This is a genomic window from Salegentibacter chungangensis (genome assembly GCF_042678405.1).
GTDB classification, from domain to species: domain Bacteria; phylum Bacteroidota; class Bacteroidia; order Flavobacteriales; family Flavobacteriaceae; genus Salegentibacter_A; species Salegentibacter_A chungangensis.
In genome coordinates this window covers 113,544-169,661 of record NZ_JBHTLI010000003.1, presented here as the reverse complement: position 1 = coordinate 169,661, position 56,118 = coordinate 113,544, and the positions used below count along the sequence as shown (strand labels likewise).

Annotated in this window: 56 protein-coding genes and 2 tRNA genes (2 of these 58 running past the window's edge); 21 read left to right on the top strand and 37 right to left on the bottom strand. The window is 41.5% G+C overall.

The genetic code is table 11. The features are described 5' to 3' along the window. Both mdh and secDF read left to right on the top strand, forming a co-directional pair. On the top strand, positions 1 to 432 hold the end of the coding sequence (gene mdh / locus ACFQ3Q_RS13305) for a malate dehydrogenase (protein ID WP_380746642.1). Its footprint begins 495 nt before the window's first position; only the last 432 of its 927 coding nucleotides appear in the window; its start codon lies off the left edge, out of view; the stop codon is at positions 430 to 432. 169 nt (positions 433 to 601) lie between these two features. After that, positions 602 to 3,595: a protein translocase subunit SecDF gene (gene secDF, locus ACFQ3Q_RS13300; protein ID WP_380746640.1), complete on the top strand. Its 2,994-nt coding sequence runs from the start codon at positions 602 to 604 to the stop codon at positions 3,593 to 3,595. Between the two features lie 276 nt (positions 3,596 to 3,871). Here secDF and ACFQ3Q_RS13295 read toward each other — a convergent pair whose 3' ends face one another. From ACFQ3Q_RS13295 to folE, 5 genes are read right to left on the bottom strand one after another with little or no spacing between them, the layout of a single operon-like run. Further along, positions 3,872 to 4,363 carry a DUF192 domain-containing protein gene (locus tag ACFQ3Q_RS13295; protein ID WP_380746638.1) on the bottom strand — a complete coding sequence of 164 codons (492 nt, stop codon included), beginning with the start codon at positions 4,361 to 4,363 and terminating at the stop codon, positions 3,872 to 3,874. Then, entirely contained in the window at positions 4,360 to 5,181 is an 822-nt protein-coding gene (gene lgt, locus ACFQ3Q_RS13290; protein ID WP_380746636.1) for a prolipoprotein diacylglyceryl transferase, read from the bottom strand. Before lgt ends, ACFQ3Q_RS13295 begins: the two co-directional genes overlap by 4 nt. 56 nt (positions 5,182 to 5,237) lie before the next feature. Beyond that, on the bottom strand, positions 5,238 to 5,480 hold the full coding sequence (gene yidD, locus ACFQ3Q_RS13285) for a membrane protein insertion efficiency factor YidD (RefSeq protein WP_380746917.1): 243 nt from the start codon (positions 5,478 to 5,480) through the stop codon (positions 5,238 to 5,240). A 28-nt stretch (positions 5,481 to 5,508) separates the two neighbouring features. Then, on the bottom strand, positions 5,509 to 6,993 hold the full coding sequence (cysS, locus tag ACFQ3Q_RS13280) for a cysteine--tRNA ligase (RefSeq protein WP_380746634.1): 1,485 nt from the start codon (positions 6,991 to 6,993) through the stop codon (positions 5,509 to 5,511). A 39-nt stretch (positions 6,994 to 7,032) separates the two neighbouring features. Next, the gene (gene folE, locus ACFQ3Q_RS13275; RefSeq protein WP_380746632.1) at positions 7,033 to 7,710 is read right to left on the bottom strand and encodes a GTP cyclohydrolase I FolE; all 678 of its coding nucleotides are present in this window, start codon (positions 7,708 to 7,710) and stop codon (positions 7,033 to 7,035) included. A 142-nt stretch (positions 7,711 to 7,852) separates the two neighbouring features. Between folE and ACFQ3Q_RS13270 the strand changes: the two genes are divergently transcribed. After that, positions 7,853 to 9,688: a T9SS type B sorting domain-containing protein gene (locus ACFQ3Q_RS13270; protein ID WP_380746630.1), complete on the top strand. Its 1,836-nt coding sequence runs from the start codon at positions 7,853 to 7,855 to the stop codon at positions 9,686 to 9,688. A 46-nt stretch (positions 9,689 to 9,734) separates the two neighbouring features. On the opposite strand, the gene ACFQ3Q_RS13265 is transcribed toward ACFQ3Q_RS13270, so the two are convergent. Continuing rightward, the gene (locus ACFQ3Q_RS13265; protein ID WP_380746628.1) at positions 9,735 to 11,225 is read right to left on the bottom strand and encodes an OmpP1/FadL family transporter; all 1,491 of its coding nucleotides are present in this window, start codon (positions 11,223 to 11,225) and stop codon (positions 9,735 to 9,737) included. A gap of 94 nt (positions 11,226 to 11,319) precedes the next feature. Continuing rightward, complete coding sequence (locus ACFQ3Q_RS13260) at positions 11,320 to 12,447, bottom strand: hypothetical protein (protein ID WP_380746626.1); 1,128 nt, start codon at positions 12,445 to 12,447, stop codon at positions 11,320 to 11,322. Positions 12,448 to 12,560: 113 nt separating this feature from the next. Here ACFQ3Q_RS13260 and proS point away from each other — a divergent pair, with 113 nt between their 5' ends. The 4 genes from proS to rpsT all read left to right on the top strand — a co-directional run bounded on the left by proS (position 12,561) and on the right by rpsT (position 14,610). Then, positions 12,561 to 14,039, top strand: coding sequence for a proline--tRNA ligase (gene proS, locus ACFQ3Q_RS13255; protein ID WP_380746624.1), 1,479 nt, complete (start codon positions 12,561 to 12,563; stop codon positions 14,037 to 14,039). 78 nt (positions 14,040 to 14,117) lie between these two features. Next, positions 14,118 to 14,189 (top strand) — tRNA-Glu (locus ACFQ3Q_RS13250). 69 nt (positions 14,190 to 14,258) lie between these two features. Further along, positions 14,259 to 14,330, top strand: a tRNA-Glu gene (locus ACFQ3Q_RS13245). A gap of 31 nt (positions 14,331 to 14,361) precedes the next feature. Continuing rightward, positions 14,362 to 14,610, top strand: coding sequence for a 30S ribosomal protein S20 (gene rpsT, locus ACFQ3Q_RS13240; protein WP_380746622.1), 249 nt, complete (start codon positions 14,362 to 14,364; stop codon positions 14,608 to 14,610). A 106-nt stretch (positions 14,611 to 14,716) separates the two neighbouring features. On the opposite strand, the gene ACFQ3Q_RS13235 is transcribed toward rpsT, so the two are convergent. Both ACFQ3Q_RS13235 and pepE read right to left on the bottom strand, forming a co-directional pair. Continuing rightward, positions 14,717 to 15,637 (bottom strand): glutaminase, encoded by a 921-nt coding sequence (locus ACFQ3Q_RS13235; protein WP_380746620.1) that lies wholly within the window; start codon positions 15,635 to 15,637, stop codon positions 14,717 to 14,719. 2 nt (positions 15,638 to 15,639) lie between these two features. Further along, positions 15,640 to 16,344: a dipeptidase PepE gene (gene pepE, locus ACFQ3Q_RS13230; protein ID WP_380746618.1), complete on the bottom strand. Its 705-nt coding sequence runs from the start codon at positions 16,342 to 16,344 to the stop codon at positions 15,640 to 15,642. Positions 16,345 to 16,443: 99 nt separating this feature from the next. Between pepE and ACFQ3Q_RS13225 the strand changes: the two genes are divergently transcribed. The 7 genes from ACFQ3Q_RS13225 (at position 16,444) to ACFQ3Q_RS13195 (ending at position 22,650) form a co-directional block, all read left to right on the top strand. Continuing rightward, positions 16,444 to 17,250: a hypothetical protein gene (locus ACFQ3Q_RS13225; RefSeq protein ID WP_380746616.1), complete on the top strand. Its 807-nt coding sequence runs from the start codon at positions 16,444 to 16,446 to the stop codon at positions 17,248 to 17,250. A 24-nt stretch (positions 17,251 to 17,274) separates the two neighbouring features. Further along, entirely contained in the window at positions 17,275 to 18,066 is a 792-nt protein-coding gene (locus ACFQ3Q_RS13220) for a hypothetical protein (RefSeq protein ID WP_380746614.1), read from the top strand. A gap of 14 nt (positions 18,067 to 18,080) precedes the next feature. Then, positions 18,081 to 18,824 carry a carboxypeptidase-like regulatory domain-containing protein gene (locus tag ACFQ3Q_RS13215; RefSeq protein ID WP_380746612.1) on the top strand — a complete coding sequence of 248 codons (744 nt, stop codon included), beginning with the start codon at positions 18,081 to 18,083 and terminating at the stop codon, positions 18,822 to 18,824. 29 nt (positions 18,825 to 18,853) lie between these two features. Next, a complete protein-coding gene (locus ACFQ3Q_RS13210; RefSeq protein WP_380746610.1) occupies positions 18,854 to 19,354 on the top strand; it encodes a DUF6702 family protein in 501 nt (166 codons plus the stop codon). A 65-nt stretch (positions 19,355 to 19,419) separates the two neighbouring features. Further along, positions 19,420 to 21,720, top strand: a complete 2,301-nt coding sequence (locus ACFQ3Q_RS13205) for a M1 family metallopeptidase (RefSeq protein WP_380746608.1) — start codon at positions 19,420 to 19,422, stop codon at positions 21,718 to 21,720. Between the two features lie 82 nt (positions 21,721 to 21,802). Next, a complete protein-coding gene (locus ACFQ3Q_RS13200) occupies positions 21,803 to 22,084 on the top strand; it encodes a Sec-independent protein translocase subunit TatA/TatB (RefSeq protein ID WP_380746915.1) in 282 nt (93 codons plus the stop codon). Positions 22,085 to 22,092: 8 nt separating this feature from the next. Next, positions 22,093 to 22,650, top strand: a complete 558-nt coding sequence (locus ACFQ3Q_RS13195) for a phosphatase PAP2 family protein (RefSeq protein ID WP_380746606.1) — start codon at positions 22,093 to 22,095, stop codon at positions 22,648 to 22,650. Positions 22,651 to 22,653: 3 nt separating this feature from the next. Here ACFQ3Q_RS13195 and ACFQ3Q_RS13190 read toward each other — a convergent pair whose 3' ends face one another. Next, entirely contained in the window at positions 22,654 to 23,295 is a 642-nt protein-coding gene (locus tag ACFQ3Q_RS13190; RefSeq protein WP_380746605.1) for an O-methyltransferase, read from the bottom strand. Positions 23,296 to 23,392: 97 nt separating this feature from the next. On the opposite strand from ACFQ3Q_RS13190, the gene kynU reads away from it, so the two are divergent. Then, positions 23,393 to 24,682, top strand: a complete 1,290-nt coding sequence (gene kynU, locus ACFQ3Q_RS13185) for a kynureninase (RefSeq protein WP_380746603.1) — start codon at positions 23,393 to 23,395, stop codon at positions 24,680 to 24,682. Between the two features lie 16 nt (positions 24,683 to 24,698). Further along, positions 24,699 to 25,628, top strand: a complete 930-nt coding sequence (locus ACFQ3Q_RS13180) for a serine hydrolase (protein ID WP_380746602.1) — start codon at positions 24,699 to 24,701, stop codon at positions 25,626 to 25,628. A 48-nt stretch (positions 25,629 to 25,676) separates the two neighbouring features. On the opposite strand, the gene ACFQ3Q_RS13175 is transcribed toward ACFQ3Q_RS13180, so the two are convergent. The 8 genes from ACFQ3Q_RS13175 to ACFQ3Q_RS13140 form a co-directional block, all read right to left on the bottom strand. Next, on the bottom strand, positions 25,677 to 26,357 hold the full coding sequence (locus ACFQ3Q_RS13175; RefSeq protein WP_380746600.1) for a hypothetical protein: 681 nt from the start codon (positions 26,355 to 26,357) through the stop codon (positions 25,677 to 25,679). Positions 26,358 to 26,392: 35 nt separating this feature from the next. Next, positions 26,393 to 27,151, bottom strand: coding sequence for an SDR family oxidoreductase (locus ACFQ3Q_RS13170; protein WP_380746598.1), 759 nt, complete (start codon positions 27,149 to 27,151; stop codon positions 26,393 to 26,395). Between the two features lie 85 nt (positions 27,152 to 27,236). Next, positions 27,237 to 27,392 (bottom strand): lmo0937 family membrane protein, encoded by a 156-nt coding sequence (locus tag ACFQ3Q_RS13165; protein ID WP_380746596.1) that lies wholly within the window; start codon positions 27,390 to 27,392, stop codon positions 27,237 to 27,239. 78 nt (positions 27,393 to 27,470) lie between these two features. After that, entirely contained in the window at positions 27,471 to 27,629 is a 159-nt protein-coding gene (locus ACFQ3Q_RS13160; protein WP_380746594.1) for a lmo0937 family membrane protein, read from the bottom strand. Between the two features lie 87 nt (positions 27,630 to 27,716). Further along, positions 27,717 to 29,264: a cryptochrome/photolyase family protein gene (locus tag ACFQ3Q_RS13155; RefSeq protein WP_380746592.1), complete on the bottom strand. Its 1,548-nt coding sequence runs from the start codon at positions 29,262 to 29,264 to the stop codon at positions 27,717 to 27,719. Continuing rightward, a complete protein-coding gene (locus ACFQ3Q_RS13150; protein ID WP_380746590.1) occupies positions 29,261 to 29,923 on the bottom strand; it encodes a flavin reductase family protein in 663 nt (220 codons plus the stop codon). Before ACFQ3Q_RS13150 ends, ACFQ3Q_RS13155 begins: the two co-directional genes overlap by 4 nt. Positions 29,924 to 29,998: 75 nt before the next feature. Next, a complete protein-coding gene (locus ACFQ3Q_RS13145; RefSeq protein WP_380746588.1) occupies positions 29,999 to 30,244 on the bottom strand; it encodes a hypothetical protein in 246 nt (81 codons plus the stop codon). Positions 30,245 to 30,348: 104 nt separating this feature from the next. Then, positions 30,349 to 31,455 carry an alkene reductase gene (locus tag ACFQ3Q_RS13140; protein ID WP_380746586.1) on the bottom strand — a complete coding sequence of 369 codons (1,107 nt, stop codon included), beginning with the start codon at positions 31,453 to 31,455 and terminating at the stop codon, positions 30,349 to 30,351. Positions 31,456 to 31,680: 225 nt separating this feature from the next. Here ACFQ3Q_RS13140 and ACFQ3Q_RS13135 point away from each other — a divergent pair, with 225 nt between their 5' ends. Next, a complete protein-coding gene (locus tag ACFQ3Q_RS13135) occupies positions 31,681 to 33,033 on the top strand; it encodes an FAD-dependent oxidoreductase (protein WP_380746584.1) in 1,353 nt (450 codons plus the stop codon). A gap of 50 nt (positions 33,034 to 33,083) precedes the next feature. Here ACFQ3Q_RS13135 and msrA read toward each other — a convergent pair whose 3' ends face one another. The 4 genes from msrA to ACFQ3Q_RS13115 all read right to left on the bottom strand — a co-directional run bounded on the left by msrA (position 33,084) and on the right by ACFQ3Q_RS13115 (position 36,376). Next, complete coding sequence (gene msrA / locus ACFQ3Q_RS13130; protein ID WP_380746582.1) at positions 33,084 to 33,746, bottom strand: peptide-methionine (S)-S-oxide reductase MsrA; 663 nt, start codon at positions 33,744 to 33,746, stop codon at positions 33,084 to 33,086. Position 33,747: 1 nt separating this feature from the next. Next, positions 33,748 to 34,335, bottom strand: a complete 588-nt coding sequence (locus ACFQ3Q_RS13125) for a hypothetical protein (RefSeq protein ID WP_380746580.1) — start codon at positions 34,333 to 34,335, stop codon at positions 33,748 to 33,750. Positions 34,336 to 34,499: 164 nt separating this feature from the next. Beyond that, the gene (locus ACFQ3Q_RS13120; RefSeq protein ID WP_380746578.1) at positions 34,500 to 35,279 is read right to left on the bottom strand and encodes a zinc ribbon domain-containing protein; all 780 of its coding nucleotides are present in this window, start codon (positions 35,277 to 35,279) and stop codon (positions 34,500 to 34,502) included. A gap of 2 nt (positions 35,280 to 35,281) precedes the next feature. Then, on the bottom strand, positions 35,282 to 36,376 hold the full coding sequence (locus ACFQ3Q_RS13115) for a Nif3-like dinuclear metal center hexameric protein (protein ID WP_380746576.1): 1,095 nt from the start codon (positions 36,374 to 36,376) through the stop codon (positions 35,282 to 35,284). Positions 36,377 to 36,481: 105 nt separating this feature from the next. Between ACFQ3Q_RS13115 and lpxK the strand changes: the two genes are divergently transcribed. Beyond that, complete coding sequence (lpxK, locus tag ACFQ3Q_RS13110) at positions 36,482 to 37,492, top strand: tetraacyldisaccharide 4'-kinase (protein WP_380746574.1); 1,011 nt, start codon at positions 36,482 to 36,484, stop codon at positions 37,490 to 37,492. A 99-nt stretch (positions 37,493 to 37,591) separates the two neighbouring features. On the opposite strand, the gene ACFQ3Q_RS13105 is transcribed toward lpxK, so the two are convergent. From ACFQ3Q_RS13105 to ACFQ3Q_RS13080, 6 genes are all read right to left on the bottom strand, one after another. Further along, positions 37,592 to 39,826, bottom strand: coding sequence for a hybrid sensor histidine kinase/response regulator (locus ACFQ3Q_RS13105; protein WP_380746572.1), 2,235 nt, complete (start codon positions 39,824 to 39,826; stop codon positions 37,592 to 37,594). Positions 39,827 to 39,858: 32 nt separating this feature from the next. Beyond that, the gene (gene gap / locus ACFQ3Q_RS13100; RefSeq protein ID WP_380746570.1) at positions 39,859 to 40,866 is read right to left on the bottom strand and encodes a type I glyceraldehyde-3-phosphate dehydrogenase; all 1,008 of its coding nucleotides are present in this window, start codon (positions 40,864 to 40,866) and stop codon (positions 39,859 to 39,861) included. Positions 40,867 to 40,877: 11 nt separating this feature from the next. After that, entirely contained in the window at positions 40,878 to 41,756 is an 879-nt protein-coding gene (lipA, locus tag ACFQ3Q_RS13095) for a lipoyl synthase (RefSeq protein WP_380746568.1), read from the bottom strand. 79 nt (positions 41,757 to 41,835) lie between these two features. Next, positions 41,836 to 42,405 carry an RNA polymerase sigma factor gene (locus ACFQ3Q_RS13090; protein ID WP_380746566.1) on the bottom strand — a complete coding sequence of 190 codons (570 nt, stop codon included), beginning with the start codon at positions 42,403 to 42,405 and terminating at the stop codon, positions 41,836 to 41,838. Beyond that, positions 42,396 to 43,499, bottom strand: a complete 1,104-nt coding sequence (locus ACFQ3Q_RS13085; RefSeq protein WP_380746564.1) for a glycosyltransferase — start codon at positions 43,497 to 43,499, stop codon at positions 42,396 to 42,398. Before ACFQ3Q_RS13085 ends, ACFQ3Q_RS13090 begins: the two co-directional genes overlap by 10 nt. Before the next feature lie 6 nt (positions 43,500 to 43,505). Next, positions 43,506 to 43,712, bottom strand: a complete 207-nt coding sequence (locus tag ACFQ3Q_RS13080; protein WP_380746562.1) for a membrane or secreted protein — start codon at positions 43,710 to 43,712, stop codon at positions 43,506 to 43,508. Positions 43,713 to 43,879: 167 nt separating this feature from the next. Between ACFQ3Q_RS13080 and ACFQ3Q_RS13075 the strand changes: the two genes are divergently transcribed. Next, complete coding sequence (locus ACFQ3Q_RS13075; RefSeq protein WP_380746560.1) at positions 43,880 to 44,500, top strand: fasciclin domain-containing protein; 621 nt, start codon at positions 43,880 to 43,882, stop codon at positions 44,498 to 44,500. 48 nt (positions 44,501 to 44,548) lie between these two features. On the opposite strand, the gene murB is transcribed toward ACFQ3Q_RS13075, so the two are convergent. Both murB and ACFQ3Q_RS13065 read right to left on the bottom strand, forming a co-directional pair. Continuing rightward, positions 44,549 to 45,562, bottom strand: a complete 1,014-nt coding sequence (gene murB / locus ACFQ3Q_RS13070) for a UDP-N-acetylmuramate dehydrogenase (protein WP_380746558.1) — start codon at positions 45,560 to 45,562, stop codon at positions 44,549 to 44,551. A 1-nt stretch (position 45,563) separates the two neighbouring features. Next, positions 45,564 to 46,757, bottom strand: a complete 1,194-nt coding sequence (locus ACFQ3Q_RS13065) for a pyridoxal phosphate-dependent aminotransferase (protein ID WP_380746556.1) — start codon at positions 46,755 to 46,757, stop codon at positions 45,564 to 45,566. Positions 46,758 to 46,866: 109 nt separating this feature from the next. Here ACFQ3Q_RS13065 and ACFQ3Q_RS13060 point away from each other — a divergent pair, with 109 nt between their 5' ends. Then, positions 46,867 to 48,198 carry an aspartyl protease family protein gene (locus ACFQ3Q_RS13060; RefSeq protein WP_380746554.1) on the top strand — a complete coding sequence of 444 codons (1,332 nt, stop codon included), beginning with the start codon at positions 46,867 to 46,869 and terminating at the stop codon, positions 48,196 to 48,198. A 45-nt stretch (positions 48,199 to 48,243) separates the two neighbouring features. Here ACFQ3Q_RS13060 and ACFQ3Q_RS13055 read toward each other — a convergent pair whose 3' ends face one another. Next, positions 48,244 to 48,630 carry a DUF1573 domain-containing protein gene (locus ACFQ3Q_RS13055; protein WP_380746552.1) on the bottom strand — a complete coding sequence of 129 codons (387 nt, stop codon included), beginning with the start codon at positions 48,628 to 48,630 and terminating at the stop codon, positions 48,244 to 48,246. A gap of 133 nt (positions 48,631 to 48,763) precedes the next feature. Here ACFQ3Q_RS13055 and ACFQ3Q_RS13050 point away from each other — a divergent pair, with 133 nt between their 5' ends. Next, complete coding sequence (locus tag ACFQ3Q_RS13050) at positions 48,764 to 51,394, top strand: valine--tRNA ligase (RefSeq protein ID WP_380746550.1); 2,631 nt, start codon at positions 48,764 to 48,766, stop codon at positions 51,392 to 51,394. Positions 51,395 to 51,424: 30 nt separating this feature from the next. Here the strand turns inward: ACFQ3Q_RS13050 and ACFQ3Q_RS13045 are convergent, their stop codons facing one another. The 6 genes from ACFQ3Q_RS13045 to rsfS form a co-directional block, all read right to left on the bottom strand. Next, positions 51,425 to 51,700, bottom strand: a complete 276-nt coding sequence (locus ACFQ3Q_RS13045) for an acyl-CoA-binding protein (RefSeq protein WP_380746548.1) — start codon at positions 51,698 to 51,700, stop codon at positions 51,425 to 51,427. Between the two features lie 10 nt (positions 51,701 to 51,710). Beyond that, entirely contained in the window at positions 51,711 to 52,367 is a 657-nt protein-coding gene (locus ACFQ3Q_RS13040) for a phosphatidylserine decarboxylase family protein (RefSeq protein ID WP_380746546.1), read from the bottom strand. Continuing rightward, complete coding sequence (locus tag ACFQ3Q_RS13035; RefSeq protein ID WP_380746544.1) at positions 52,357 to 53,160, bottom strand: phosphatidate cytidylyltransferase; 804 nt, start codon at positions 53,158 to 53,160, stop codon at positions 52,357 to 52,359. The genes ACFQ3Q_RS13040 and ACFQ3Q_RS13035 overlap by 11 nt, the downstream gene beginning before the upstream one ends. 3 nt (positions 53,161 to 53,163) lie before the next feature. Then, positions 53,164 to 53,775: an LUD domain-containing protein gene (locus ACFQ3Q_RS13030; protein ID WP_380746542.1), complete on the bottom strand. Its 612-nt coding sequence runs from the start codon at positions 53,773 to 53,775 to the stop codon at positions 53,164 to 53,166. A 99-nt stretch (positions 53,776 to 53,874) separates the two neighbouring features. After that, entirely contained in the window at positions 53,875 to 55,920 is a 2,046-nt protein-coding gene (ftsH, locus tag ACFQ3Q_RS13025) for an ATP-dependent zinc metalloprotease FtsH (protein ID WP_380746540.1), read from the bottom strand. Between the two features lie 24 nt (positions 55,921 to 55,944). Next, positions 55,945 to 56,118: the 3' portion of a ribosome silencing factor gene (gene rsfS / locus ACFQ3Q_RS13020; RefSeq protein ID WP_380746538.1), read on the bottom strand. The gene runs 198 nt beyond the window's last position; the window shows 174 of its 372 coding nt (coding positions 199–372); its start codon lies off the right edge, out of view; it ends in the stop codon at positions 55,945 to 55,947.

Here is a 56,118-nt window from a genome sequence, read left to right as displayed (position 1 = left end):
GATGTAGACGGAATGGTAATTGGAGGTCACAGTGATACCGGAATGGTGCCGCTAACAAGACTTGCTACAAGAAACTCGGTTCCTGTATCTGCTTTTATCTCAGAAGATCGTTTAAATCAGGTCTCAGAAGACACCAAGGTTGGTGGAGCCACACTTACAAAATTATTGGGGACCAGTGCCTGGTATGCACCGGGAGCAGCGGTTTCAGGGTTGGTTCAGGCCATTGCCTGTGACCAGAAGAAGATGTTCCCCTGTTCCGCAATGCTGGACGGCGAATATGGTCTTGAAGACCTTTGTATAGGGGTTCCTGCCATCTTAGGAAAGGACGGTCTTGAGAAGATCGTTGAGCTGGAGCTTGATGAAGCAGAGCAAAACAAGATGAAAGAAAGTGCCGCAGGAGTTAAAAAAACCAATGGTTTGCTGGAACTGTAAGCAGCTTTCAGATTTATCATAAATCATAACAAAGAGACCGCGATTTTAGCGGTCTTTTTTTGTGTTTAAAAGTTAAATTATTCAAAAAAAAAATATTGGCATTTCATTTTTGAAACCCTATATTTGTCCGTTTTTAAAATCGACCTAGTTAATTATAATTTAAGGAATAATGCAGAATAAAGGACTGATTAAGGTTTTTGCAATTTTATTTGGATTGGTTTGTATTTACCAATTGTCTTTTACTTTTATTGCAAATGAAGTAGAAAGTGATGCTGAAGAATTTGCATCTCAGCAAATTAGCGAAAATGTAGAAAACTATTCAGACAAAAGAGATGTTCAGGAGCAGCGCTATCTGGACTCTATTGGTAATGAGGAGATTATTGCAGGGATCACCTACAACGATGCCAAGGATAAGGAACTGAACAAAGGTCTTGACCTTAAGGGAGGGATCAACGTGATCCTTCAGATATCTGTTAAGGATATTTTAAAGGGACTTGCCAATAATAGTTCCGATCCTGCTTTCAATAAGGCGCTTAATCAGGCCGATGAAGCTGCAAAAGACAGTCAGGAAGATTATATCGACCTTTTCTTTGAAAAATTCAATGCTATTCCGGATGCGAAACTGGCTTCGCCTGATGTTTTTGCAAACAAAACCTTAAGTGATGACGTTAATTTTGAAATGTCTAACGAAGAGGTAGAGTCGGTTATCAGAAAACGAGTTGACGAATCTATTACTTCCGCTTTTGAAGTACTGCGTAAGCGTATAGACAAATTCGGAGTTACTCAGCCAAACATTCAGCGTCTTGGTCAATCCGGAAGAATTCTTGTTGAGCTTCCCGGAGCAAAAGATATAAGCAGGGTTCAGAATCTATTACAGAGTACAGCGCAGCTGGAATTCTGGTATGTATATAAAGGAAATGAATTCGGAAGCTTCCTTGGGCAGGCTAACAATGTATTGAAGGATATCGTTGGGAAGAAAGAGGAGGCTAAACAAGCCGACACTACTGCGACCGGAGACGACGAAATAGACGAGCTTTTAGCTGAGGCTGAAGACAGCACCGATGTTGCAACAGGAAACAATCCTTTATTCGATCTTATTCAGGGTCCTGGTTACCAGGGAGGCCCGATACTTGCCACATTCTCTGTAGTCGATACAGCCCAGGCAATGGAGTACCTTAATAAGCCGCAGGTGCGTTCTCTTCTTTCAGGAGATATGCGTTATGCGAAGTTTGTGTGGGGTGTTCCTGATGAAGAAACTCAAACTGTAGGCCTTTATGCGCTTAAAGGAAACAGAAGTATGGAGCCGCCACTTAGCGGAAGCGTGATCACTGATGCGCAACAAACTTACGACCAGCTTGGCCGTGTAGCCGTGTCTATGCAAATGGATGGTGCCGGTGCCAAAAAATGGGAAGAAATGACCGGGAGAGCTTTTAATGAGCAGGGTCAGATCGCCATTGTACTTGATAATATTGTTTATTCTGCACCGGGTGTTACTACCGGTCCTATTTCAGGAGGTAGAAGTGAGATCTCAGGAGATTTTACCGTTACCGAAGGTCAGGATTTAGCAAACGTACTAAGAGCAGGTAAACTTCCTGCTTCAGCTGAAATCATTCAGAGTGAAATTATAGGGCCGTCATTGGGTCAGGAGGCTATTGACAGTGGTATTATGTCTTTCCTTATCGCGCTTGCAGTGGTATTGATCTGGATGGTGTTTTACTACGGAAAAGCAGGATTCTTTGCTGATATTGCTCTTGTAGTGAATATACTTTTCATCTTCGGGATCCTTGCAGGACTTGGAGCTGTATTAACGCTTCCTGGTATTGCAGGTATCGTGCTGACCATTGGTATATCGGTGGATGCGAACGTGCTTATCTTCGAGCGTATCCGTGAGGAGCTTGCCAAAGGAAAAGTTCAGAAAGATGCGATTAAGGACGGTTTCAATAATGCTTTGTCCTCAATTCTGGATGCCAATATTACTACAGGTCTTACAGGATTTATCCTGTTGATCTTGGGAACAGGGCCTATTAAAGGTTTCGCGACTACCTTATTGATAGGTATTGCAACCTCTCTGTTCACTGCGATCTTTATCACAAGATTGTTCATTGACGGATATGGTAAGAACGGAAAATCTCTTGCTTTTGCTACTTCAGCAACTAAAGGGCTTTTCAGAAACGTAAATATCGACTTCCTGAAGAAAAGAAAAATGGCCTATGTGCTTTCAGGTATTTTTATCGTGATAAGCATTGGTTCTCTTTTTGTGCAGGGTCTTAACCAGGGTGTTGACTTTGTTGGGGGAAGAACTTATACAGTTCGTTTCGATCAGGATGTTAATCCTACAGAAGTAGAGAAGGATCTTGTGGTTGCTTTCGAAAGTGCTGAAGCTAAGACCTTCGGTCCCGATAACCAGTTAAAGATAACTACCAAGTACCGTGTAGATGATGAAGGTACTGAAGTAGATAATGAAATTCAGGAAAAACTATTCTCAACCCTTAAGCCTTACCTGCCAGCAGATCTTGGTTATGATGAGTTTACCGCCGGAGGAGATGAAAAGGAAGTTGGAATTATGCAGTCTATGAAAGTTGGTCCAACTATTGCCGATGATATTAAGAATGCATCGTTCTGGGCGGTGTTAGGATCACTTATAGTGGTATTCCTTTATATCCTGCTTAGATTTAGAAAATGGCAGTTTAGCTTGGGTGCAGTAGCCGCAGTATTCCACGATGTGTTATTGACCCTTGGAGTATTCTCATTACTGTACAAGATTATGCCTTTCTCTATGGAGATCAACCAGGCCTTTATTGCTGCGATACTTACCGTTATCGGTTACTCGCTTAACGATACCGTGGTTGTGTTTGACAGGATTAGAGAATTCGTGAACGAACATGCTACCTGGCCTCTTGGGAAAACCGTTAACTCGGCCATCAATAGTACCATCAGCCGTACATTGAATACCTCTTTAACCACCTTGATCGTACTTCTTGCTATCTTTATCTTCGGAGGAGAGAGCATAAGAGGCTTTATGTTCGCCTTGATCGTTGGTGTTATTGTAGGTACTTATTCTTCTATCTTTATAGCAACACCAGTAATGTTTGATAGCGTTACCGATAAGGCTAAGATCGAAAAGAAGAAGAAAGCTGAAGAGACTGAAGAAGCTACAGCTTAATCAGCTACAGAATAATATAAAGAAAAGGCTCCCGGAAACGAGAGCCTTTTTTATTGTCTAAAATCTCATATGAATAATAAGCCTGGCCTTTCCTGTTTTTCCGGGCATTTGATTAAGCCTTTCTGAATTTTCTTTCAGGGAAGCACCGCTGCGTGCCGGAAGAAAGCTGGAAGATGATTGTTCTTTTCCCTGACACCATTTCAGCTGAAGTTTGAGTATAAAAAAACCGAAGCTTAAGGACAGCTTCGGTTAAATTTTGGGTGGATTATAAGCTGTTTATTCGTTGCTTTTTTCAAAGTAGATCTTATCTCCCTTTTCTATTTGCCATTCCTGTACAAGCCCTGCGTTTAATTCCAGTACGAATTGAGCAGGTCCTTCAGAAGGCAAAGACTCTTCACTTAATGGTTCGGTGTTTTCCTGAAAGCTAATGGCTGTACTGTCTGATGCGAAATAAAGTATATCTAAAGGGATATAAGTGTTTTTCATATAGAAATACCTGGGAGCTGCATCAGGAAATATAAAAAGCATTCCCTGGTCGTTTTCCATACTGCGACGGTACATAAGGCCGGTGGCCCTTTCATAATTATTGTCTGCAATTTCTATGTCCAGATACTGTATGGTATCTCCTTCAGGTTTTACGATAAAAAGCTCTCCCTCTTTTTTAAATTCAATTTCAGGAGTGTCTATGTTCTTTTCTTCAGTATCCTCCTTGCAGGAGCCTGAAAGCAGCACCAGGGCCGCAAGCAGGCATAAGTTCTTCCGTATCATACCGCGCGTTGTTTAGCAGGACGGTACATAAAGTAAAATCCGGCGATTATAAACGGAATACTTAACCATTGGCCGGTATTCAGCAGCCAGGTAGCTCTTTCTTCCACCTGAGCTTCTTTAATGAACTCTATGAAAAAGCGGACTGTCCATAGCAGTACCAGGAATAACCCGAAAAGATATCCCACTTTCAGACGTTTTTTAGTTTTCCAGTAGAGATACCACAGCAGGATGAATATTAAAAGATAACAGAAGGATTCGTATAGCTGAGCCGGGTGACGCGGGAAATTTTCGCCCAGGTTGGCAAAAATCACCCCGTAATCACTATTGGTAGGTTTACCGATAATTTCAGAGTTAAAGAAGTTCCCGATCCTTATAAAGATTCCTCCGCTGGCAACAGGAATCACGACCCGGTCAAGGATCCATAAAACGGGTTTGTCAAGAACGCGTTTTCGGTACAGATACATCGCTATAATGATCCCAATAGCGGCACCGTGACTGGCAAGTCCTCTGAAGCCTGTGAATTCAAACTCGGGCTCAAACCTTACCGGAAGGAAGATCTCGAGCAGGTGGTCCTGGAAGTATGCCCAGTCATAAAATATCACGTGGCCAAGCCTGGCTCCAATAAGCGTGGCAAGTACAGTGTAAATAAATAAGGAGTCTAATTTTTCTATGGCTATACCTTCGCGTGTGTATATGCTTTTCATGATATACCAGCCCAGTCCAAAGGCTACCAGAAACATTAAGCTGTAATAATGCAGTGTGAAAAATCCCAGTTCAAAACCTTCTGAAGGGCTCCAGGTGATCGCGTTAAAAAACATGTAGTCTTATTAAGATTAATACGGGTAAATATACATATTTGACCGTTTCCGCCCCATTATTTGGCTTCCGATTTTGGAGGTACGGGGTCATATCCTGAACCACCCCAGGGATTACAGCTAAGTATTCTTTTAAGGCTAAGCCAGCCTCCTTTCAGGATTCCGAATCTTTTAAGGGCGGTAAGGCTGTACTGCGAACAGGTTGGGCTATATCGGCAGCTTCCCGGCGTTAGCGGAGAAATGAAATGCCGGTAGAATTTCACCAAAAGGATAAACGGATATGCAAGAATTTTGTTAAGCATCTGTTTATCCATTCTGGTGTATTGTTTGTTACTTGACAGAAAAGGTGGTTCCTTCCTTGCCATCCTTCAGCTGAATTCCTAATTCTAACAATTGATCCCTTATCTGATCGCTTGTGGCAAAATCTTTATTGTTTCTGGCTTCAGCACGAAGTTTTATAAGTAGCTCTACAGTTCCTGAAAGTTTATCTGCCTGGTCATCATTTTCTTCGTCCGAGTCGAGAAGGCCCAGAACATCGAACATAAAAGCCTGCATGTTTTCTTTCAGGCTAATCTTATCTTCAGCCGAAATTGAAGCAGTTTCTTCTTTGATGTTATTGATGAGCTTAACCGCATCAAAAAGCTTTGCGATCAGGATAGGGCTGTTGAAGTCGTCGTTCATCGCATCGTAGCAGGATTGTTTCCAGTCTGCAAGCGAGAACGATGATTTTTCAGCCACAGGCAGATCATCTATAGAATGATAGGCGTCCATTAATCTGTTGAAACCTTTTTCACTTGCTTTCAGCGCTTCATCGCTAAAATCAAGGATACTTCTGTAATGCGCCTGAAGCATAAAGAATCGGGTCACATTTGGTGAAAATGGTTTGTCCAGGACATCGTTATTTCCGGAGAATATCTCGTTAGGGAGAATATTGTTTCCGGTACTTTTGGCCATTTTCTTTCCGTTAAGGGTAAGCATATTGGCGTGCATCCAGTAATGAACAGGATTTTTTCCTGTCGCAGCCTGTCCCTGGGCGATCTCACATTCGTGATGAGGGAATTTGAGGTCCATTCCGCCACCGTGAATATCGAATTCCTCCCCAAGGTATTTGGTGCTCATTACGGTACATTCCAGGTGCCATCCCGGGAATCCGTCACTCCAGGGTGAAGGCCAGCGCATAATATGCTGTGGCTCGGCCTTTTTCCAAAGGGCGAAATCCTGAGGGTTCTTTTTATCGCTTTGCGCGGTAAGCTCCCTGGTGTTAGCGATCATTTCTTCTATGTCACGACCGCTGAGCATTCCGTAATGATTGCTCTCGTTATATTTAAGTACATCAAAATAAACCGAACCGTTGGCTTCGTATGCAAAGCCTTTGTCGATAATGGTTTTAATGATCTCTATCTGTTCCACGATATGCCCGGTAGCCGTTGGTTCTATGCTTGGCGGAAGATTGTTGAATTTTTGAAGGATGTTATGAAAGTCCACGGTGTATTTTTGTACCACTTCCATAGGCTCTATCTGTTCCAGGCGCGCTTTTTTGGCAATCCTGTCTTCTCCGCTGTCGGCATCATTTTCCAGGTGCCCGGCATCAGTGATATTTCTTACATATCTTACTTTGTATCCCAGATGTTTCAGGTACCTGAAAACAAGATCGAAAGAGATGAAGGTTCGGCAGTTACCCAGGTGAACATTGCTATAAACGGTAGGCCCGCAAACATACATTCCCACTGTGCCTTCGTTAATTGGGGTGAAGACTTCCTTTTCCCCGGTCATTGAATTATATAAACGTAAGCTCTGTTCCTGGTATAGCGCCATAGATAGTTAGTTCTAAAATTGAAAAGTAAATAAAAAAGTTTAAAAGGAAGTATCCAGTTTTATATAATCAAGGAATTCACGTTTAACCTCTTTTTGCTTGAAAGCTCCGCCGAACTCGCTGGTTACGGTGCTGCTTTCTATATCTCGGATCCCGCGGCTGTTCACGCAAAGGTGTTTTGCGTCTACCACACAGGCAACATCAGGAGTTCCCAGTGCGTTTTGCAGCTCTTCAACTATTTGCATAGTCATACGCTCCTGCACCTGCGGGCGTTTGGCATAGTAATCTACGATCCTGTTCATCTTGGAAAGTCCGATTACGGTACCGTTGGAAATATAAGCAACGTGGGCTCTTCCTACAATTGGGAGCAGGTGGTGTTCACAGGTTGAATAGACCGTAATGTTCTTTTCAACCAGCATCTCACCGTATTTGTATTTATTCTCAAAAATCGATGCTTTAGGCTTTCGCTTAGGGTCAAGGCCCGCGAATACTTCATTTACAAACATTTTCGCTACACGCTGCGGAGTGCCTTTCAGGCTGTCGTCGGTAAGATCAAGCCCAAGGGTTTCCATCATATGTTTTACATCATCTTTGATAAGGGCGATCTTTTCGATATCGCTTAATTCAAAAGCATCATCCCTAAGAGGTGTCACAGCGCTACTGCTTGCGTGGGCATCGCCCAACTCATCTATTTCATTCAAAATCTTGTCTATTTTCATCCTTTTACAATAATAGTCGTAAACAGCTGGTTTAGCTTGCAAAGATACATATTTAATAGGTTTTTCTGCAATCCATTATTTTTTAAGCCATTGTCTGCAGGAATTCATTTTTATTGAGTAATTTACTGTATATCAGTTTATTATGAAAAAGAGGTTTATTTTGGGGCTAATCTTCTTTTTTTGTGTGGCGGGAGTTCAGAAAATTTCTGCCCAGGGGAGTACTTGTGCTACTCTCGAACCGTTTTGCTCAGGAAGTTCACAGCTGGTTTTTGCAAATACAAATATTGAGAACAGTGAGCTGGTTTATGCTGAAACAGGACCGGACTATGGCTGCCTGGAAACACAGCCTTATCCCGCCTGGTTCTTTCTGCAGATTGAAAGTCCCGGAGATCTTTTGTTTACAATTTCGCAATTTCAGAACAAGGATGGCGGCGGAGCTCAATTAGATGTGGATTTTATTGTTTGGGGGCCGTTTGAAAGAGATTCCGATTTTTGCGTGGATACTGCTTTAAATGAAGCTAATATAATTGATTGCAGTTATGAGCCTGATACCGTAGAGAATATGAGTATTGATGGGGCTGAAGAGAACGAAATCTATATTGTGCTTATCACTAATTTTGAAGAAGAAAAGGGATATATAAGCCTGCAACAAACCAATACAGGTCAGTCTGATGCCGGGTCTACAGATTGTAGTATTCTTGAAAGTACTTTGGGGGAAGATATCTTTGTTTGCGGAGGCACTGAAGTTGTTTTGGATGGAACTACTGAAGGTGCCGATTCTTATAAGTGGTATATATATGATGCAGATAGTGCTGCTTATGAGTTATTGCCTGATGAGACGGGTCCCACCTTAATCGTGTCTTCTGCCGGGAACTATAAGATCGTGGTTGCGGATGAATTTGGTGAGGATGAGGATGATATTTATGTTGGTTTTTATGATAACCCCGTAGCATCTGACCCCGGGGTTGTTGATGTTTGTTCCGATGGTGAGAGAGGTTTTGATCTTACCAGCATAAATCCTGAGGTCCTCCGGGGGAATAATAGCTCCGAAAACTATAAGGTTCTTTATTATGAATCCCGAACCGCCTTGGAAAATAATATTCCGGTTACAGATGCTGAGAGTTTTAGAGTGGTGGAGGATATGATGGTGTTTGCGATTGTGGAAGAAGAGGAGAGTGGCTGTTCTTCAGAGCCTGTAGCTATCGAACTTCGGTTGAATTCCTTTCCGCAGCTTGGCTGGAACGAGCTTACCGTTTTATGTTTAAATGAAGACGGAAGTCTGAAAAATGAGGAGAGGCTGGGTGCAGAGCTTGGGGAGGAATATTCTTATGAGTGGAGAATGGATGGGGAACTGGTTTCCGAAGCTGCGATTTATACTTTTAAAGAGGTTCCTCAGGCAAATGAAATAAGCCTTCGGGTTACGGCTAAAAAAGCCAATTGCAGTGTAGATTTTAGTTCGCAAATACAAATGTTTTCAGCTCCGGATGAAGTGCAGGTAGAGGTTGCGGGAAACGATTTTTCTGATGGTTACACGGTTACAGCTGAAGCTATTGGTGAAAATCCTGCTGATTATCAGTATAGACTTGATGAGGGGGGTTGGCAGGAAGCAGGTGTTTTTGCAGGTGTTTCTCCCGGTAATCATTATGTAGTTGCAAGAGAGGTTAATGGCTGCGGGGAAACCCGGTCAGAAAGCTTTCATCTTTTTGGGTATCCAAGGTTCTTTACTCCCAATGGAGATGGGTATAATGATAATTGGAAAATGATCACTAATGAGAATATTTCGATAAAAGTGATTCATATATTTGACCGTTATGGTCGCCTGTTAAAGCAGCTCAATGCAAATGAAGGCTGGGACGGAATCTGGAAGGACAGGAGAATGCCTGCCGATGATTATTGGTTTAAAATAGAATACAGAGAAAGTCCGGAAGGGGGATGGAAGCAATTTAGTTCTCATTTTAGCCTTGTTAGAAAGCAATAAAAAAAGCGCCGGAATTGGCGCTTTTTTTATTCGTTTTCAGGCGTTTTTAAAGTCCGAAACTTAGTGACAGAACCACGCTTGAAAGATCTCTGCTGATATTTGCGGTATCGGTAAGACCTACCTGATAGAGAGGTCTGTTCTCATCGAACTGAGTGTTGGTATAGGCCAGATCAAGTTTTACGCTTCCGAAATTATAACCCAGGCCGGCAGAAAATGAATTTAATTCACCCACAGTAGATTCATCCTTATAAGGACTGGTTTCATAACGATATCCGCCTCTGAAGCTAAACTGATCCAGTCTGTATTCACCTCCTATTCTAAAGGCCGAAACTGCCTGAAGCCGGTTGGAGATGTCATTGTTTTTCAGTTGAAAGTCGGGATCGTTCTTGGGTCGAAACTGGGTATTTGAATAATCCTTATAGGAATAATCAAAACTTAACAAGCCTTCATTTCCGAAGATTAATGCTAAACTTCCGGTTGCCTTTCCGGGGGTTTTAAGCGTGTATTCGGGGTAAACGTTTACTACGTTAGGATTTACCGTAGCTTCGTTAGTCCTGATATATTGCGTGGATTCCTCATAAATGCTGTACCAGGTGGGAGACTCATAAGACAGTCCCAGCCTTACCATATCGCTTACTTTCCCAATTGCACCAAGCTGAAAAGAAAACCCGTCTCCGGTGGTGCTCAGGTTGTTCCTGAATTCAAGATTGGTGATAGTGCTTCCTGAATTATTGTTGGCCTCTCTGAAACGGGTGGAGCGATCATAGTTCAAAAAGTGGGCATTCAGGTTAGCTCCCAGGTAAATGTTATCTCCGTATTGGGTCCCGAAGTTAAAGGTGAACTTACCGTTAAGGCCTGTGGAGACCAGTGCGAAATCCTGATCAAAACTCCCTGCTCCAATAGCCGAGGTGTAGGAGGTATTGTCAAGATCTGTAGTTTCAGGATCTATTACAAAAGCCTGATAACCTAAAAATGCCTGCTGGGCTCCATAGCCCTCAGACTCTCCTAAATAGGAATATAGGTCTGTTATGGTTTCATTCTCCCTTGTTTCCAGTAATTCCAATGGCACTCCATCTGCGTAGCCAAGAAAGTAATCGTCTATGGAATTGGAGTTTATTCCGGAGGCCACAAAAGAATCTTCAAAATTATTGGTTTCCGCATAGTTTAGTCCTATCACGAACTTTTTCCAGGGGCTCTGGGTCGTGCTGTTGAAGACCAGAACTCCTCCTGCCTGGTTCAGATTGAAATCGTCATTTTCGGAACTTGTAAAGCCGTTAAAGAAATTGACGTCATTCTTGCTGTTCCTGAAATCCAGGGTTAATGTGGCAAAGCTGTTAAGGAATACAGCCGAACCGGCCGGGTTGATATTAAGGGAAGACATATCTCCACCCAGTGCGCCAAAGGCGCCGCTCATTGCCCTGAATCTGGCAGTTCCCGTAAGTTCTTCTGAAGAATACCTGTAGGCATCGGTAATATCCTGAGCGTATAAACCACTCAGTGTCAAAAGTGCTATTAAGCTTAGTAATGTCTTTTTCATAGGTGTTAATTTTTATTCTGAAAGGTCTTTTGAGAAAAAGACCCTACGGAAATTCCGTAAGGTCAGTTATGTTTTCTTTGACTTTGGGGACGTTTTAATTGCGTCCTCCGCCACGTGATGATCTTCTGCCTGAACTACCAGAGCTGGACCCGGAACTTCTTGAGCTTGAACCCGAACTTCTTACCGAGCTGCTGCTCCTGGTGCTACGGCTTGGGCTGTAGTTTCTTTCGGATCTTGAACTTCTTGAAGAACGGTTATAGTCTGAACTTCTTCTCTGGTTAGAGCTTCTGTAGGTTCTTGGAGATTCAGTACGTCTGCTGGTTCTGGAGTATGTCCTGGTGTTGTTGTCTGAACTTCTTACTGCAGATCTCCTTCTGGAAGAATCGTAATTACCGGAAGATCTGGAATCTCTGATTTCTCTGATCTTTCTTGAATAAGAGGAATTTCTTGATCTTGCATCAGAGTATGCAGTTCTTCTCTGGTTCGCATTAGAGTAGTCGGAGTAAGAATTTCGTCTGCCTGTATTGTAGGCTACATTCCTGTAGCTGTAAAGTCTGTGATAGTTGGAGTAAAAATGGCTTCCAAAATACCTTCCGTAATTATAACGGAAAAAAGGATTATAGGTAAATCCGAACCCGAAGCCTATGCTGCTACCCCAATACGGATGCCCGTAATAACCTCTGTAGCCAAAGCGGTTGTGCCAATAAGTATAGTGACCTGGGAAAGGTGCCGGATATCCAAATGAACCCCAATAGTTATAACCGTAATAGGGGTAATAATAAGGGTTGTAAAAAGTATAGTACCAGGGGCTATAGAAGCCATTATCATAAAAGTTAATGGTAATCTGGTCGGGATCGTTACCCCAGGGAGCATATCCTCCGGAATAAGTTGTTTGGTCTTCCTGATATTCTTCGTCTTCGTAATCCCTTGAAGAGGAATAATCTTCTACATCGGTAAAAATGGCTCCTTCAGCCAGTTCTCCATACATAGCAGATTTTTCTGCGAAAAGATTCTTGTAATAAGAGTTTCGGTTAGTTTCTTTTTGCTGGTTAGCATTTTGAGATTGCTCATATTCAGCAGGTCTTTCTCCATTGGTATCTCCGTAGATACCGTCATTCTCATATCCTGAATACTGGTAAGAACCGCAAGATGCTAACAATAGCAATAGAACTGGTACCATTAAAAGGAATGGAATTTTTCGGATGTTGTAATTGCGTATCATTAGCCTTGTATTTTATTGTTGAACATAACAAAAATAGTTAGTTTTGCGCTAACTTAATTTTGTATCAGATTGTATAAGGTAATTTATACAATATTTATGCCAAATCACAGGTAATGGGGAAGAACTTAACTTCAAGACAGGAAGATTATTCAAAATGGTATAATGAATTGGTGGTGAAAGCCGATTTAGCCGAAAACTCAGCTGTTAGGGGCTGTATGGTAATAAAACCCTACGGTTTTGCGATCTGGGAGAAGATGCAGGCGCAGCTGGATAAAATGTTTAAGGAGACCGGGCACCAGAATGCCTATTTCCCTCTTTTTGTTCCGAAAAGTTTGTTTGAAGCTGAAGAGAAAAATGCCGAAGGCTTCGCAAAAGAATGTGCGGTCGTGACCCATTACCGACTTAAGAACGATCCCGATAATGAAGGTAAACTTATCGTTGACCCTGAAGCCAAGCTGGAAGAGGAGCTGGTGGTAAGACCTACATCTGAGGCTATTATCTGGAACACCTATAAAGGCTGGATACAATCTTACCGTGATCTTCCTATTTTGGTTAACCAGTGGGCCAATGTGGTGCGCTGGGAAATGAGGACCCGTTTGTTTCTTCGTACTGCCGAATTCCTTTGGCAGGAAGGTCATACCGCTCATGCAACGAAAGAGGAGGCGCTTGCGGAAACCGAACAAATGAATAATATATATGCCGAATTTGCCGAAACTTTTATGGCAATGCCGGTAATAAAGGGTAGCAAGACCGAAAACGAGCGTTTTGCAGGTGCTCTTGAAACCTATTGTATCGAGGCCTTAATGCAGGACGGGAAAGCCCTGCAGGCGGGAACATCTCACTTCTTAGGCCAGAATTTCGCAAAAGCATTCGATGTGAAGTTTGCTACTAAAGAAGGAGGGCTGGAATATGTTTGGGCAACTTCCTGGGGAGTGTCTACCAGGCTTATGGGGGCGCTTATTATGACTCATAGTGATGATAAAGGATTGGTGCTTCCGCCAAAACTGGCACCAACACAGGTGGTGATCGTTCCTATATATAAAGGAGAAGAACAGCTGGCGGAGATCTCCAAAACTGCTAATAAATTGGTTGAGGAATTAAGAGCACAGGGAATTTCGGTTAAGTATGATGATAGGGACACCCAAAAGCCGGGCTGGAAATTCGCACAGTATGAAATGCAGGGAGTTCCTGTAAGACTGGCTATAGGGCCTAAAGATCTTGAGAAAGGAACTGTGGAGCTTGCCAGAAGAGATACGCTTACAAAAGAGTTCGTTAAGCAAGAAGAAGTAATAGAAAAGGTGAAAGGACTTATGGAGGAGATCCAGGAGACTCTTTTCAATAAAGCAAGAGATTACAGAAAGGAACACACCACCAAAGTCGATAATTTTGACGAATTCAAAAAAGTCCTTAAAGAAAAAGGAGGATTTATTTCGGCGCATTGGGATGGAACTTCGGAGACTGAAAATAAAATTAAGGAGCTTACGAAAGCAACCATCAGATGTATCCCTTTTGATGCCAAAAAAGAGCAAGGAGCCTGTGTATTAACAGGTAAGCCTTCGGCCCAAAGAGTACTGTTTGCTAAGGCTTATTAATTTTTTTAAAAAAAATTGTTGAACATTTGCGGCATTCAAAAATAGTTGTATTTTTGCATCCGCAATTAAACAAAAAACGGTCCGTTCGTCTAGGGGTTAGGACGCCAGGTTTTCATCCTGGTAACAGGGGTTCGATTCCCCTACGGACTACTAAGAGAAATACAATGTCTATATTTGTATTTCCGTAAGCCGAAAAGCTTACAAATTGAAATAACTAATGGTCCGTTCGTCTAGGGGTTAGGACGCCAGGTTTTCATCCTGGTAACAGGGGTTCGATTCCCCTACGGACTACTTTTAAAAACACATTTAAACAGTATTTGTAATGGCAAATCATAAGTCAGCGTTGAAGAGGATTCGTAGCAATGAGGCAAAACGTCTTAGAAATCGCTACCAGCATAAAACTACCAGAAATGCTATCAGGAAATTGCGTGAGGCTGATAAGAAAGAGGCTGAGGCTATGCTTCCTTCAGTTGTGGGAATGATTGATAAACTGGCAAAGAAAAATGTAATTCACGATAATAAAGCTGCTAACCTAAAGTCGAAACTGGCTAAGCACGTAGCTACGCTTTAATATTATAGCAGTGTTCAATTTATAGGAATGCTTTCTGTGAATAACGGAAAGCATTTTTTTGTGCCCAAAAGTCAGATTGGAAGAATCCTGATATGGATTACAGATCTTAAAAAACGGAAATCCCTGTAAGACTGGTAAATTTTTCCAGGGCCTTCATTCCAAGTTCAGAATTTCCTTTTTCATTGAGGATCGGGCTCCATACAGCTACCGAATATCGGTCCGGATGCGGGTGTATAGCCACAATTCCGCCGCCAACACCACTTTTCCCAGGTAAGCCCACTTCAAAGCTAAACTCCCCCGCTTCATCATAAAATCCGCAGGTCTGCATTAATGCGTTTATACGCTTTACAGTGGTAGCAGAAAGTACCTGTTCTCCGGTTTCCAGGATCACGCCTTTATTAGCATAAAGCATAAATGCCTTTGCAAGACTTTTACAGGACATAGAAAGGGAGCAAAGGTGAAAGTAGAAATCTACTATAGGCTCCACATCACATTTTATATTGCCTAAAGCTTTCATATAATTCACTAAAGCGATATTACGGTATCCGGTTGCTTTTTCTGAAGCCGCCACTGCCTTGTCGAAATCTATGCTTTCATCGTCTGTTATCTTTCTAACGAAGCTAAGCAGTTCTTCCTTCGGGTTCTCCAATTGATCCACGAGGATATCAGAGATCACCAGAGCTCCTGCATTAATAAATGGGTTTCTGGGGACTCCCTGTTCATATTCGAGCTGTGTTAGCGAATTAAAGGGGTCTCCGGAAGGTTCTACGTCTACACGGTCCCAGAGATCCTCACCCATAAGGATCATAGCCATAGAAAGGCTAAATACCTTAGCGATACTCTGTACCGAAAAATTCTCTTCACTGTCCCCAAAACAAAAATGCTGTTGGTCTCCACAATAAACGTGCATTCCGAATTTCTTCGGATCCACTTTTGCAAGTTCAGGAATGTAAGCAGCAACCTTACCGCGAACATCGCGATAACTCATTTCGCTTTCAATAGTGTCGAGAATTTTTTGGTAATCCATATCTAATTAAGGTCGGTTAAAGAGCTTTCGGTCTCTACCTCGAAAGGTACTTTTTCTGCTTGAAATATGCGGGCTGTGAGACTCCCTTTTAACGTAATTTTATTATCTGAGAGCTCCAGCCAGCTGCCTTCCCTGAGCCCTACCACGGGTTGAGAGTTAAGCCTGTGAAACTCTTTGATCCTGGTCTCTCTGGTTTCACCTTTATGGGTTGAATTGGCATCTGGATCCAGGTAATGCGGATTGATGTTAAAAGGCACCAGGCCAAGGGTCTTGAAGCTTGGCGGATAGATGATGGGCATATCATTGGTGGTTTGCATGGTAAGTCCGCCAATATTGGTGCCTGCACTGGTGCCCAGGTATGGCGTACCGTTTAGGACAGCATCCCTTAAGGCCTGCATCACTTTATTTCTATATAATTCGGAAACCAGCAAAAAGGTGTTTCCGCCCCCGGTGAAAATGCCTGAGGCATTTTTTATGGCTTCAGCAGCATTTTTAAACTGATGAAGTCCTTTGATCTTCAGCCCTGCTTTTTCAAAAGCCGATGCCGCCAGTTTTGTGTAATCATCGTGAGATATTCCTCCGGGGCGGGCATATGGCACGAAGACAACTTCACTGCTGGGTTCATATAATTTTGAAAGTTCAGGGATCAGGTATTCCAGGTATTCCTGGTCGTGTAAGGTAGAGGTGCTGGCAAGAATTGCTTTCATCTTCTTTTTGATGTAAATGTAACGAAAAGGGCCTTTTAACAAAAGTTTACATCAGGCTTATACATAGGAAAGGGCATTAATTAGTAATTTCAGTAAACTATGAAGCGCTTTTTTTCATCCGGTCTTTTGATTCTCATCTTATTGATGGGATCCTCTGTTTTTGCCCAGGAAACACGAAGGCTTAGTATTGCCGGGAAAGTGAATATCCCCGGGGAATATAGTGCCGAAGGGATTACCGTTTTTAATGAAAGTTCAGGGAAAGGAACTGTTACCAATAAACAGGGCAGGTTTACTATTGCAGTAGCGCTTAATGATAAGCTAAGTTTTATTTCGCTTTTGTTCGAGGAGTTTAATGTGATCGTGGACGAAGGAGTTGTAGAATCTGGAATGCTGAATATCTTCCTTAATGAGATGGTTACCGAACTTCCTGAAGTTGTGGTCTCTCCTAATAACCTTTCCGGATATGTGTTTGTAGACGTTGCGAGGCTGGAGGTGGAAAATCCAAGATTACCCCGGTATACCGCAGCTGAACTTGCTTCTTTAGAGTATCAATATACTCCTGATTCCCTTAGCGGCCCGGGAAGAAATGATGCGATGCTTGCCAGCAGGACCCGGCTGGTTCACGGTCTTAATTTTGTGAACCTGTTTAAGGCCATTGTCGAAGAAACTAAAAATGATCGCCGGAAACTTCCCGACAGGGACATTGATGATAAGGTGCGAAGGATGTATGATGATGAATTCTTCAGGGAAAATCTTGATATTCAATTGAAAAACATAAATGATTTTATATTTTACGCCAGCGACCACGGACTTACCGAAAAAATGCTGAGAGAAGGTAATGAACTGGATCTTATTTCTTTCCTGATAGAACAGAGCAAAGAATATAAACAGCAAAAATCTCAATAACCGCCCTGCCTTTAATCACTTTGCATGAGAAAACTACTTGCTTTAATTCCGTTATTATTTACAGTTTTTACCGCACTCGGTCAGGAGAAAGAGCTCAGGGGGGAGATAAGAGGTGATAGTCTCCAGGCTCCTGTTCATATCATAAACCTTGAAAAAAAGACGGGAACTGTGAGTTCAGATTCCGGTGAATTCAATATTAAAGCTGATGAGGGGGATAGACTTTTATTTTCTTCGGTTCAGTTTAAAAAAACGGAGCTGGTTGTTACCGCCGAAATGATAGAAAATGGAATTCTGGAAGTCGAACTGGTTCCGGGGATCAATGAGCTGGATGAGGTGAGACTTCATAATTTAACTGGAAATCTTTCTGTGGATATTGGGGATATCGAGGTTGTCGAGAACCCCTTCCTGCGAATGAATTTGAGTCTGGGGCCAATTCCACCGGGTGAGAATGAAGTGAAAAATGACGCAGTGATTGCCAGTAAGGGGCAAATGGCTTCAGGAGGGAATATCCTGGGATTGGTGGGGATGATTACCGGAAATTCTAATTTCGGATCGCTTTCATCCGCGAAAAACAAAAATGTTTTCACCAAACGAGATGCGAATAAACTTCTTAGGTCTAGGTTCGATAATTCCTTTTTTGAGGATTATCTGAAGATCGAAGCGGTCTATATTAATGACTTTATTGATTATGCCTTTGAAAATGGGCTTACCCCAGGGCTTCTGGATAATGAAAAAGCGCTCGACCTTATTGCATTTCTGGAAGAACAAAGCAGGGAATTTCTTCAGGAACGGGAAAAAGAATCTAAGCCCTCCTGATAAACGGCCTGTTGATGTCCAGAAACCTTTTTTTCTTATTGGTCTTCTTTCCTTTCCTGATGTTCTCGCAGGAAGATACCTTGTTAAAAGGGAACATTATTACCTCGGAAAATGACAGTACCTTAATAAATGTTATCAATCTTACTAAAAGAACAGGCACGGTAAGCGCCTATGATGGCTATTTCGAGATCAGGGTAAGAGAAAATGACAGTCTTTTGTTCTCCTCGGTTCAATATGAAAACCTGAAAATAAAGGTCACTGCAGAGCTCATTGAGGAAAAATTTCTGGAAATCAATCTTAAGGAAGCCAATAATCGGCTTGATGAGGTGAGGATTAGCACTGATGGCCTTACCGGGAATCTGCAAAAGGATATAGCGAAGATTGAGGTTTATAAATCCAGGGTGCCTTTGTATACGCCGGGCCCCGATATAGTTACCAGGAAGATTTCGGCAATGAGCAATCCTATGGATCCGGTTGGTCTTTTGTATGGTGCGATAAGCGGGGAAAAGAAAAAACTTAAAAAAGCCAGGGGGAACATCAAAAGATCAAGCCTTGTAAACAGGGCTTATCATCTTTTGCGCCCGGAAATATTTACTGAAGTGCTAAAGCTTCAGAGAAATGAGGTAATGGACTTTCTGCATTTTTGTGTGGAAGATAAAAAGATGACAAAATTGGTAAGACAGCAACAAAAACTGGATTTACTTCAGTTTTTTAAAGAAAAATTGCCTCATTTTATCGAAATTCGGCGTTTGGACTGAAAATTGCAGTTACGGTTTAAAAATGCCCTATGAATAAGATCATTGTACTTCTCACTTGCTTTATGCTCTTCAGCTCTTTTAAGGCAAGTGATCATAAATATTACCTGAGCGTCACCGAAATAGAATACAAGTCTGACAAACAGGCACTTCAGATTATTTCCCGGGTATTTATTGATGATTTTGAAGAAGTGCTTCAGAAGCGCTATAACAAGGAGATTAAGCTTATAGCCAAAAATGAAGAGGGAAATGTAAGGCAGGCCATAGAGCGCTATCTGGCTAAAAAACTTCACATTAAGACTGATGGAAAGGAACTTCAGCTTAATTACCTGGGTAAAGAATATGAGAACGACCAGCTGGTGCTATATATTGAAGTCGAAAAGGTAGCCGCCTTTAAGGAAATAGAGGTGGAGAACCTTATTCTTACCGATCTGTTTGACGACCAGCAAAATGTAGTTCACGTAAAAGTGGAAGAGGAGTTAAAGAGCATGTTACTGGATAGGGATGCTCCAATGGAACGCTTAAATTATTAAGCTCTTAACAACGCTCTTAAAGAAAAATAATTATTTTTAGCAATCTTAAAATTTAAATTGAATACATGAAAACAGTTAGATTACTGTGTTCTATGTTTCTGATGTTGTTCATCGCCGGAGCTTATGCTCAGGAAAAACAGGATCAGTCGCAAAAGGCACACACAAACCAGAACAAATTCAGGCAACTTTATCAGGAATTTTCAACCCCAAATCAGTACAGAACTGCTTCCGGTGCTCCGGGGCCACAGTACTATCAGAACGAGGCCGATTATAAAATGGATATCGTTCTTGACGATAAGAATTCAAAATTAAGCGGGGAAGAAACAATTACTTATCATAACAACTCGCCAAGTGAACTGGAATACCTTTGGGTTCAGCTGGATCAGAACATTCGTAAGAAGGATGCTCCGGCTTTAGAAAAGAATCCAAGTAGTATGAATCCCGTAGCTTCACCGGGCCGTTTTGTGAAAGAATATATGGAGAAGCCTTTTGACGGTGGATTCAATATCGAAAAAGTTTCAAAAGACGGAAAAGCGCTGAACTATACCATCAACAACACAATGATGCGTATAGATATGGAGAAGCCTTTGAAGCCGGGTGAAAGCTATACCTTCGATATCAAATGGTGGTATAACATCAACAACCACGTTACTAACAGAGCGCGTTCGGGGTATGAGCTTTTTCCTGAAGACGGGAATAAAGCTTATGTGATCGCCCAGTTCTTCCCTAGAATGGCGGTTTATAATGACGTAGAGGGATGGCAAAATTACCAGTTCTGGGGTAACGGAGAGTTCGCACTTCCTTTCGGGGATTATGAAGTGAACATTACCGTGCCTGCAGACCACGTGATGGAGGCCACCGGTGAACTTCAGAACAGAAAAGAAGTTTACACTAAAGAAATGATGAAACGTTACGAACAGGCTAAGAAGTCTTTTGATAAGCCGGTGATGATCGTAACTCAGGATGAAGCCGAAAAAGCTGAGAAAGGATTTTCAGATAAGACAAAAACCTGGACCTATAAGGCCGATATGGTTAGGGACTTCGCTTTCTCTACTTCAAGAAAATTCATTCTTGATATGATGAATACCGATGTGATGGGTAAAGAAGTGATGGCGGTTTCCCTGTATCCTAAAGAAGGTAATCCTTTATGGGAACAATGGTCAACCCGTGCTGTTGCCAGTACATTAAAGAGCTATTCAGACCATACCTTTCAATACCCTTACCACAAGGCAGTATCGGTTCACGCTAAGAACCAGGGGATGGAATATCCAATGATCTGCTGGAACTATGGGCGTCCCGATGAAGACGGAAACTACAGTGATCGCGTAAAATTCGGGATGATAAGCGTTATTATTCACGAGGTTGGTCACAACTATTTCCCAATGATCGTAAACAGTGATGAGCGCCAGTGGGGATGGATGGACGAAGGAATCAATACCTTCACCCAATACCTTGCCGAGCAGGAATTCGGAAAGCAATATCCTGATGCAATTGCACCACTAGACCAATACCCTTCAAGAAGAGGAATTCCTTCTAAGATTGTTCCTTATATGAAGGGGGACCAGAATTTTATTGCGCCTATTATGTCTAACCCGGAACAGGTTCACCAGCTAGGAAATAATGCTTATGGAAAACCGGCTACCGCTCTGAACATTTTAAGAGAGACTGTGATGGGACACGATCTCTTTGATCACGCATTTGCTACCTATTCTCAAAGATGGATGTTTAAACACCCAACTCCTGAAGATTTCTTCAGAACTATGGAAGATGCTTCGGGTATAGACCTGGACTGGTTCTGGAGAGGATGGTTCTATAGCACAGGAAATGTGGATATTGGTGTAAAAGAGGTTAAGAAATTCTACCTTACCGATGAAGTAACCGAAGAAGGTTCCGAATTCCTTAAACGCTACGGGGTTTCAAATCCTGATGAAATAGACGGAATCTATGTGGTGGAAGAAGGAAGCGAAGAATATTCTGAAGATATGAAGGGAAAACCTGCGTCTGAAAGCGTCTCAACACTTAATGAATATCTTATGGATAACTTTAGTGCTGAAGAACGTGCAGCTCTTAAGGATCCTAAATACTTCTACCAGGTGACTTTTGAGAAGCCGGGAGATCTGGTAATGCCGTTAATTGTTGAGTATACTTATGCAGACGGAACTTCAGAGAAAGTAACTTACCCGGTACAGGTATGGAGAAAGAATGACGATTCAGTGACCAAAGCCCTTGCTACAGATAAGGAAATCACAAAGATCGTAGTAGACCCACAGTTGGAAACTGCAGATGTAAATATGGAGAACAACAGCTGGCCTAAGAGCGAAAACAAAGATAAATTTGAAGAGTTCAAAGAAGGCACAGATAAATAAGATTTGATTAAAAATAATTTAAGCCGACTTTAACGAGTCGGCTTTTTTTATGCCTAAATTTGTGGCTATATTTGTTGAAGTTATGGTGACTATTCCATTGTTTATTAGTGGTGCCGAGATCGCTTTTATTTTATTCATATTAGTGATGGTCTTTGGTGCAGATAAGATTCCGGAAATTGCCCGAGGATTGGGTAAGGGGATGCGTACGCTTAGAAACGCCTCCAACGATATTAAGAGTGAAATTCAGAAAAGTGCCGAGAAACAAGGTATAGATACAGATTTCACCAACGATATTAAAGGAGAAGTAGATAAGGTGAAGGAAGATATTGATGAAATAACAGGCTCTGTGAAGCGCAGGCTATAAGTTGAGCTATGTGGGATCAGATACGCGAATGGGATAGAGAACTGTTTGTTTTCCTCAACGGACTTGGGATAGAGTCTTACGACCAGTTCTGGATATTTGTGACCAATCCGCGACATTGGATCCCGCTATACATCGCTTTGTTTATAATTTACTTTACTGCCTATCACTGGAAAAAGGCTCTCTTTACAGGATTATTCCTGCTTGCAGCTTTCTTTACAACTTACGGCCTCACGAACGCGGTCAAGAACCTGGCCACACGCTTAAGGCCTAATAATAATCCCGACCTTTCTGATCTTATTCGTATTCTGGATGAGCCTTCCAATTATAGTTTCTTTTCGGGGCACGCCTCCTCTTCTTTTGTGGTTACCACATTTGTGGTGCTTAGTTTAAGAGAAAAATACCGATGGATCTATATAATGTACCTCTGGCCCATACTCTTTGTGATGAGCCGTATTTATGTTGGGGTACATTACCCGGGAGATATCCTGGTAGGTACACTGGTCGGTGTTCTTATTGCCTATATCTTCTTCAGGTTGTACGAACGAACAGGAAAAAGATTTATCTGATCTTTATTTTACCCTGCTTAGCGTGAGTCCGTCGCGAATTGGGAGAATTACGGTTTCCAGGCGCTCATCGGTATTCAAAAGTTTATTATAGTGCAGTAAAGCTTTGGTAGATTCATCATCTTCCTTCACTTTTTCAACAACCTTACCACTCCAGAGAACGTTATCGGAAAGTATGATTCCGCCGGGATTCATTTTATCTATAATAAGTTCAAAATAGGCTGGGTAATTAGGCTTATCGGCATCAATAAATGCCAGGTCGAATTTCGATTTTATCTGGGGGATGATCTGAAGTGCGTCCCCAAGGTACTGCTTTATCTGCCCTTTATATTCTGAAGCCTCAAAATATTTCTTCTGAAAATCAAATAATTCTTCATTTACATCTATTGTATGAAGCTCACCGCCCTTCACAAGACCTTCGGCAAGACATAAAGCCGAATAGCCTGTATATGTCCCGATCTCCAGAACAGACTTAGGCGATTTCATCTTAGATAGCAAACTCAGGACTCTGCCCTGGTAATGGCCGCTAAGCATCCTTGGCTGAAGCACTTTCTGGTTGGTCTCCCTGTTGAGCTTGGCCAGTAATTCCGGTTCTTTTGCCGAGTGTTCAATTATATAATCATCTATTGCTTCAGGTAAGAAATGCATATCTGGTTTTTAAGCAAATTTATGAAATTCCGGTCTTTCCAGACGAAATTATAAAAGTTGCCAGTAAATTGTATTTTTACGGAAATATCTGAAAAATATGCAATTTGAGAATACCAGGGAATTTGCGCAACAGCTGGATGCGCAGGATCCTTTGTCTGAATATAGAGATGAATTTATTTTTCCTCGCGTGAATGGAAAAGAAGTGATCTATTTTACCGGAAATTCCTTAGGCCTTCAGCCCAAATCTGCTCAAAAATATGTGGATGAGGTAATGAAAGACTGGGCAGAACTGGCTGTGGAAGGGCATTTTTATGCCGATAAACCCTGGTGGGATTATCACGAAAGGTTCTCAGGGAAGCTTGCGAAGATCGTTGGGGCGAAAGCTGAAGAAGTAACCGTGATGAATACTCTTACCGTTAATCTTCACCTGTTAATGGTCTCATTTTACAGGCCTACGGCAAAACGTTTTAAGATTATATGCGAAGAAAAGGCCTTCCCCAGCGATCAGTATATGATCTCCAGCCAGGTGCGTTTTCACGGTCTTGAGCCCGATGAAGCTATAGTAGAGCTTAAAAAGAGGGAAGGGGAACATCACTTCAGAACAGAGGATATTCTTGCCAAAATTGAAGAAGTTGGGGAAGAATGTGCACTCGTGCTTATTGGCGGAGTTAATTATTATACCGGTCAGGTGCTGGATATGAAGACCATTACTGAAGCCGGACATCAGGCCGGTGCTTTTGTAGGCTGGGACCTTGCTCATGCCGCGGGTAATATTGAGCTGAAACTGAGCGAATGGAATGTGGACTTTGCTGCCTGGTGCAGTTATAAATATATGAACAGTGGCCCGGGAAATGCTTCGGGATGTTTTATTAATAAAAAATATCACGGGCGTAAAGATATACCGAGATTTGAAGGCTGGTGGGGACATAACAAAGATCGCCGATTCCTTATGGAACCGGAGTTTCAGCCGGAACCAACAGCTCACGCCTGGCAGATAAGCAATGCTCCTATTCTTGCCCTGGCGCCTTACCTGGCTTCTTTAGAGATGTTTGATAAAGTAGGAATGCCGGCACTTATTGAGAAAAGAAATAAGATTGTGGCTTATCTTGAGTATGTGCTTCACGAGATAGATAAGGATGTGGAGAGTTCTTTTGAGATCATTACTCCTTCAAGTCAGAAAGAACGGGGAACTCAGCTTTCTGTATTTCTCCACGGAGAAGGCCGGGGACTTTTTAATTTTCTTATGGACAAGGGGGTGATTACCGACTGGAGGGAGCCAAATGTGATCAGGCTTGCACCTGCACCTTTCTACTGTTCCTTTGAAGATATGTACAATTTCGGACAGATCCTTAAGGAGGGGATCTTAAAGAAACAGGTTCAGGGTTAAATTCAATATGACTGTTATGAAGTTCGGGCTTTTCTTAGTTTTATTGCTGTCTTTCGTTTCATTTATGAGTGCTCAGAGACCGGAAATCGATGAAAAGCTCGAGCAAGATTTAAGCAGTATAATTGAAGGTTTTAACGGAGATGCCGGTGTTTATGTTTATAACCTGAAGACCGGTAAGGAAGCTGCAATAAATGCAGATACAATTTTCCCGACTGCAAGCATCGTAAAAGTACCGATACTTATAGGTGTTTTCGATAAAATTGATAAAGGCCAGCTTTACCTTACAGATTCATTGCTTTACAATAAAGAGCGTGCCTATGGAGGATCTGGGCTTATGCAGTTTTACAGAGACAGCACTCAAACCGATTTGCGGACCCTTTCGGCACTAATGATCACTTTTAGTGATAATACAACTTCCCTTTGGAATCAGGAACTTGCAGGTGGGGGAGAAGAGATTAACCGGTTGATGGAGGAACTTGGGCTGCGGTACACCAGAGTTAATTCCAGAACTGAAGGCCGGAAGAAGGATTGGGAAGAATATGGCTGGGGACAGACCACTCCCAGGGAAATGGCTTCTTTACTGGTGAAGATGAGAAAAAGGGAGCTCATAAGTCCTGCATCTAGTGACGAAATGTACAGAATGATGAGCAATTCGTTTTATACAGATTACGCGCTTTCACAAATTCCTCCCTATGTTCAGACTGCGGCAAAACAAGGGATGGTAAATGATTCCCGTTCAGAGCTTGTGATGGTTAACGCACCTAATGGAGATTATGTGTTCTATATTGCTACTAAAAATAACAAAGATCAATCCTGGAATTATGATAATGAAGCCTGGCAGCTTCAACGCAGGATTTCAGCGTTTCTCTGGAACTATTTTGAACCGCAATCTGATTGGAGTCCTGCTGAAAAAGCAAAGGAGATACTGGGGAATATAAAATATTAGAACAGCAAATCGGGTCATTTGACCCGATTTGCTGTTTTTCAGAAGCATTTACTTCACTTTGATGTTGGTGAAGAAGATCTCTACATTCCCATCTTCAGATTTATGGGATTGGGCAATTTTTATTCCTTTGTACTCTTTATAATCTTCCCAGGTATAAGGTGATTTTCTTTTTCCGTCAGCAGAATTATAGACCCATTCTCTTATCATCATCTCCTCGTCATAATAAATCTCATAACTATCTCCGGGGGTGTAACCTCCCTGAGGATAAGAAACAATTATCCTGTTCATTTCCCGTTTGCTGATAGGGGCCTGGGTTTTGGACTCTTTTGAGATCTTAGCGTCAGACCAGACCATTTGAAAAGGGAAAAACAGCCAGTAGGAATCGTTGATGAATTTGTGATCCATCTCTTTTTCCTTCTCGCTAAGCTCGCCGTCCTTTTTATATATCTGGCTTATGTCGCCCTGGGTAAGCCTAATTTCGCCTGATTTTGGGTGCCAGGTCCAATTTCTTTTAGACCTGATAGAATCGCCAACTTTTACATTAAAAGTGAACTGAAGTTGCTCCACATCCTTAAATGCATTCAGGCCATTAGCCTTGGCTATCTTTTGCTGAATTTCAGATTGTTCTTTCTGAGATTCAGGTGTTTTAATTTCTGCAACAGATTTATTGTTGTTTTTACAGGAGAAAGAGAATAGGACGATTAGCCCCAGGAATAGTGATTTTTTCATTGGTTGGATTTTAATTCAATATACAAAAAGCTGCTCTAAAGAGCATTTATGCTCATTCCGCCATCAACCACAATATTTTGTCCCGTGATATAGGAAGACTTTTCCATCGCCAGGAAGGCTATTACCGAAGCCATTTCTTTGGCTTCCGCAACTCGCTTCATAGGCGTTCTTCTTAGTATGGCCTCCAACTTTTCGGGCTGATCTAGATAGCCATCGGTAAGCGGGGTTTTTGTGAACCAGGGAGAAACGGCATTTACTCTTATGTCTTCTTCTGCCCATTCGGAAGCAAGGCTCCTGGTTTGCTGAAGCAAACCGGCTTTAGACATAGCATACGGAACTCCCGTCCCTACATCCTGCATAGCCGCCGAAGATGCTACATTAATGATGCTGGCAGATCCTGAAGCTGCCAGCCAGGGATTCATTTTTCTGGATAGCTCGAAGGGAGCTATCAAATTGACCTCGGTAACTTTCCGGAATTCGGCCTCGGTATAGGACCTGGCAGGTTTCCTGATGTTAGTCCCGGCATTATTCACAAGAATATTCAGTTTTTTCCAGTTGCCTTCAATGAAACTGTTTATTTTGTTTCGGTCTTCAGGTTTGGTCACATCGGCAACCAATCCGGATACCTTGTATTTTTTTGCCTTTAATTCTTTTTCTAAAGCCCTGACCTCTGTTTCGTCACGGGCCGTAAAAAGAACTTCAGCCCCTAATTCGAGAAACTCCATTACCGTTGCTTTCCCAATTCCTTTTGTACCACCGGTAATAAGGGCATATTTATTTTTCAGGTTCCACATATCTTTCAACTTTCTGCGATTAGATAATTTAAATTAAAAAACCCTTTGATCTTTCAAAGGGTTATTAATATTTTCTCTGTCAGACTTATAATCTGCGGCCTGTTAGTAGCTTGTACAGAATAAGAATTACTGCAAGTACGATCAGGATGTGGATAATACTGCCCAAATCTGGAAAGGCAAAGTATCCTACAAGCCATCCTATAATCAGTAATACTACAATAAGCCAAAGTAAATCTCTCATATCGGTTAGTTTTAGTTGCAACAATGTTGCTGGTTAATTGGTTTTAAGTTAGTTATTTTTAATTTTCACTGAGCCTGATTAAAGTCTTCTTCCGGTTGCCAGGCGGTAAATGATTCCTATAATGGCAAGTACCAGTAAAATATGGATTAGGTTTCCTACGGCATCTCCAAAACCGAAGTAGCCTATTAACCATAAGATGATTAAGATCACTACAATAAGCCAAATTAGGCCCCTCATTTTGTTTGATTTGGTTGGTTCTACATACTAATTTATGGAATAGCTTACTGTAGCTGAAGTTTTTAACTAGTGTTTAACTTATCGAATTTAGAAACGCTCCGGATTTTTAATGACTTTCTGCGCCCTGTTTTTGAGTTCTTTCAGTTCCTTTGCTGACTTCTTTTCCAAAAGGCTCATCATCATACCCATTCTGTTATTATCTTTAAGAAACTCCTTCTTTTCATCCAGGAAATTCCAGTAAAGACTGTTGAAAGGGCAGGCATCCTCCTCGGTTTTCTTATTGACATTATAATGGCAGTCTTTGCAGTAATTGCTCATCTTGTTAATATAACTGCCACTGGAAATATAGGGTTTGGTTGCCACGAGGCCGCCATCGGCAAACTGGCTCATCCCACGGGTATTGGTGATCTCTGCCCATTCTATGGCATCCATATAGACACCGAGATACCACGTGTCAACATAATCGGGATGAGTGTTGGTGAGAAGTGCAAAATTGCCTGTGATCATTAGCCGCTGTATATGATGGGCATAAGCGGTTTCCAGACTCTGTTTTATGGAGTGATGAAGACAGTTCATTTTAGTATCGCCATTCCAGTAAAATTCAGGCAGTTTGTTTTGGTTTCTAAGGCGATTGCTTCTACGGTAACCGGGCATTTCTCTCCAGTAAATTCCGCGCATATATTCCCTCCAGCCAAGAATTTGCCTGATAAAACCCTCTGCCTGTGAAATGTCGATATGCTCTTTATTTAAACGCCAGTGCTCGGTAACTTTTTCTATCACCTCCAGGGGGTGAAGCATTTTGGTGTTTAGTGCAAAAGATAATCTTGAATGAAAGAGGTAAGCTTGTTCGGTATGCATAGCATCCTGAAAATCCCCGAAATGAACAAGCAGGTTCTCGCAGAAATAATTTAAAACAGAAAGGGCATCCTGTCTGCTTTCAGGCCAGTTGAAATTTTGGGCCTCTATACTCCCCATACTTTCTATGCCGGCTTTTTCGATTTCTTCCAGGAGCTTAGATGCATCCTTTCTAAACCCACGCTCGTGAGGAATTTCGGGTTTTCCTTTCCATTTTTTTCGGTTCGATTTGTCAAAATTCCATTTCCCGCCCTCAGGATCTTTGTCGTTTAACATAAGTATGTTGTATTTCTTCCTCATGTAGCGGTAGAAATATTCCATAGTAAGCTGATTTTTTCCTTGGTAGAAGTCTTCAAGCTCTTTTCTGCTGGTCAGGAAATGTTCCGTAGTAGAGGCTTCCGTCCCAATTTTGAGCTTTTTGCAAAAATCCTTTAGTTGTTGGTCAAGCCGGTATTCATCCGGCAGTTGATATTCGAACTTTTCAAAGTTGTTCTCTTTTAATAGCGCGGAAAGGTTTTCATCTAAACTTTGAAGATTGTTCTTATCGTTTATTTTGAGGTAAATTACTTTATGTTCCCTTTCTTTAAGATGGGTTGCGAAATGTCTCATCGCTTTGAAAAATCCGACGATTTTCTGAATATGATGCTTCACATAATCGGTCTCCTGGCGCATCTCCATTAACACATAAGTGATATTGCTGTGAGTTGTTTTGAACCAACTGTGGTTATAATTGAGTTGATCTCCAAGAATGAGCCTTAAGGTTTTGGGAGAATTACTCATTCAGATTGACCGGAGCTTTTCTTTTTAAAGAATGACTTTATTTCCTGACCTGGTCGGGCATAGTGAAACCTGTCCAGCAGGCTTGGCAGGGCGTATCCGTCAAGCCCGTCTATGGCCACTGTTCCGGCATCATCTAGCCTCAACCACCCGTCGGGGGCCTGGATGCCTTCATCAAAATAAATATGTTCTATGGCTGCAACAACAAGTATTGTGTTATTCTCTTTAATATGATATTCATTAAGGTATTTACAGCCTAATTTAACCGTAGACTGCTTCACATAAGGAGCATAAAAACCATCCAGATATTCTTCTTCCAGCCCGGTCTTTTTAAACTCTGAAACATCCTCTTTATATTTGGCGGCCGTCTGGTGTGCACTTTCTATCATATTTTCCTGAATATGATTTACAGTGAAGTACTTATGTTCTGCTATATTTTTATAAGTGTTGCGAGGTACGCTTGTAGGTCGTGTTACAAAGCCTAAAAGAGCAGGGTCACTGCCAAGGTGAGTAACCGAACTGAAGACCGCCACATTAACGCCGAAGGCCTCAGATTTAGTGGCGATGAGGTTTGCCGATTTATAGCCGGTACAGCTGTTAATGAGGTTGAGCCTAAACAGCTTTTCCATTTTACCTATCTCTTCGGAAGAATAATGTTTCATAAAAAAAGGCCAGTTTTTTAAACTGACCTCAATTTAGAGATTGCTTATTTAAAAGCCTGTTAACAGATTTTTAAATTAATCCTGATTTTCAAGTTTATTTATAGACATTTCGTAATCTTCCATTGCTTCCCTGATAGCGTCAATATTATCTGAAGCTTTTTGATGGGCATCCTCCATTATTTTTTCAAGATCCTTGTCCGGATGCTGAAATAAATCTGTGATCACATGATTGATCTTGTCAATAATACTTTCCTGAGTGTTTTTAATGTCCTCCAGTCTGTTAAGCACAGATCTCATGTGGTCAAGTTTTGCCTGATCCATATCTTTATAAATTTTGGTTCATTTAAATTTAAATTATTCCGGATAAATGCCTGTCTTACTTAACCTTCTTTTAGGCTTTTTTAAAATAAAATTAGCAGAAAAGCTTAAGCTTGCTCTTCCTCGTAAGTGGGATAGTCTGTATATCCCTTGCTGCCCGAAGTGTAAAAAGTATCCTGATCCCACTCTGCCAGAGGGAGATTTTTTTCAAACCTCTCTACAAGATCGGGATTGGATACGTACAGCTTTCCAAAGGATACAAGATCGGCATCTCCGTCTTCAATTACCTTATTCCCGGATTCCTGATCGAATTCTGAGTTGATCATCAGGTTACCCTTATAAATAGGGCGATAATGTTTTGCAATATTCGGCTCCAGGAAATCCACTTCACTTACATCGGTAAAAGGTTCCGAAAAGTGAACATAGGCCAAGTCATAAGCGTTCAGCTTTTTTACGATATAATCGAATGTAGGAATGGTCTCCGGGGTGGCAGTAATCCCGAAGGCATTATGTAACGAAGGATTTAGTCTGACTCCAATACGATTTTCCGGCCAGACCTCAGAAATAGCTTCAATCACTTCAAAGAAAAACCTTGCTCTGTTCTGAATGCTTCCCCCGTATTCATCGGTTCTTATGTTTGCGTTCTCATTAAAGAACTGGTGAATCAGGTACCCGTTGGACGAATGGATCTCGACCCCATCAAAACCTGCTTCCTTGGCGTTTTGGGCTGCATGACGAAATTCCTGAACGGTTTTTTTGATATCTGAAAGTTCCATTGCCTTGGGCTCTACGGTATCTTCAAAACCATCAGGCGTAAAGGTTTTTGTATTTGGGTTTACGGCACTTGGGGCAAGGGGCTTTTCTCCTTTATGAAACTTTGGATGCGAAATACGTCCGCAATGCCATAACTGAAGGAAGATCTTACCTTCCTTATTATGGACAGCTTCAGTAACTTTTGTCCAGGCCTTCACCTGCACATCGGTATGGATACCCGGGGTGTTAATATAGCCAACAGCCCGTTCAGAGACCTGGCTGCCTTCAGTTACTATTAGCCCGGCACTGGCTCTCTGCGTATAATATTTTACGTGTATGTCTGTTGGTGCATTGTCTTTGTTATCAGCCCGGTTACGCGTCATAGGTGCCATAACCACACGGTTTTTTAAATTAAGGTCTCCCATTGTAAACGGCTGTAATAGAGGTTGGTCTTTCTGCATAATCTTTTTATGTGAGGATTATTGTAAATAAAGTTACGTTTTGAGTATTTCAAAGCCTGTTAAACAAATGATAAATGCCGGGGTATTTTTGAAAAACAAGATCTTGCAAGGCATTTATGGAATTTTGAAGAAGGAGGGGAGGGATAAAGTGTTGGGAAATGAGTATTTTCGCTACGTAATTGGTCTTTGCTCTAAACTGAAAGCAGAGAGGATTCAAGGAAAGTCATGCAACAACCAAAAAAAATCGCTATTGTGGGCTCCGGCCTTGTAGGATCTTTACTCGCCCTTTATCTTAGAAAAAATGGACATCAGGTAACGGTTTTTGACCGCCGCCCCGATGTGCGGAAGGTGGAGTTTTCCGGCAGGTCCATAAACCTGGCGATGTCTAATCGAGGGTGGAAGGCCTTGAGAGAGGCAGGAATCGAAGAAGAGATTAGGAAGCTAGCTTTACCGCTCAATAAACGAGCGATGCATGTAAATGACAGGCCTGTTTATTTTCAGAAATACGGAAAAGAAGAAGAGGCGATTTACTCGATTTCAAGAGGGGTTCTAAACCGAAGAATGATCACTCTGGCTGAAGAGGCCGGGGCTAAGTTTCGGTTTGAAGAAAAAGTTTGGGATATAGACCTTCCCAATGCCACCCTGTTTACCGGGGAGAGTGAAAAGAGCGTTTGGAAGGAATATAACTTTGACCTTGTGTTTGGTGCAGACGGAGCATTTTCAAGGATACGGCACAAAATGCAAAGGCGTAGCAGGTTCAACTATTCTCAGCATTTTATAGATGTGGGGTATAAGGAACTTAGTATAAAGGCTAATCCCGATGGTACACATAAGCTGGATAACAGTTCTTTCCATATTTGGCCAAGGGGTGAATTTATGCTTATTGCGATGCCTAATCTGGACGGAAGCTTCACCTGTACCTTGTTCCTGCCCTTTGAAGGGGATATCTCCTTCGAAAGTCTGGATACCGAGGAAAAAACTGAAGCATTTTTCGAGAATTATTTCCCGGATATTAAGGGAGAGATCTCAAATCTGAAAAAGGATTTCTTCAGAAACCCAACAAGTGCTATGGTGACTATTAAGTGTTTTCCCTGGTCTTACTGGGACAAAGTTGCCCTGGTAGGTGATTCGGCGCACGCAATAGTTCCGTTTTACGGGCAGGGGATGAATGCCGGGTTTGAAGATATTCAGGTGCTGTACCGGAAAATGGAAAAATACGGTGACGATTGGGAAAGGATCTTCCGAGAGTATGAAACTGAACGTAAACCCAACGGAGATGCAATAGCAGAGCTCAGCTATCGTAACTTTATTGAAATGAGTAGTAAAACTGCCGATCCGGACTTTCTCCTGCGGAAGAAAATAGAAAAACATTTCTCAGACAGGCATCCCGAACTGTGGGTGCCCTTGTATTCTCGCGTCACTTTTTCTGATAAGCCCTATGCAGAAGCTCTGGCAATAGGGGACAGGCAGCGTAAAATTATGGACGAGGTAATGAATATGGAGGATATTGAAGATAAATGGGATTCCCCTGAAGTAGAAAATAAAATGGTTAGCCTTATTAAAAATGAAGAATTTTGAACAGGTTGAGAACAAAATAAAAAAGGCAGCCACTGGCTGCCTTTTTTATTTTAATGAGCTTCTTCTTTCAGAAGCTCGGGGAATTTCCTTTTGAACTTGTTAAGTCTCGGGATCGACACATTTCTTATGTATGGGTTATTTGGATGGTTCTTCTCGTAATTTTGGTGATAATCCTCAGCCTTCCAGAATTTTTGAAAGGGCATAATTTCAGCTGCGATCGGTTTATTGTAATCCTTGGCTACTTCGGTCTTCACCTCTTCAATTATATTTTTTTGTTTTTCATTCTGATAGAAGATGATCGATCTGTATTGAGAGCCGATATCCGGTCCCTGGCCGTTTACCTGGGTGGGATCCTGCGAGCCAAAATATACCTGCACCAGGTTCTTAAAGCTAACTTTTTCAGGATCATAGATCACTTCCACGCTCTCTGCGTGACCGGTGTTACCGGTGTTGCTTGATTCATAAGTCGGGTTTTTTGTATGACCGCCTGCATAGCCCGAGACAGCTTCTTTCACTCCTTCTACGCTTTCATAAATGGCCTCCACACACCAGAAACAGCCACTGGCAAAATAGGCGCGTTCCAAACCGTCCTGGCTTTGTACTTCAACAGGCTCGGCATTGGCAACCGCTTCCTGAGCTTTCTTACTATCCTGCGCGTTGTTGCCACAGGCAAAAAGAAAAATAAAGATTCCGCTTAAAAGTAATGTTCTCATTTTAGTTCTTGATATGATATTCTCCTTCTAATGTTTTTTTTCCGTAGATGGCATAATCTACTGCAAGTTTCCCGTCTATAGAAAAGCCTTTCCAGTCCAGTTTTAAACCTTCTGGAGTTGGTTTCAGGCTGGCGACAGGGATGTTCTTGTCGAACTTATCCCAGGGCAACTCGTCGTTGGTGTTATTTGCTGAGGGCGATACGTAATATAAATCTATTCCTTCAGCATTAGATTCAAAACGGGCGGTGATGTAAATTTCATCTTTTGTGAGACAAAGTTCAGAACTGCCGCCAGGATTTACATCAAGACAATAACATTTACAAGAGATGTCCGTCTCTTCTCCAGATTTCATATAGACGTCCCCACTAATTGGTTCTTTCGTACTGCTTTTTTCCTTAGTATCTACTATGAGCTCTGAGGTATCCTCAGCTTTATTGGTGGGTTCACTTTCTGTCGATTCCGTATTAGCGTTTTCAGAGTATTCCACTTCGGAAGTCGAGTTTTCCATAGCTTCCGAATTCTTTTTCTGGTCCTGGCAGGAAATGGAAATGATGGCAAGTGCCGCGAGAATTAGATTAAGTCGTTTCATTTGAAAAGGGTTTATAAATTAAAGGTATAGCTTTAATCGAATAATAGTGTGAAATACTTGTTAATCAATAAGCGGAGGACAGATAGGAAGGATTGGGTTATTAAAAGTTAGTGCATAAAAAAAGGCCCCGGTTTCGGGGCCTTTTCCAATATATTTTAAGAAGATTAAAATCTCTGGAACAGTCCATCCATTTTTTCTCTTTCTTCTTTTGCAAGTTCTTCATCTACAAGAATTCTTCCACTGTGTTCATCGGTAATGATCTTTTTACGACCGGCGATCTCCATAATCACTTGCGGCGGGATGGTGAAGTAAGAACCTCCTGAAGCTCCACGCTCCACAGGTACAACGGCAAGACCGTTCTTTACGTTACTTCTTATTCTCTTGTATGCATTTACAAGACGCTCTTCGATCTCTTTCTCATATTCGTGAGACTTATCGATAAGGGCTTTTTCTTCCTTCTCTGTCTCTGCAAGGATTGCATCAAGCTCACTCTTTTTATGGGTAAGGTGCTGTTCTCTTTCGTCAAGACGCTCTTTTGTTTGAGCGATCACCTCTTTCTTCTGCTCGATTTGAGCCTTGTATTCTTTAATGTGTTTCTCGGCAAGTTCTATTTCCAGTTCCTGGAATTCGATCTCTTTAGAAAGTGCGTTGAATTCACGATTGTTACGAACATTCTTTTGTTGTTCAGAATACTTCTTTATGGTAGACTTAGATTCGTCAATAAGATTCTTCTTATTCTTGATATCATTCTCAATAACTTCAATATCGGCATCAAGTTTTTCCAAACGTGTGTTTAATCCGGCTACTTCATCTTCCAAGTCTTCTACCTCTAACGGAAGCTCACCGCGTACATTTCTAATTTCGTCAATTCGGGAATCAACTAATTGTAGATCGTACAGTGCTCTAAGCTTCGCTTCTACAGTAACATCGTTTTTTTTTGCCATAGTTATATATACTTGATAGGATTGGTATTTGTATCTGCTAAAATAAGTGCAAAATTACTAATTTTTTTTGTAAGATAAGAATGTAATAAATTTTTTGTGAACTGCTCACTTTCATAGTGACCAATATCGGCTAAGACCAGTTTTTCCTCGGCTTTATAGAAATCGTGATACTTCAGGTCTGCCGTTATATACATATCTGCTCCGGCTTTCTTTGCCTGCTCTATGGCAAAGCTGCCGCTGCCACCCAAAACAGCTACCCTTTTCACCGGTTTTCCGCGTAGTTTTGAGTGCCTTACACAGCCCGAATGAAAGGTTTTTTTGACCAATTTCAAAAATTCTTCTTCTTCAGTTTCATTTTCCAGTTCTCCTATCATCCCCATTCCCAAATGCTGATGTGAATTTCCCAGCGAGGAGATCTCATAAGCCACCTCCTCATAAGGATGATTCTGGAAGAGGGTTTTAAGGATTTTATCTTCACTATGCACCGGATAGGTTACTCCAATTTGGGTTTCTTCCTCAAAATGGACTTCTCCTACTTCTCCAATTGTAGGATTGGCGTCTTCATTTGGCTTAAAACTGCCTTTCCCTTCCAGGTTAAAGCTGCAGTTGTCATAATTCCCTATACTTCCTGCTCCTGCCGCGAACAAAGCTTTGCGTAATTTATCGGCATCGGCCGTAGGGATAAAGGTGGTGAGCTTTTTAATGCTGTTTCTTCGGGGGATCAGGATTTGCCTGTTCTTCAGCTTCAGCTTTTCCGAGATCATATCGTTTACCCCTTTATACTGATTGTCCAGGGCGGTATGAATGGCATAGATAGCAATATTATGCTGGATAGCTTTGATCACGGTTCTTTCTACATAATTCTTTCCGTTTAGTTTTTTAAGCCCTGAAAAAATAATAGGGTGGAAGCTTATGATGAGGTTGCAGTTCTTTTCAATAGCTTCATCTACCACGCTTTCCAGAGTGTCCAGGGTGATAAGGGCTCCATTTACCTCGGTTTGTGCATCCCCCACTAAAAGACCTACGTTATCAAAGTCTTCGGCATAAGCGGTGGGTGCAAATTCTTCAATATGATCAATTACTTCCTGAATAATCATAATTTCTTGGTTTTGGTTTTTTAAGCTTTTCTGCTGCTTATTTAATATTCGTAAATTCGAAGCGAACTTAGTTCTGTCAAATATAATTATTATAGCGCGGCCTAAATGAAGAGTCTTCGAAAATTACTTTTTCCCTTTGCCTTATTGTATGGAGCAGTTACCTGGATAAGGAATCAGTTTTATAACTCCGGAATACTTTCATCCAGATCTTATGACCTGCCTGTTATTTGTGTGGGGAATCTCAACACCGGTGGTACAGGCAAGTCACCAATGATAGAATACTTGCTGAAATTGGTTAGCCCGAAATACAGGACAGCTGCTCTTAGTCGGGGTTATAAGAGGTCAACCCGTGGCTTTAAACTTCTTAGGGGCAATGAAAGCGCAGCTGAAGCAGGGGATGAGCCGCTTCAGTTTAAAAGGAACTTCGGGAATGCCCTCGTGGCTGTTGATGCCGACCGAAGGAACGGAATTGCCGAGCTATTAAAGCAGGAACCGGAAGTGATCCTTCTGGATGATGCCTTCCAGCACAGGAAGGTGAAAGCGGGATTAAATATACTCCTTACGTCTTATGGCGATCTGTATACCGAAGATTTTATGCTTCCTGCAGGTAATTTGAGAGAGCCTACTGTGGGAGCCGAGCGGGCCGATATCATTGTGGTGACCAAATGCCCTCTTAAGCTGACTTCCGAAGAACAGGAGAGGATCTGGCATAAATTAAGGCTTCGGAATTATCAGAAACTTTTCTTTACGGGAATTTCCTATGACGAAAATCCCCGGAATGCTGATGGCGAAGCTGATTGGGAGGAGTTATCAACCGAAGGATTCTGCCTGGTTACCGGTATTGCCAATCCAAAGCCATTACTTGAACATTTGAAAGGAAAGGACTTTAACTATACACATCGCAAATTTCCGGACCATCATAACTTTACAGAAAGAGAGCTTAATGAGCTAAAGGAAGAAAATCTTATCCTGACCACAGAAAAGGATTATGTAAGGCTGAAGGATGAACTGCCTCCGGATAAGTTGTTTTACCTGCCAATAAAAGTGACTTTTATTAAGGGGAAGGAAGAATTTGACAAGAATATACTGGATTATATAAAAGAAAAAGAGGTGTAAGAACACCTCTTTTGTTTTGGCTAATTCAAACTATATATGCTTGTTTTTGTCGATATATAATTCTACTAGCGTGTATTTTACAAAGGCTGTGCCAATACCCTAAACAGTTGTCTCTTTTAAAGCTAAGTATTTGTTAATTTTATTGAAGAACTCCTCTGTTTTATAGGGCTTTGGAATAATGTCATTAAAACCGTTCAGGTAGAATTCATCAAGGTTTTCATCCAGAGTTACTGCCGTAAGGGCAATGATCGGGATCTCTTCGTTGAATTTTCTGATTTCTATGGTTGCTTCAATTCCGCTGATTCCCGGCATATGAATATCCATCAGGATCAGGTCAAAATGATTGTTTTGTACCTTATCTATGGCTATGGTTCCGGTATCGGCAACATCGCAGATCACGTTGTTCTTTTCAAGAATCTTTCGGGTGATCATCTGGTTGATCTTGTTGTCTTCTACGATAAGGATCTTCTTGTTGGCCATTATATCCTTCGGAGGAGGAGTGTCCGCAATTTCTTCATCCTTGGTTTTCATCTGGCTTTTCTTGCCCTCAAGTTCTTCGAACTTCAACTCGAAAGTGAATTTAGAACCTTTTCCAAGTTCGCTTTCCAGGTCGATCTTACTGCCCAGCAGAGTGATGAGATTCTTCACAATGGAAAGACCTAATCCTGTTCCGCCAAACTTTCTGTTGATTTGTGTGGAGCCCTGGGTAAAGTTCTCAAAGATCGATTTTTGCTTCTCTTTAGTAATTCCTTCCCCATTATCCTTTATTTCAAACTGGAGGAACACGAATTTGTTCTCTTCCCTTAACTTATTCACAGAGATCCAGATATCCCCTTCGGTGGTGAATTTTATGGAATTGCCTATAAGGTTGATCAGGATCTGGGATATGATTAACGGATCTCCTTTAATTCTCTTCGGGATGGATTCATCAAAATCGAAGTGGATCTTTGTTCCCTTTTCATCAGCCGAATTCTTGAGTGCTACAAGAACATCAGAGATCCTTTTCTTTAGATTGAAAGAGGTTTCCATAACCTCAACCTTATTTGCTTCAAGCTTGTTGAGGTCCAGAATGTTATTGATAAGGGATAAAAGGTATTCCCCCGAAAACTTAAGGGAGTTAAGATGCTCTTTTTGGTTTTCAGTAGGGTTTTCTTCCAGTAATAAATGCGTAAGCCCGGTCACGGCATAAAGTGGTGTTCTTAATTCGTGCGTAATGGTAGAAAGGAACTGTGCTTTGGCCATTGACGCTCTTTCAGCGTTTTCCTTGGCTCTTGTTAGTTCTGAGTTCTTTTTCTGTAGCAGATCGTTTGCGCGGGCACGTAAATTGTTGTTCTTATACAGCGAAAGTGTAAGCAGAGAGAGAATGGTGATAAGGGCCACACTTAAAATGGTGGTCAGTTTGTTCACTTTAAGAGAGCGTTCCTGTTCCTCATTCTGAAGCGTAAGTTCATTCAGGGTGCTTCGCATTGCATCAACGCCATATTTGGCATTGGCTTCGCTTGCAAGCGCCTCCTTGTTCATATTGAAGATAGCCTCCCTCATTTTATTACTCTGCTGTAAATATTTCAGGGCTTTTTGTGGCTCTCCTTTATCTTCGTAAATCTCACTTAGCAAGCGATTGGTGCTCATAATCATTCCGTGAAATCCTTCTTCGCTTCCTAATTCAAGTCCTTTATTAGCTTCACTTTCGGCAGCTTCAATATTTCCGTTTAACCGGTAAGCTTTACCGCGGAAATAATAAAGCCTTGATAATTCATAAAGGTCATCGCTGTCTTTTAGATATTCTTCGGCAAAATTGAAGCGCTGTATTGCCTTCTCGTATTGCTCTTCAAGATTGAGGTTAACTATTCCCTGGTTTAAAGCTACGATGCCTAAATGCTCCTTGTTATCATAATTGTTATAGATACTGCGGGCAAGATTCAGGTATTTATTAGCCCGGTTCAGGTCATTCTCCAGGGTGAAAACTTTGGCAAAATTCACATAAGAATAGGCAAGGCCAAGATCATCGTCTATTTCCCGCTGGATGGAAATTGCCCGTTGAATTTCGGTCTTGGCTCTGTCAAAATCGTGGCGCACATAATACAGCTTTCCTAATAAAGTACTTGAAAGAGCCATGTATCTTTTATGGTCTATTTCTTTGGATAACTGAAGTGATTGATTAAGGAGATCCAGAGCTTTGTCAACATCTACAATATTGATAGAAACTTCAGCTTCGTTAAGAAGATTTTGGATGGAATCGTTCGTTTCTTCTATAGATGTCTGGGATTGCTCCTGAGAAGCAAAAACAAACGAAGAAAACAATAGTAAAAAGAATGTAAGCCTTAAGTTGGTCATTTGGGGTTTGGCTATAATCTGGATAAAGATAGTTATTTATCCTTAATCATTGAAATTAAATCGATAAGACGGCTTGAGTAGCCAATTTCATTGTCATACCAGCCTATGAGTTTTACTAATTTGCCGCCAATAACCGAAGTCATTTGAGCATCAAAAATGCAGGAATTAGGATTGTCCAGAATGTCTACAGAGACTATAGGGTCTTCGGTGTAGCTTAAAATATTCTTTAAAGAACCTGCGGCAGCTTTTTTGAACAAAGCATTTACTTCATCTATGCTTGTGTTCTGTTTAACGTTAAGCGTCATATCGGTCAGAGAGCCGTTTGGTACCGGGACCCTTATTCCGCAACCACCTATCACCTCGCTCAGGTCAGGAAATATCCTGGTTAATGCTTTTGCAGCTCCCGTTGTGGTCGGGATTATGGATTGTGCTGCTGCCCGGCTTCTTCTTAAATCACGGTGAGGCTTGTCATGCAGGCTTTGATCTGTAGTATACGAATGCACCGTGGTAATGTAAGCCTGCTCAATTCCGAAGTTCTCGTGGATGATCTTGAGCATTGGCGCGGCATTGTTCGTGGTGCAGGAAGCATTCGAAATGATTTTCTCACTGCCATCCAGAATATCTTCATTCACCCCCAGAACCACCATTTTAATGGTCTCATCTTCCGGCGGAACCGAAAGGATCACTTTTTTCACTCCTTCCTGAAGATGAAAATCGAGGTCGTCACTTTTTTTGAATTTGCCGGATGCTTCTATAACGATCTCGGCTCCAAAATTTGTCCAGGTAGTATCTTTAGGATGCGAGAACTGCGTGAACGGAATTGATTTCCCGTCTACAGTAACCTCATTCTCGTTAGAGCTGACTTGGTTTTTCAAAACCCCGTGAATACTGTCGTATTTCAATAAATGGGCAAGGGTTTTAATATCGGCAACATCGTTTACCGCTACAACCTCTATGGAAGGGTGTCCAATTAAGAGTCTGAAAAGATTGCGGCCAATTCGCCCAAAGCCATTAATGGCAATTTTTACAGGTGCCGCCATATACTTTGTCCCTAGTTAATATGTTTTTGAGCTTTGTAAGAAGAGCGTACCAAAGCGCTGCTTTCTACGTGTCTGAACCCAAGGTCAAGACCTATTTGTTCATATTTCTTGAACTGATCTGGGGTGATGAACTGCTTCACCGGAAGATGCTTTTTACTTGGCTGCAGGTACTGGCCTATGGTCACTACATCTACTCCGGCTGCTCTCAGGTCGTGCAGCGTTTCTATAACTTCTTCTTCCTTTTCCCCAAGACCAAGCATAATACCAGATTTGGTTCTATTGATTCCCTGGTCCTTAAGGTACTTCAGCACAGCAAGACTCCTTTCGTACTTCGCCTGAATTCTGACTTCTCTCGTAAGGCGTTTCACGGTTTCCATATTATGAGAAACCACTTCAGGCATTACTTCTACGATCCTGTCAATATTCCTTTCATTTCCCTGGAAGTCCGGAATAAGGGTTTCCAGTGTGGTTTCAGGATTCATTCTCCTGATGGCTTTTACCGTTTCTGCCCAGATTATAGACCCCATATCTTTCAGGTCATCACGGTCAACACTTGTGATAACCGCGTGCTTGATCTTCATAATTTTAATGGAACGCGCCACTTTTTCAGGCTCATCCCAATCTACGGTTTCAGGTCTTCCGGTCTTTACTCCGCAAAAACCACAGGAACGGGTACAAACATTACCTAATATCATAAAGGTAGCGGTACCTTCACTCCAGCATTCGCCCATATTGGGGCAACTTCCTGAAGTACAAATGGTATGAAGGTCGTACTTGTCTACAAGGCTCCTGAGTTCGGTATATTTCTTACCGGTAGGAAGCTTAACCCTTAGCCATTTAGGCTTGGCCTTTGGTTTGGGTTTATTAGGGGTAATTGTGTCTGTACTCATAGCAAAATTATTGGCTTCAAAGATAACAATAATATACTGAAACACATAAAGCCTGAAGCGTAGTGTTTTTGTGATGATTTCAGGTATTTCGGGAAGAAATGATCTCGGCCAGAAGTTTTTTAGCCCTTAGCAGTTTCACTTTTACGTTATTCATTGGCTCCGCAAGAATTTCGGAGATCTCCTTGTACGATTTCTCCTGAAAATACCGGAGATTGATCACTTCCTGGTAATGAGGATTCAGCTGTTTAATATCGGTAAGCAATTGCGCCAGGTGCTGTTCTTTAATGAGCTTATCCTCTATGGTCGGGGTTTCATCTGCTATTTTATACACCCTGTCTTCATCGTGGGTAGTGGTTTTGGATCTAATGGAAGACTTTTTCTTCCTGATAAGATCTACGTGAAGGTTCTTTGATATTGCAATTAGCCAGGTGCTGAAGGAGTAGGACTCATCAAAAGTATCGATCTTTTTGAAGGCCTTGGAAAATGTCTGAATGGTGATATCTTCGGCCTCGTATTCGTTATGGGTCTTTTTCAGCTGAAAGCCATACACATCATTCCAGAAAGTATCCAGCAAATAGTTAAAAGCCGACTGGCTTCCTTCTTTGGCTGCTCTTATCTTTTTCAGAAGAACTTCAGAGTCTATTTCCAATGTGTAGGTTTTGAGAAAATGTTAGCGATAAAAATGGCTAATTGGCTGAAGATTAAAAATACCTCTAAAAACGGAAACAGCCAAACCACATCCAGTTCTTCCAGTTTTCTTGCCGCCTTAAAATACACGATGCTTTCGGTTACCAATAACACTCCGATTGCACCTAAAGTGATTTGCGGGTAGATCTGAAAGGCCATAAGGATGATAAACAGCAGCCAGAAAAGTAATCTGGAACTGTAAAACAGGCCTAAAAGAAGTTTATCTGAAGATTTGTAATGTTTGGCAATAGAGGCGTGCCTTCGCTTTTGCTCAAACCATTTCTTGAAGCTTTGTTTTGGAACACTGCGGGTAAAAGATTCTCTGTGGAAACAAATTGCTGTATTATTGGCGGTGGCGGCTTCATTAACGAAGAGATCATCATCACCCGAACGGAGATGCAGGTGATTTGCAAAGCCTTTTTGCTGGTAGAATTGTGTTGAGGTGTATGCCAGGTTTCTGCCAACTCCCATATAAGGCCTGCCCAGTCTTGCGTAAGCAAAATATTGTATAGCCGTTAGAAGGGTCTCGAAACGGATAAGTTTATTTAGAAGTGAACCCTTATTTCTGAAATATCCGCCATAGCCCAGAATGATCGAGTTTTCTGCACTGAATTTTTCAGCCATTCTTCTTAGCCAGTTTTTAGATTGCGGGGAACAATCGGCATCGGTAAAGATAAGGTGGTCGTGTTTGGCCTTTTTAATGCCCAGGGTGAGAGCATATTTTTTATTGGCCCAAAAAGCTTCGTTGTTCTCTACATCAACAATCTTTATCCTGCCGTCCAGGGCCTGATATTTCTCCATAACCTCCAGGCTGTTGTCTACAGAGGCGTCATTGATAAGAATGATCTCGTAATCGGGATAGTCCTGCTCTAAAATAGAAGGCAGGAAATTGTTGAGGTTTTCTGCTTCGTTCTTGGCACATACGATCACAGAAACAGGAAAAGCTGGAGCTGCATTTTCTTTATCCCTGGCACCCGCAAAACTGAAAAAGGCCAGATAGTACCCCAGATTGATCAGTGCGAATAAAAGAAATACCCCAAGTAGAAGTGTTGCCATAGAGGATTAGTTGGTCTTTTTCACATCAGAACAGTCTCCAACTTCATCAGGCATTTTTCCACAAAAACTACAAGGTTCTCCCTCTTTATTTAAAAACGGACTCTGACTGGCGCAGGTTCCGGCGAATTTGCCGTCCTTTTTTCCCCAGATCTTGATGGCGATCCCGGCGAATGCCAGTGCTAACAATATAACAGATATTATAAGTAGTTTCATAAACTAATTTTCTGATGCAAAAATTAAGAATAAAAATACTACCCCGAAAACCTGTGTCTACATTAGTATAACCTTTACATATTTTAACTAAAATTTAAACGCAAAGCACTGAAAATCTCGTGTTTACGGAATATCTTGCATTAATAACCAACAAAACCCGAAAAATTATGAAAACCATAAAGTTGTTTACGCTTCTTTTAATTGCTGGTTTTACTCTTGCTTCCTGTGGAGATAACAAGAAAGAGGAAGAAGAAAAAGCAAGAATGGAGAAGATGGAGGCTGAAAGAGCGGCTGAAATGAAAGCAGAGAAAGAGCGGATGGAAATGGAGTCTAACAGTATCGCAGCCAAAGCAATGGAAACTGATACTCTTAGTACCCTGGTTTCAGCTTTAAAAAGTGCTCAATTAGCCGAAACCTTTAAAACCGAAGAAGGTCCTTATACGGTATTTGCGCCTACCAACGCTGCTTTTGAAAAAGTAGATAAAGCCACCTTAGATACCCTGATGAAAAAGGAGAATAGCCAGAAATTGGCAACGCTGCTTAAATATCATGTTGTAGAAGATGAAGTTATGGCAGCCGATCTGGTTCAGCTTATTGATGATAATGAAGGGGAGTATGAAATAACCACTCTGGATGGGGGCAAACTTACCGCAATGAAAGACGGTGAAAATGTAGTTCTTAAAGATGAGAACGGAAATACAGCAACAATCGTACAGACCGATATTGATGCTTCAAACGGAGTTATTCACCTAATTGACGGAGTTGTAATGAAAAAGAAAGAGAATTAAATTCCTGTTAAGGATTTAAAGGAAAAGGACTGCCAAGGCAGTCCTTTTTTAATATATGTTTACTTCAGCTTCCAGTGAAATGCCAAATTTTTTCAGTACTTCTTTTTGAACTTTGTGTGCAAGGCGCAGGATTTCTTTGCCTGTTGCCATTCCGTAATTTACAAGTACTAATGCCTGGTTCTTATGTACCCCGGCATCACCTTTTCTATAACCCTTAAGACCTGTTTGTTCGATTAACCAGCCCGCAGGAATCTTTACTTCCGTGGTGTTGATCTGGTAAGAGGGAATTTCGGGAAATTCCTTCTGGATCGCTTCAAATTTAGTTTTGGTGACAATAGGGTTTTTGAAAAAGCTTCCGCTGTTCCCAATTTCGGCCGGATCGGGTAACTTTTGTTGTCTTATGGAAATAACAGCATCCGAAATATCCTTAATTCCTGGATTTTTGATATTCTTTTCTGCTAAAGCAGTTTGTATGGCTCCATAGCCGGTATGTAAATTATGATCTTTTTTGGTAAGCCTGAAACTTACGCCGGTAATGATCACCTCTCCTTTTAAGCTTTTTTTGAAAACAGAATTTCGGTAACCAAAGTCGCAGTCTTCAAGACTAAAAATGCTTCTTTGCAAGGTTTGCACATTCATAGCCTCGCAGCTTACAAAAACGTCTTTTAGCTCAACCCCATAAGCGCCAATATTCTGAATTGGAGCTGTTCCTACATTTCCTGGGATAAGGGAAAGATTTTCGAGTCCGCCGTAGCCTTGCTCCAGGGTCCAGAGCACAAATTTATGCCAATTCTCCCCGGCCATAGCTTTAATGATCACTTCATCTTCGGTTTCAGAAACGATCTCTTTGCCTTCAATTGCTACGTGCAAGACGGTCTTTTGAAGATCCTGGGTAAGGAGCATGTTGCTGCCTCCGCCCAGGATAAATAGTTCTGAGGAATAGGTTTTTCTTAATACGCCCTCCAGATCTTCGATAGAAGTCGCCTCTATAAATTTTTGGGCTTTTACATCTATTCCGAAGCTGTTGTAATTCTTAAGAGAGGTATTATAAGACACCTGCATATTATTTTTTGTTGTATTCTTTTAGTGCAGCTTCAAGTATTTTCAAGGCCTTTTCCAGGTTCTCTTTTTTCAATACATAGGCTATCCTTACCTGGTTAAGCCCGGTGTCTGGGGTGGAGTAGAACCCTCCCGCAGGAGCAACCATAATGGTTTCGTTGTCTATTTCGAAGCTTTCGAGCAACCATCTAGCAAAATGATCGGCATTATCTATTGGGAGTTCTGCCATACAGTAAAAAGCTCCCTTTGGTTTAGCTACTTTAACGCCTTCTATCTTTTCAAGGCCTTCAACAAGAAGGTTTCTTCTAAAGGTATATTCCTTGATCACCTCATCAAAGTACTCCTGTGGGGTATCCAAAGCCGCTTCACTTGCAATTTGTGCAAAGGTTGGCGGACTAAGTCTTGCCTGGGCGAACTTCATTGCCGCTGCCATCACTTCCTGGTTTTTAGAAACCAGACAACCTATCCTGGCACCACACATACTGTATCTTTTTGAGACAGAATCTACCATAATGGCATTTTGCTCGAGGCCGGGAATGCTCATAATGGAGTGGTGCTTCACCCCATCGTAGGCGAACTCCCTGTAAACTTCGTCTGCAAGGATGAAAATATCGTGTTTAAGCGCGATTTGTGCCAGTTGTTCTATTTCTTCCTTTGTATAAAGATATCCTGTAGGATTACCCGGGTTGCAAAGCAGGATCGCTTTGGTTTTGGGTGAAATAAGCTCCTCGAATTTGGAAATAGGAGGAAGGGCAAAGTTATTTTCGATTTTGGCCTGTATAGGTACGATGTTCACTCCTGAAGCGGTTGCGAATCCGTTGTAGTTTGCATAAAAAGGCTCGGGAATGATCACTTCATCTCCCGGGTCGGTAATGCTGCCCATCGCAAATAAAAGTGCTTCTGAACCTCCGGTAGTGATAATGATGTCTTCAGCTGTAACCGGGATGTCGTTTTTACGGTAATACTCAGCCAGTTTCTTTCTGTAGGATTCAAACCCTGCCGAATGACTGTAAGAAAGTACGTCTATGGCGTTATCTTTTACGGCTTTCAGGGCATTTTCAGGAGTTTTAATATCGGGCTGACCTATGTTCAGCTGATAAATGGTTTTTCCTTTTCTCTTAGCTTCTTCGGCGAATGGCACCAGTTTCCTGATTGGGGATTCCGGCATTTTCAAACCTTTGTTAGAAATATGTGGCATGACAATGATTTTAATAGACTGCAAAAATGCAAAATTATTATAACAATAGGGAAGAGCAGATTACAATTTATAAGCTATTTTTTGTAAATTAAAGTGTATACATCGGCCTATGAAAAAGTGTGCGCTAATTTCGCTGTTTCTTTTACTCACAATTCCCGGTTTTTCGCAAAGTTCGTTTAAAATTGAAAATTCTAAAGGCTATTTTAAACAAAAGTTCGATCTGGTGAATGATCTTGTGATCTTGCCGGTATGGGTTAATGGGGTGGAGCTTACATTTTTGTTGGATACGGGCATCAATGCTACAATAATTTTTAGCCTTGAATCTGTAGATAGCCTTGAAGTTAAAAATGCAACTTCTATTTACCTGCGTGGGCTTGGAGCCGGGAAGCCTATTCCTGCACTTAAATCGCTGAGCAATAAGGTGATCCTTGGTGATGCTATAGATTACGATCACAGCATTTATATTTTAACCGAAGAGGTTATGGAACTTTCCAGCAGGCTTGGAGTTCCCGTAAATGGAATTCTCGGATATGAATTCTTTAAGGATTTTATCGTAGAGATGAATTATCCCAGGGAGTTTATTAAGGTCTACAACCCTGAAACATATGAATATAAACGTTGCAGGAGGTGTACAGATATCCCGATCAGGTTTCACAGGAATAAACCTTATTTGGAAGCTGAAGTGGAAATGCCAGATGGCAGTGTGAAAACAATAAATCTTCTTCTTGATAATGGTTCCGGAGATGCGGTATGGCTTTTTGAGGATGAAGAGAGGCAGATAAAGGTCCCCGAAAAAAACTTTGAAGACTTTCTGGGGTTTGGTATCAGCGGAAGTGTATACGGAAAAAGAACAAGGATAAACCGGCTTAACCTGGGAGATCTTGAATTGCGGGAAATTACCGTTAGTTTTCCCGATAGTTTGTACATAAAGGATGTTAAAAGCTTTGAAGACCGCGATGGCAGCCTTGGCAGCCGGGTGATGAAGCGGTTCCATTCGGTATTGGATTACCCGAATAAGAGGTTGAGATTAAAGCCAAACCGGTACTTTAATGACCCGTTTGAGTATAACATGAGCGGGGTGGTGGTAGAGCATAAAGGTTATGAGCTGAAGCAGGCCAGGGATTTTGGTTATCAGCCTTCTTTTTCTATTGAGGCTGATCCCACAGGGGCAGTGCCTGTATTTGAAAGTACTTATAAACTAATGTTTGCGCTGGAACCGCAATTCCGGATCGCTGAAATAAGGCCTTCCTCTCCGGCAGAAATGGCCGGGCTTAAGAAAGGAGATATTATTTTGAAACTAAATGGAAGGGAAGCTAAGAATCTTAGCCTGGAAAAGATATCCGGGATCTTCGAATCACGGGAAGGCAGAAAAATACGCCTGAAAATAGAACGGGATGGAGTGGAGAAGGACTTCGAATTTCGCCTGGAAAGAATATTATAAAAAAAGCCGCCTATTTAGGCGGCTTTAAGTTTATCAGGTCTGTGGTTATTCAATGTCCTCATCTAGAACCTTTCCTTTTATTTTAAGGGCTTTAGTAGGCTCATCGGCGTTAGAATAAACAGTAACGGTTTTTCTTATCGGTCCGACTCTTTTAGTGTCGTATTTTACTTCAATCTGCCCTGTTTCACCCGGTTGTATTGGGCCATCAGGTTTTTTAGGGATGGTGCACCCGCAGCTAGAAGTTACATTTTCGATAACAAGCGGAGCGTTTCCGGTGTTGGTGAATTCAAATACACGAACGCCGTCGCTTCCTTTTTTGATTTCGCCATAATCTATGGTCTCGCTCTTAAACTCTATTTTGGCTGTCTCCTGCGCGATGGCGGTACCAAGACCGGCCACTAAAAATAGCGCTATTGCAACAAATTTTTTCATAATTCAAAATTTTACAGAATAGTAAATATAAGCTGAAAAACTATAGGCTCAAAATTATAATCATTTCAACTTCTTTTAAATTCCTTTAGTTATAATTACTTTTGCCTTTATTTTTCAAAAACCAGACCAAATTATGGCAATTGCATCCCAATATAATGCTAAAGAAGTAGAAGATAAGTGGTACAACTACTGGATGGAGAACAGGTATTTTCATTCAGAAGTAGATGAAAGAGAGCCATATACCATCGTGATTCCGCCGCCTAACGTTACCGGAGTACTGCATATGGGGCATATGCTGAATAATACCATTCAGGATGTTCTTGTGCGCCGTGCACGTCTTAAAGGCTATAATGCCTGCTGGGTTCCCGGAACAGATCACGCTTCTATTGCCACAGAAGCAAAAGTTGTGGCGAAACTGAAAGCGGAAGGGATAGATAAAAATGACCTTAGCCGGGACGAATTTCTACAACACGCGTGGGAATGGACTCACAAACACGGGGGAATCATTCTTGAACAATTGAAGAAACTTGGTGCCAGCTGTGACTGGGAAAGGACTAAATTCACGATGGATGAGAAGATGTCTGCATCTGTGATCAAGGTTTTTGTTGACCTTTATGAAAAAGGCCTTATTTATCGTGGTTACAGGATGGTGAACTGGGATCCCCAGGCTAAAACAACTCTTTCAGACGAAGAAGTTATTTATCAGGAAAAACAGGGGCACCTGTATTACCTCAACTATAAAATTGAAGGTAGTGATGAAAGTTTAACCATTGCTACCACAAGGCCTGAAACCATCCTTGGAGACACGGCCATTTGCATTAATCCAAACGATGAGCGCTTCACTCACTTAAAGGGTAAAAAAGCAATTGTACCTATTAACAATCGTGTGATCCCGATTATTGAAGATGAATATGTTGATCTTGAATTTGGTACAGGATGTCTTAAAGTGACCCCTGCTCACGATGAGAACGATAAAATGCTCGGAGATAAGCACAAGCTTGAGGTGATCGATATCTTTAATGACGATGCTACTTTGAATTCTTATGGACTTCATTATGAAGGGAAGGATAGGTTTGTGGTGAGAAAAGAGATCATAAAGGAACTGGAAGAATCTGGTGTGCTGGTAAAGACCGAAGAGCATACCAATAAGATCGGGACCAGTGAGCGTACCGGAGCTGTTATTGAGCCTAAGCTAAGTGACCAGTGGTTCCTTAAGATGAAGGAAATGGCCAAGCCGGCCCTTGACGCCGTTGTGGAAGGGGATATTAATCTTGTGCCTGATAAATTCCTGAATACTTATAAACACTGGATGGAAAACGTAAGAGATTGGAATATCTCGCGTCAGTTGCTTTGGGGACATCAGATCCCGGCATACTTCTATGGAGACGGGAAAAATGACTTTGTAGTTGCCGAAACTCCTGGAGAAGCCCTGGAAAAAGCCCGGGAAACAACTGGAAATAATGAGCTTAAAGCAGAAGATCTTACCCAGGACAAAGATGCCTTAGACACCTGGTTCTCTTCCTGGCTATGGCCAATGAGCGTTTTCAATGGAATCCTTGAGCCTGAAAATAAAGAAATTCAATATTATTATCCTACCAACGATCTTGTGACCGCACCTGAGATACTTTTCTTCTGGGTTGCAAGAATGATTATGGCAGGCTATGAATACAGAGGAGAAAAACCTTTTAAAAATGTTTATCTCACGGGTATTGTAAGAGATAAACAACGCCGAAAGATGTCTAAATCTTTAGGTAACTCTCCGGACCCAATCGGGTTGATTGAGCAGTACGGGGCAGATGGTGTTCGTGTTGGAATGCTTCTGAGTTCTCCGGCCGGGAATGACCTGATGTTTGATGAAGATCTTTGTAAGCAGGGTAGTGCCTTTGCAAACAAGATCTGGAATGCCTTCAGGCTTGTAAAAGGCTGGGAAGTTTCTGAAGAAAAAGAACAGGACGAGACTGCTAAGATCGCAATTCAGTGGTATACCGCTAAATTCCGTAAAACTTTGCGTGAGATCGAAGATCATTACAGCAAATACAGGATAAGTGATGCGCTTATGGCCACTTATAAGCTGGTTTGGGATGATTACTGTTCCTGGTTCCTGGAAATGGTGAAACCTGCTTACGGGGAGCCTATAGATGCTAAGACCTATAAAGAAGTGATCGCGATACTGGAAGATAATCTGAAGATTTTGCATCCTTTTATGCCATTCGTTTCGGAAGAGATCTGGCAGGTAATTACCGAAAGAACTCCGGAAGAAGCCCTTATTGTTGGGAAGTGGCCGGAACTGAAGGATTATGATGAAAATATTGTTTCGGAATTCAGTGTTGCTTCCGAAGTTATCGCGGGAATCAGAAAGATCAGAAAAGAGAAGAATATTTCTTTTAAAAACACCATTGAACTGAAGGTTCTTGATAATGAAAATACATCAAAACTCTTTAACCCGGTAGTTCAAAAGATGGGGAATCTTTCATCTTTGCAATATGTGGAATCTCAAGTAGAAGGAGCTTTGAGTTTTCGTGTAAGATCTAATGAATATTATATTCCTATTACCGGGGCTATAGATGTTGAAGCTGAAAAGAAAAAGCTTCAGGAAGAGCTTTCTTATATAGAAGGTTTTCTGAAATCTGTAGAGAAGAAACTTTCTAATGAAAGGTTCGTTAACAATGCGCCAGAGAAAGTTGTTGAGGTGGAGAAAGCTAAGAAAGCTGATGCCGAGGCAAAGATCGATGCGATTAAGGCGAGCCTTGCAAGCCTGAAGTAGCGAAAAAATCAAGAAGTATATTGGCAGGGTTTACTCAGGAATTTTGCCAATATGCTCTTCTACCAGTTCAATATATTTTTGTTGCGCTTCGGTTTTGGAAAGATCTTTTACCTGGACCAGGGCATTAATCTTGAAAGCGCTCCTTAGGTCTCCTTCGTTAGTTGGCGGAATGTAAAACCCGTTTTTTTGAGTAGCACGTTTATAGTAGGCATAAAAATGAAGCAGCACGTCCTGCGGAAATTTCTGGCTGGTGTTGCTTGCCATTTCATAAGCTTTCAAAAACTTTTCTTTAGTCTCTTCGGGCATCACGGTCTTCTTATTTCTCGATATTGGCGATGACGCTTAATCCGCCTTTTACTTTTTGGTTCAGAGTTACGTCTACTTTCGTGTTAACAGGCATAAAGACATCTACTCTTGAACCGAACTTAATAAATCCGCTGTCGCTTCCCTGTACCACTTCAGCGTCAACTTCAGCATAGTTAACGATACGTTTGGCCATAGCGCCGGCTATTTGTCTGTACATTATTTCTCCGGCAACTTTATTTTCTACCACAACAGTGGTTCTTTCATTCTCCTCGCTGGATTTAGGATGCCAGGCAACTAAAAATTTTCCCGGGTGGTATTTGCTGTATTTTACCTTTCCTCCAACAGGATGCCTGGTCACATGCACATTGATAGGTGACATAAAAATGGACACCTGTAAACGCTTGTCCTTAAAATATTCCTTTTCGTACACCTCTTCTATAGCGACTACTTTTCCGTCTACGGGAGCCAGAATATGGGCATCATTTAAAACGGTGTTTCTTTTCGGGTTTCTGAAAAACTGAACTATCAGTAAAAAGAACACGATAGAAACCACTAATATTGAGAATTTAACCCAATATATATTTATTAAACTATAAGTTACCAGATTTATTGCAATAAGAGTTATTGCAGTAAATATCATTATTTTATATCCTTCTTTATGAAACATAGTCTAGTAAGTATAAGTAAGCGTAAACAAACGGGCTGGCAAATATAATACTATCCAGTCTATCAAACAGCCCTCCGTGGCCCGGCATTAAGCTACCGCTGTCTTTTACACCGGCCTGTCTTTTAAACTTGGACTGGATCAAATCTCCTAAAGTTCCAAAAACACTAAGTATTACGGCTAAGCCTAACCAAATAGGAAAACTTAGGAATTGTGTGTAATAAAATATGAAATAACTGGCAATACATGAAAAAATAAGTCCGCCAAGGAAGCCTTCAATTGTTTTGTTAGGGGAGATAAGCTCATAAAGCTTATTTTTTCCAAAGTTCTTTCCTACAATATAGGCAAAAGTGTCATTTGTCCATATCAGTACGAATATGCCTACTACCAGTTTCGGAATAAAGACGCCTTCTATGGTAGGGATAAGTGTCAGGAATATTACCGACGAGATTAGGTAAAATATGATTATGATATACTTTTTCTTTTCAAATACCGGGATCTTTTTGATCACCAGCAGGTCTTTTACCAGGAATAGGTTAACGAAAATGGTGATGAAAAGCAGGAGGATAGTTGCGTCCTGGTTAAATTTCAGATAGCTGAAAAGATAGAATAGTAAAGCCTGCACCGCATAAAGAGCATAACTCTTAAGGTGCAATAGTTTCTGCATCTCAATTAGGCATACAAGACCCAGTAAATAGAACAGGGAAATGAAAATGAGCTCTGACGAGATTATTGAAGCGACTAGTATGGATATGTACAATAATCCCGAAATAGTTCTGATTATGGCTTCCCTCATGTGTTATAAATCTTCCAGAAGCAGCAAATATAAGTTTTTTGTACTACTTCCGTAGCTCATAAAATCTCCTTCTTTCTGGGTTTCGAAATTTTTAATGGTAGTAATGTTGGAGGGAATACTTTGTTTATTTCTAAACTTAATGCCGCGAAGACCTTCTCCAATGGTGTCTATAAGCTGGCTTGTAGAAGATAAAATAACAAAATTCGCAGGTAATTCGTGAAGCTTTGTTTCCTTTATCTGGTTTGAAGAGATAAGGATAGAACCATCGTTTGCCACTAAATATTCGCAGGTAGAGAGGAAAAAAGCGGCTTTCCCAGATCTGTTGAACTCCAGATTGAAACCCTTGAATTTCTCTTTAAGGTTATTGTCAAAACAGCAGCACTGTTTTTCGTACCAATCATTTTCCAGTAATATATTGTCGAAAGCTTCTTTTACTTCCGCCTCGTTCTCGCAGTATAGAAATTTCCCGCCGTTATTCCTGAAGTTAAGCATAAAACGCTCATCAGTAGGAAGTTTTACCTCAGGCATATACTTCCCCCGTTCAGCATTTTCAGGAGTTTCCTGTTTTTTGTCTGATTTAGATTTTGGGTTTAAGAATCTTCTAAATAGACTCATATATTAACTGGTGTGGTTCTAAATGTCATTTTAACCAAAGGTAAAAAATCTTAATTTAACCTTAGGTCAAATTAAGATTTTTTACAAGAGGTTGCAAGGTTATTTATTAACCGAATCGTTTTCAGGCAGACTGTTCTCTTCGTTCTCTTCTTCCGAAGTAACATCCTTACTCTCTACAGGAATGGTTTTTTCTTCAGATTTATCCTTGTTGTTCAGAGGTTCTTCTTTTTCAAAAGGCCTTTTTCCGAAGATCTTTTCAAGGTCATCTTTAAAGATCACTTCCTTGTCCAGAAGTATTTCTGCAAGTTGCGTAAGCTTGTCTTTGTGGTGACTTAAAAGGTCAACAGCTCTTTGGTATTGACTTTCTATTAAGTTAGAGATTTCTTTATCTATGAGTTCAGAGGTTTTCTCACTATAAGGTTTGGTGAAGTTGTATTCGCTCTGTCCCGAAGAATCATAATAGGTAAGGTTCCCTACAGCGTCATTAAGACCATAAATGGTAACCATAGCCTTAGCTTGCTTGGTAACCTTTTCAAGGTCACTAAGAGCTCCTGTAGAGATCTTATCAAAGATCACTTTTTCAGCAGCACGTCCACCAAGCGCGGCACACATTTCATCCAGCATCTGTTCAGGTCTTACAATAAGTCGTTCTTCCGGTAAATACCAGGCCGCACCCAAGGACTGTCCCCTTGGTACAATAGTTACCTTAACCAGTGGAGCAGCGTGCTCCAGCATCCAGCTAACGGTAGCGTGACCGGCTTCGTGGAAGGCAATTGCCTTTTTCTCATCTGGCGTAATGATCTTGTTTTTCTTCTCTAGTCCGCCAACAATTCTGTCTACGGCATCAAGGAAGTCCTGCTTTCCTACCGCAGTATTTCCTTTTCTTGCGGCAATAAGTGCCGCCTCGTTACAAACATTGGCTATATCTGCTCCGGAGAATCCGGGAGTTTGTTTAGCTAGGAATTCAGTATCAAGTTCATCTGCCACCTTTTTAAGCGGCTTAAGGTGAACTTCAAATATTTCTTTTCTTTCCCTAAGGTCCGGAAGGTCAACATAGATCTGTCGGTCAAAACGTCCGGCACGCATCAGGGCTTTATCAAGTACATCGGCACGGTTGGTGGCAGCAACAACAATAACATTGGTGTTGGTTCCAAAACCATCCATTTCTGTAAGTAACTGGTTTAGGGTGTTCTCACGTTCATCGTTAGAGCCCGAAAAGTTGCTCTTTCCTCTGGCACGTCCAATCGCATCGATCTCATCAATAAAGATAATGGAAGGCGACTTTTCTTTTGCCTGTTTAAAGAGGTCTCTTACCCTGGAAGCACCAACTCCTACAAACATTTCTACAAAGTCTGAACCTGACAGAGAGAAGAAAGGTACCTTGGCTTCACCGGCAACGGCTTTTGCCAATAATGTCTTACCTGTCCCTGGAGGTCCTACAAGCAGCGCTCCTTTAGGGATCTTACCACCAAGAGAGGTGTATTTTTCAGGGTTTTTAAGGAAGTCTACAATTTCCTGTACCTCCTCTTTGGCTCCTTCGAGCCCGGCTACATCTTTAAAAGATGTTTTCACGTCTGTATTCTGGTCAAAAAGCTTTGCTTTGGATTTTCCGATATTGAAGATCTGTCCTCCGGCACCTCCGCCGCCTCCGGAGCTCATCTTTCGCATAATGAAGATCCAGATACCGATAATCAGAACAAACGGAAGCAGGGTGATGAATATATCTCCCCAAACATTGTTCTGGGTCTCATAGGTAACAACGGTATTCAGGTTATTTTCCTTTTTGATTTCCTTGATGTCGTTCTCAAGGTTTTGAAGGTCCCCAAACTCGAAGCTGTATGCGGGAGAGTCCCCCGTAGAAAAGATCTCAGGGTCTTTAGACTTACTGTGAATTTCTTTGTTTTTAGCTTCTTCGGTAAGATAGACTTTGGCAAGTCTTCGGTTTATGATCTCCACTTTTTTAACATCACCATCCCTTAAGAATTCTTTGAATTCAGCCGGGTTGGTCTGGGACGGTTCGGTAAATCCGCCTCCGCCAAAGAAGTTGATGCCTAAAAATATTATGATAATGGCTGCGTAGATCCAGTATGCGCTAAATTTAGGTTTTTTGGGGTCAGTATTTTTATTCGATGTTTGTTTCGCCATTCTTAATTGTACTTAATAAATTTTTTAATAATTGGTTTCTATGGATGTGATCTTAGCATCACCCCACAGACTCTCGATGTCGTAAAACTCTCTGATGTGTTTTTGAAAAACGTGTACTACCACATTTACATAGTCCATTAAAACCCACTCGGCATTATCGCTTCCTTCAATATGCCAGGGCTTGTCTTTAAGAGCCTT

Excerpts from the sequence above, each read along its gene's own strand:
- secDF (WP_380746640.1), top strand. The coding sequence starts at position 602 with ATGCAGAATAAAGGACTGATTAAGGTTTTTGCAATTTTATTTGGATTG.
- ACFQ3Q_RS13295 (WP_380746638.1), bottom strand. The coding sequence starts at position 4,363 with ATGATACGGAAGAACTTATGCCTGCTTGCGGCCCTGGTGCTGCTTTCA.
- lgt (WP_380746636.1), bottom strand. The coding sequence starts at position 5,181 with ATGTTTTTTAACGCGATCACCTGGAGCCCTTCAGAAGGTTTTGAACTG.
- yidD (WP_380746917.1), bottom strand. The coding sequence starts at position 5,480 with ATGCTTAACAAAATTCTTGCATATCCGTTTATCCTTTTGGTGAAATTC.
- cysS (WP_380746634.1), bottom strand. The coding sequence starts at position 6,993 with ATGGCGCTATACCAGGAACAGAGCTTACGTTTATATAATTCAATGACC.
- folE (WP_380746632.1), bottom strand. The coding sequence starts at position 7,710 with ATGAAAATAGACAAGATTTTGAATGAAATAGATGAGTTGGGCGATGCC.
- ACFQ3Q_RS13270 (WP_380746630.1), top strand. The coding sequence starts at position 7,853 with ATGAAAAAGAGGTTTATTTTGGGGCTAATCTTCTTTTTTTGTGTGGCG.
- ACFQ3Q_RS13265 (WP_380746628.1), bottom strand. The coding sequence starts at position 11,225 with ATGAAAAAGACATTACTAAGCTTAATAGCACTTTTGACACTGAGTGGT.
- ACFQ3Q_RS13260 (WP_380746626.1), bottom strand. The coding sequence starts at position 12,447 with ATGATACGCAATTACAACATCCGAAAAATTCCATTCCTTTTAATGGTA.
- proS (WP_380746624.1), top strand. The coding sequence starts at position 12,561 with ATGGGGAAGAACTTAACTTCAAGACAGGAAGATTATTCAAAATGGTAT.
- rpsT (WP_380746622.1), top strand. The coding sequence starts at position 14,362 with ATGGCAAATCATAAGTCAGCGTTGAAGAGGATTCGTAGCAATGAGGCA.
- ACFQ3Q_RS13235 (WP_380746620.1), bottom strand. The coding sequence starts at position 15,637 with ATGGATTACCAAAAAATTCTCGACACTATTGAAAGCGAAATGAGTTAT.
- pepE (WP_380746618.1), bottom strand. The coding sequence starts at position 16,344 with ATGAAAGCAATTCTTGCCAGCACCTCTACCTTACACGACCAGGAATAC.
- ACFQ3Q_RS13225 (WP_380746616.1), top strand. The coding sequence starts at position 16,444 with ATGAAGCGCTTTTTTTCATCCGGTCTTTTGATTCTCATCTTATTGATG.
- ACFQ3Q_RS13220 (WP_380746614.1), top strand. The coding sequence starts at position 17,275 with ATGAGAAAACTACTTGCTTTAATTCCGTTATTATTTACAGTTTTTACC.
- ACFQ3Q_RS13215 (WP_380746612.1), top strand. The coding sequence starts at position 18,081 with ATGTCCAGAAACCTTTTTTTCTTATTGGTCTTCTTTCCTTTCCTGATG.
- ACFQ3Q_RS13210 (WP_380746610.1), top strand. The coding sequence starts at position 18,854 with ATGAATAAGATCATTGTACTTCTCACTTGCTTTATGCTCTTCAGCTCT.
- ACFQ3Q_RS13205 (WP_380746608.1), top strand. The coding sequence starts at position 19,420 with ATGAAAACAGTTAGATTACTGTGTTCTATGTTTCTGATGTTGTTCATC.
- ACFQ3Q_RS13200 (WP_380746915.1), top strand. The coding sequence starts at position 21,803 with ATGGTGACTATTCCATTGTTTATTAGTGGTGCCGAGATCGCTTTTATT.
- ACFQ3Q_RS13195 (WP_380746606.1), top strand. The coding sequence starts at position 22,093 with ATGTGGGATCAGATACGCGAATGGGATAGAGAACTGTTTGTTTTCCTC.
- ACFQ3Q_RS13190 (WP_380746605.1), bottom strand. The coding sequence starts at position 23,295 with ATGCATTTCTTACCTGAAGCAATAGATGATTATATAATTGAACACTCG.
- kynU (WP_380746603.1), top strand. The coding sequence starts at position 23,393 with ATGCAATTTGAGAATACCAGGGAATTTGCGCAACAGCTGGATGCGCAG.
- ACFQ3Q_RS13180 (WP_380746602.1), top strand. The coding sequence starts at position 24,699 with ATGAAGTTCGGGCTTTTCTTAGTTTTATTGCTGTCTTTCGTTTCATTT.
- ACFQ3Q_RS13175 (WP_380746600.1), bottom strand. The coding sequence starts at position 26,357 with ATGAAAAAATCACTATTCCTGGGGCTAATCGTCCTATTCTCTTTCTCC.
- ACFQ3Q_RS13170 (WP_380746598.1), bottom strand. The coding sequence starts at position 27,151 with ATGTGGAACCTGAAAAATAAATATGCCCTTATTACCGGTGGTACAAAA.
- ACFQ3Q_RS13165 (WP_380746596.1), bottom strand. The coding sequence starts at position 27,392 with ATGAGAGATTTACTTTGGCTTATTGTAGTATTACTGATTATAGGATGG.
- ACFQ3Q_RS13160 (WP_380746594.1), bottom strand. The coding sequence starts at position 27,629 with ATGAGGGGCCTAATTTGGCTTATTGTAGTGATCTTAATCATCTTATGG.
- ACFQ3Q_RS13155 (WP_380746592.1), bottom strand. The coding sequence starts at position 29,264 with ATGAGTAATTCTCCCAAAACCTTAAGGCTCATTCTTGGAGATCAACTC.
- ACFQ3Q_RS13150 (WP_380746590.1), bottom strand. The coding sequence starts at position 29,923 with ATGAAACATTATTCTTCCGAAGAGATAGGTAAAATGGAAAAGCTGTTT.
- ACFQ3Q_RS13145 (WP_380746588.1), bottom strand. The coding sequence starts at position 30,244 with ATGGATCAGGCAAAACTTGACCACATGAGATCTGTGCTTAACAGACTG.
- ACFQ3Q_RS13140 (WP_380746586.1), bottom strand. The coding sequence starts at position 31,455 with ATGCAGAAAGACCAACCTCTATTACAGCCGTTTACAATGGGAGACCTT.
- ACFQ3Q_RS13135 (WP_380746584.1), top strand. The coding sequence starts at position 31,681 with ATGCAACAACCAAAAAAAATCGCTATTGTGGGCTCCGGCCTTGTAGGA.
- msrA (WP_380746582.1), bottom strand. The coding sequence starts at position 33,746 with ATGAGAACATTACTTTTAAGCGGAATCTTTATTTTTCTTTTTGCCTGT.
- ACFQ3Q_RS13125 (WP_380746580.1), bottom strand. The coding sequence starts at position 34,335 with ATGAAACGACTTAATCTAATTCTCGCGGCACTTGCCATCATTTCCATT.
- ACFQ3Q_RS13120 (WP_380746578.1), bottom strand. The coding sequence starts at position 35,279 with ATGGCAAAAAAAAACGATGTTACTGTAGAAGCGAAGCTTAGAGCACTG.
- ACFQ3Q_RS13115 (WP_380746576.1), bottom strand. The coding sequence starts at position 36,376 with ATGATTATTCAGGAAGTAATTGATCATATTGAAGAATTTGCACCCACC.
- lpxK (WP_380746574.1), top strand. The coding sequence starts at position 36,482 with ATGAAGAGTCTTCGAAAATTACTTTTTCCCTTTGCCTTATTGTATGGA.
- ACFQ3Q_RS13105 (WP_380746572.1), bottom strand. The coding sequence starts at position 39,826 with ATGACCAACTTAAGGCTTACATTCTTTTTACTATTGTTTTCTTCGTTT.
- gap (WP_380746570.1), bottom strand. The coding sequence starts at position 40,866 with ATGGCGGCACCTGTAAAAATTGCCATTAATGGCTTTGGGCGAATTGGC.
- lipA (WP_380746568.1), bottom strand. The coding sequence starts at position 41,756 with ATGAGTACAGACACAATTACCCCTAATAAACCCAAACCAAAGGCCAAG.
- ACFQ3Q_RS13085 (WP_380746564.1), bottom strand. The coding sequence starts at position 43,499 with ATGGCAACACTTCTACTTGGGGTATTTCTTTTATTCGCACTGATCAAT.
- ACFQ3Q_RS13080 (WP_380746562.1), bottom strand. The coding sequence starts at position 43,712 with ATGAAACTACTTATAATATCTGTTATATTGTTAGCACTGGCATTCGCC.
- ACFQ3Q_RS13075 (WP_380746560.1), top strand. The coding sequence starts at position 43,880 with ATGAAAACCATAAAGTTGTTTACGCTTCTTTTAATTGCTGGTTTTACT.
- murB (WP_380746558.1), bottom strand. The coding sequence starts at position 45,562 with ATGCAGGTGTCTTATAATACCTCTCTTAAGAATTACAACAGCTTCGGA.
- ACFQ3Q_RS13065 (WP_380746556.1), bottom strand. The coding sequence starts at position 46,757 with ATGCCACATATTTCTAACAAAGGTTTGAAAATGCCGGAATCCCCAATC.
- ACFQ3Q_RS13060 (WP_380746554.1), top strand. The coding sequence starts at position 46,867 with ATGAAAAAGTGTGCGCTAATTTCGCTGTTTCTTTTACTCACAATTCCC.
- ACFQ3Q_RS13055 (WP_380746552.1), bottom strand. The coding sequence starts at position 48,630 with ATGAAAAAATTTGTTGCAATAGCGCTATTTTTAGTGGCCGGTCTTGGT.
- ACFQ3Q_RS13050 (WP_380746550.1), top strand. The coding sequence starts at position 48,764 with ATGGCAATTGCATCCCAATATAATGCTAAAGAAGTAGAAGATAAGTGG.
- ACFQ3Q_RS13045 (WP_380746548.1), bottom strand. The coding sequence starts at position 51,700 with ATGCCCGAAGAGACTAAAGAAAAGTTTTTGAAAGCTTATGAAATGGCA.
- ACFQ3Q_RS13040 (WP_380746546.1), bottom strand. The coding sequence starts at position 52,367 with ATGTTTCATAAAGAAGGATATAAAATAATGATATTTACTGCAATAACT.
- ACFQ3Q_RS13035 (WP_380746544.1), bottom strand. The coding sequence starts at position 53,160 with ATGAGGGAAGCCATAATCAGAACTATTTCGGGATTATTGTACATATCC.
- ACFQ3Q_RS13030 (WP_380746542.1), bottom strand. The coding sequence starts at position 53,775 with ATGAGTCTATTTAGAAGATTCTTAAACCCAAAATCTAAATCAGACAAA.
- ftsH (WP_380746540.1), bottom strand. The coding sequence starts at position 55,920 with ATGGCGAAACAAACATCGAATAAAAATACTGACCCCAAAAAACCTAAA.